Source organism: Mycobacterium sp. 2YAF39 (assembly GCF_052114565.1).
Classification (GTDB): Bacteria; Actinomycetota; Actinomycetes; order Mycobacteriales; family Mycobacteriaceae; genus Mycobacterium.
In genome coordinates, this window is the sequence record NZ_JBFREZ010000009.1 from 1 (window position 1) to 56,210 (window position 56,210).

55 protein-coding genes and 2 pseudogenes (1 of these 57 running past the window's edge) are annotated in these 56,210 nt (G+C 65.1%); 33 read left to right on the forward strand and 24 right to left on the reverse strand.

The features are described 5' to 3' along the window. Positions 1-163: 163 nt before the first annotated feature. Together AB4Z42_RS22970 and AB4Z42_RS22975 are read right to left on the reverse strand one after the other, a co-directional pair. Positions 164-391, reverse strand: coding sequence for a hypothetical protein (locus tag AB4Z42_RS22970; protein ID WP_442011539.1), 228 nt, complete (start codon positions 389-391; stop codon positions 164-166). A 205-nt stretch (positions 392-596) separates the two neighbouring features. Then, positions 597-1,271: a DNA-binding response regulator gene (locus tag AB4Z42_RS22975; protein WP_442011540.1), complete on the reverse strand. Its 675-nt coding sequence runs from the start codon at positions 1,269-1,271 to the stop codon at positions 597-599. A 615-nt stretch (positions 1,272-1,886) separates the two neighbouring features. Here AB4Z42_RS22975 and AB4Z42_RS22980 point away from each other — a divergent pair. The 5 genes from AB4Z42_RS22980 (at position 1,887) to AB4Z42_RS23000 (ending at position 8,437) form a co-directional block, all read left to right on the forward strand. Continuing rightward, positions 1,887-2,294: a DUF6636 domain-containing protein gene (locus tag AB4Z42_RS22980; protein WP_442011541.1), complete on the forward strand. Its 408-nt coding sequence runs from the start codon at positions 1,887-1,889 to the stop codon at positions 2,292-2,294. A 107-nt stretch (positions 2,295-2,401) separates the two neighbouring features. After that, positions 2,402-3,880 carry an amino acid ABC transporter substrate-binding protein/permease gene (locus tag AB4Z42_RS22985; RefSeq protein ID WP_442011542.1) on the forward strand — a complete coding sequence of 493 codons (1,479 nt, stop codon included), beginning with the start codon at positions 2,402-2,404 and terminating at the stop codon, positions 3,878-3,880. Continuing rightward, positions 3,877-4,650: an amino acid ABC transporter ATP-binding protein gene (locus AB4Z42_RS22990; RefSeq protein WP_442011543.1), complete on the forward strand. Its 774-nt coding sequence runs from the start codon at positions 3,877-3,879 to the stop codon at positions 4,648-4,650. Before AB4Z42_RS22985 ends, AB4Z42_RS22990 begins: the two co-directional genes overlap by 4 nt. Positions 4,651-4,740: 90 nt before the next feature. Next, complete coding sequence (locus AB4Z42_RS22995) at positions 4,741-6,876, forward strand: SpoIIE family protein phosphatase (RefSeq protein ID WP_442011544.1); 2,136 nt, start codon at positions 4,741-4,743, stop codon at positions 6,874-6,876. Between the two features lie 67 nt (positions 6,877-6,943). Further along, positions 6,944-8,437 (forward strand): M28 family peptidase, encoded by a 1,494-nt coding sequence (locus AB4Z42_RS23000; RefSeq protein WP_442011545.1) that lies wholly within the window; start codon positions 6,944-6,946, stop codon positions 8,435-8,437. Positions 8,438-8,441: 4 nt separating this feature from the next. On the opposite strand, the gene AB4Z42_RS23005 is transcribed toward AB4Z42_RS23000, so the two are convergent. Beyond that, positions 8,442-9,662: a hypothetical protein gene (locus AB4Z42_RS23005; protein ID WP_442011546.1), complete on the reverse strand. Its 1,221-nt coding sequence runs from the start codon at positions 9,660-9,662 to the stop codon at positions 8,442-8,444. A 276-nt stretch (positions 9,663-9,938) separates the two neighbouring features. On the opposite strand from AB4Z42_RS23005, the gene AB4Z42_RS23010 reads away from it, so the two are divergent. Continuing rightward, on the forward strand, positions 9,939-10,580 hold the full coding sequence (locus AB4Z42_RS23010; RefSeq protein WP_442011547.1) for a VOC family protein: 642 nt from the start codon (positions 9,939-9,941) through the stop codon (positions 10,578-10,580). A gap of 15 nt (positions 10,581-10,595) precedes the next feature. On the opposite strand, the gene AB4Z42_RS23015 is transcribed toward AB4Z42_RS23010, so the two are convergent. After that, entirely contained in the window at positions 10,596-12,614 is a 2,019-nt protein-coding gene (locus AB4Z42_RS23015) for a hypothetical protein (protein ID WP_442011548.1), read from the reverse strand. A gap of 668 nt (positions 12,615-13,282) precedes the next feature. Here AB4Z42_RS23015 and AB4Z42_RS23020 point away from each other — a divergent pair. The 5 genes from AB4Z42_RS23020 to AB4Z42_RS23040 all read left to right on the forward strand — a co-directional run bounded on the left by AB4Z42_RS23020 (position 13,283) and on the right by AB4Z42_RS23040 (position 17,400). Continuing rightward, the gene (locus AB4Z42_RS23020) at positions 13,283-13,804 is read left to right on the forward strand and encodes a hypothetical protein (protein WP_442011549.1); all 522 of its coding nucleotides are present in this window, start codon (positions 13,283-13,285) and stop codon (positions 13,802-13,804) included. Between the two features lie 237 nt (positions 13,805-14,041). Beyond that, on the forward strand, positions 14,042-14,911 hold the full coding sequence (locus AB4Z42_RS23025) for a cutinase family protein (protein ID WP_442011550.1): 870 nt from the start codon (positions 14,042-14,044) through the stop codon (positions 14,909-14,911). A 235-nt stretch (positions 14,912-15,146) separates the two neighbouring features. Beyond that, on the forward strand, positions 15,147-15,455 hold the full coding sequence (locus AB4Z42_RS23030; protein ID WP_442011551.1) for a hypothetical protein: 309 nt from the start codon (positions 15,147-15,149) through the stop codon (positions 15,453-15,455). Between the two features lie 6 nt (positions 15,456-15,461). After that, on the forward strand, positions 15,462-16,454 hold the full coding sequence (locus AB4Z42_RS23035) for a hypothetical protein (protein WP_442011552.1): 993 nt from the start codon (positions 15,462-15,464) through the stop codon (positions 16,452-16,454). Further along, positions 16,447-17,400 (forward strand): hypothetical protein, encoded by a 954-nt coding sequence (locus AB4Z42_RS23040; protein ID WP_442011553.1) that lies wholly within the window; start codon positions 16,447-16,449, stop codon positions 17,398-17,400. Before AB4Z42_RS23035 ends, AB4Z42_RS23040 begins: the two co-directional genes overlap by 8 nt. On the opposite strand, the gene AB4Z42_RS23045 is transcribed toward AB4Z42_RS23040, so the two are convergent. Continuing rightward, entirely contained in the window at positions 17,378-18,514 is a 1,137-nt protein-coding gene (locus AB4Z42_RS23045; RefSeq protein WP_442011554.1) for a Rieske 2Fe-2S domain-containing protein, read from the reverse strand. The genes AB4Z42_RS23040 and AB4Z42_RS23045 overlap by 23 nt on opposite strands. Positions 18,515-18,593: 79 nt before the next feature. Between AB4Z42_RS23045 and AB4Z42_RS23050 the strand changes: the two genes are divergently transcribed. Continuing rightward, positions 18,594-19,187 (forward strand): TetR/AcrR family transcriptional regulator, encoded by a 594-nt coding sequence (locus AB4Z42_RS23050; protein WP_442011555.1) that lies wholly within the window; start codon positions 18,594-18,596, stop codon positions 19,185-19,187. A 170-nt stretch (positions 19,188-19,357) separates the two neighbouring features. On the opposite strand, the gene AB4Z42_RS23055 is transcribed toward AB4Z42_RS23050, so the two are convergent. Then, the gene (locus tag AB4Z42_RS23055; RefSeq protein ID WP_442011556.1) at positions 19,358-20,611 is read right to left on the reverse strand and encodes a serine hydrolase domain-containing protein; all 1,254 of its coding nucleotides are present in this window, start codon (positions 20,609-20,611) and stop codon (positions 19,358-19,360) included. A gap of 176 nt (positions 20,612-20,787) precedes the next feature. Between AB4Z42_RS23055 and AB4Z42_RS23060 the strand changes: the two genes are divergently transcribed. The 6 genes from AB4Z42_RS23060 (at position 20,788) to AB4Z42_RS23085 (ending at position 25,303) form a co-directional block, all read left to right on the forward strand. Beyond that, positions 20,788-22,053 (forward strand): ClC family H(+)/Cl(-) exchange transporter, encoded by a 1,266-nt coding sequence (locus tag AB4Z42_RS23060; protein WP_442011710.1) that lies wholly within the window; start codon positions 20,788-20,790, stop codon positions 22,051-22,053. Between the two features lie 32 nt (positions 22,054-22,085). After that, complete coding sequence (locus AB4Z42_RS23065) at positions 22,086-22,592, forward strand: nucleoside deaminase (RefSeq protein ID WP_442011557.1); 507 nt, start codon at positions 22,086-22,088, stop codon at positions 22,590-22,592. A gap of 208 nt (positions 22,593-22,800) precedes the next feature. After that, entirely contained in the window at positions 22,801-23,148 is a 348-nt protein-coding gene (locus AB4Z42_RS23070; RefSeq protein ID WP_442011558.1) for an STAS domain-containing protein, read from the forward strand. Beyond that, a complete protein-coding gene (locus tag AB4Z42_RS23075) occupies positions 23,145-23,645 on the forward strand; it encodes an ATP-binding protein (RefSeq protein ID WP_442011559.1) in 501 nt (166 codons plus the stop codon). The genes AB4Z42_RS23070 and AB4Z42_RS23075 overlap by 4 nt, the downstream gene beginning before the upstream one ends. A gap of 444 nt (positions 23,646-24,089) precedes the next feature. Then, entirely contained in the window at positions 24,090-25,154 is a 1,065-nt protein-coding gene (locus tag AB4Z42_RS23080; protein WP_442011560.1) for a hypothetical protein, read from the forward strand. 23 nt (positions 25,155-25,177) lie between these two features. After that, positions 25,178-25,303, forward strand: coding sequence for a GMC oxidoreductase (locus tag AB4Z42_RS23085; protein ID WP_442011561.1), 126 nt, complete (start codon positions 25,178-25,180; stop codon positions 25,301-25,303). Here the strand turns inward: AB4Z42_RS23085 and AB4Z42_RS23090 are convergent. The 3 genes from AB4Z42_RS23090 to AB4Z42_RS23100 are packed head-to-tail and all read right to left on the reverse strand — an operon-like array spanning position 25,300 to position 28,420. Beyond that, positions 25,300-25,986, reverse strand: a complete 687-nt coding sequence (locus AB4Z42_RS23090; RefSeq protein ID WP_442011562.1) for a response regulator — start codon at positions 25,984-25,986, stop codon at positions 25,300-25,302. The genes AB4Z42_RS23085 and AB4Z42_RS23090 overlap by 4 nt on opposite strands. Then, positions 25,983-27,533 carry a sensor histidine kinase gene (locus tag AB4Z42_RS23095; protein ID WP_442011563.1) on the reverse strand — a complete coding sequence of 517 codons (1,551 nt, stop codon included), beginning with the start codon at positions 27,531-27,533 and terminating at the stop codon, positions 25,983-25,985. Before AB4Z42_RS23095 ends, AB4Z42_RS23090 begins: the two co-directional genes overlap by 4 nt. Then, on the reverse strand, positions 27,530-28,420 hold the full coding sequence (locus AB4Z42_RS23100) for an alpha/beta fold hydrolase (protein ID WP_442011564.1): 891 nt from the start codon (positions 28,418-28,420) through the stop codon (positions 27,530-27,532). Before AB4Z42_RS23100 ends, AB4Z42_RS23095 begins: the two co-directional genes overlap by 4 nt. Positions 28,421-28,533: 113 nt before the next feature. On the opposite strand from AB4Z42_RS23100, the gene AB4Z42_RS23105 reads away from it, so the two are divergent. The 3 genes and pseudogenes from AB4Z42_RS23105 to AB4Z42_RS23115 all read left to right on the forward strand — a co-directional run. After that, positions 28,534-29,895 carry a cation:dicarboxylate symporter family transporter gene (locus AB4Z42_RS23105; RefSeq protein WP_442011565.1) on the forward strand — a complete coding sequence of 454 codons (1,362 nt, stop codon included), beginning with the start codon at positions 28,534-28,536 and terminating at the stop codon, positions 29,893-29,895. A 156-nt stretch (positions 29,896-30,051) separates the two neighbouring features. Further along, the gene (locus tag AB4Z42_RS23110; RefSeq protein ID WP_442011566.1) at positions 30,052-30,348 is read left to right on the forward strand and encodes a hypothetical protein; all 297 of its coding nucleotides are present in this window, start codon (positions 30,052-30,054) and stop codon (positions 30,346-30,348) included. A gap of 49 nt (positions 30,349-30,397) precedes the next feature. Further along, positions 30,398-30,487, forward strand: a pseudogene (locus AB4Z42_RS23115) (3-ketoacyl-ACP reductase); the annotation flags it as partial. A 4-nt stretch (positions 30,488-30,491) separates the two neighbouring features. Here AB4Z42_RS23115 and AB4Z42_RS23120 read toward each other — a convergent pair. The 5 genes from AB4Z42_RS23120 to AB4Z42_RS23140 form a co-directional block, all read right to left on the reverse strand. Then, on the reverse strand, positions 30,492-30,800 hold the full coding sequence (locus AB4Z42_RS23120; RefSeq protein ID WP_442011567.1) for a hypothetical protein: 309 nt from the start codon (positions 30,798-30,800) through the stop codon (positions 30,492-30,494). A 17-nt stretch (positions 30,801-30,817) separates the two neighbouring features. Next, positions 30,818-32,020: a lipid-transfer protein gene (locus AB4Z42_RS23125; protein ID WP_442011568.1), complete on the reverse strand. Its 1,203-nt coding sequence runs from the start codon at positions 32,018-32,020 to the stop codon at positions 30,818-30,820. A gap of 129 nt (positions 32,021-32,149) precedes the next feature. Continuing rightward, positions 32,150-32,491 carry a DUF732 domain-containing protein gene (locus AB4Z42_RS23130; protein WP_442011569.1) on the reverse strand — a complete coding sequence of 114 codons (342 nt, stop codon included), beginning with the start codon at positions 32,489-32,491 and terminating at the stop codon, positions 32,150-32,152. A gap of 164 nt (positions 32,492-32,655) precedes the next feature. Continuing rightward, positions 32,656-34,425 (reverse strand): serine/threonine-protein kinase, encoded by a 1,770-nt coding sequence (locus tag AB4Z42_RS23135; RefSeq protein WP_442011570.1) that lies wholly within the window; start codon positions 34,423-34,425, stop codon positions 32,656-32,658. 50 nt (positions 34,426-34,475) lie between these two features. Then, positions 34,476-35,615 (reverse strand): BTAD domain-containing putative transcriptional regulator, encoded by a 1,140-nt coding sequence (locus tag AB4Z42_RS23140; protein ID WP_442011571.1) that lies wholly within the window; start codon positions 35,613-35,615, stop codon positions 34,476-34,478. 220 nt (positions 35,616-35,835) lie between these two features. Between AB4Z42_RS23140 and AB4Z42_RS23145 the strand changes: the two genes are divergently transcribed. After that, positions 35,836-36,885 (forward strand): NAD(P)H-dependent amine dehydrogenase family protein, encoded by a 1,050-nt coding sequence (locus tag AB4Z42_RS23145; protein WP_442011572.1) that lies wholly within the window; start codon positions 35,836-35,838, stop codon positions 36,883-36,885. On the opposite strand, the gene AB4Z42_RS23150 is transcribed toward AB4Z42_RS23145, so the two are convergent. Genes AB4Z42_RS23150 through AB4Z42_RS23160 form a run of 3 tightly spaced genes read right to left on the reverse strand, consistent with a single transcriptional unit; the run spans position 36,882 to position 39,401 of the window. After that, positions 36,882-37,628: an SDR family NAD(P)-dependent oxidoreductase gene (locus tag AB4Z42_RS23150; protein WP_442011573.1), complete on the reverse strand. Its 747-nt coding sequence runs from the start codon at positions 37,626-37,628 to the stop codon at positions 36,882-36,884. The genes AB4Z42_RS23145 and AB4Z42_RS23150 overlap by 4 nt on opposite strands. Continuing rightward, positions 37,625-38,668 carry a zinc-binding dehydrogenase gene (locus tag AB4Z42_RS23155; RefSeq protein WP_442011574.1) on the reverse strand — a complete coding sequence of 348 codons (1,044 nt, stop codon included), beginning with the start codon at positions 38,666-38,668 and terminating at the stop codon, positions 37,625-37,627. Before AB4Z42_RS23155 ends, AB4Z42_RS23150 begins: the two co-directional genes overlap by 4 nt. A 7-nt stretch (positions 38,669-38,675) precedes the next feature. Continuing rightward, the gene (locus tag AB4Z42_RS23160) at positions 38,676-39,401 is read right to left on the reverse strand and encodes an HAD family acid phosphatase (protein ID WP_442011575.1); all 726 of its coding nucleotides are present in this window, start codon (positions 39,399-39,401) and stop codon (positions 38,676-38,678) included. Between the two features lie 52 nt (positions 39,402-39,453). Here AB4Z42_RS23160 and AB4Z42_RS23165 point away from each other — a divergent pair, with 52 nt between their 5' ends. Continuing rightward, the gene (locus AB4Z42_RS23165) at positions 39,454-40,308 is read left to right on the forward strand and encodes a patatin-like phospholipase family protein (protein ID WP_442011576.1); all 855 of its coding nucleotides are present in this window, start codon (positions 39,454-39,456) and stop codon (positions 40,306-40,308) included. Position 40,309: 1 nt separating this feature from the next. Here AB4Z42_RS23165 and AB4Z42_RS23170 read toward each other — a convergent pair whose 3' ends face one another. After that, positions 40,310-41,239, reverse strand: a complete 930-nt coding sequence (locus tag AB4Z42_RS23170; RefSeq protein WP_442011577.1) for a patatin-like phospholipase family protein — start codon at positions 41,237-41,239, stop codon at positions 40,310-40,312. A 16-nt stretch (positions 41,240-41,255) separates the two neighbouring features. Next, positions 41,256-41,705, reverse strand: a complete 450-nt coding sequence (lpqV, locus tag AB4Z42_RS23175) for a lipoprotein LpqV (protein WP_442011578.1) — start codon at positions 41,703-41,705, stop codon at positions 41,256-41,258. Positions 41,706-42,004: 299 nt separating this feature from the next. Between lpqV and AB4Z42_RS23180 the strand changes: the two genes are divergently transcribed. Together AB4Z42_RS23180 and AB4Z42_RS23185 are read left to right on the forward strand one after the other, a co-directional pair. Beyond that, complete coding sequence (locus AB4Z42_RS23180) at positions 42,005-42,529, forward strand: cysteine dioxygenase (RefSeq protein ID WP_442011579.1); 525 nt, start codon at positions 42,005-42,007, stop codon at positions 42,527-42,529. 11 nt (positions 42,530-42,540) lie between these two features. Continuing rightward, a complete protein-coding gene (locus tag AB4Z42_RS23185; protein WP_442011580.1) occupies positions 42,541-42,912 on the forward strand; it encodes a rhodanese-like domain-containing protein in 372 nt (123 codons plus the stop codon). Positions 42,913-42,949: 37 nt separating this feature from the next. Here AB4Z42_RS23185 and AB4Z42_RS23190 read toward each other — a convergent pair whose 3' ends face one another. The 3 genes from AB4Z42_RS23190 to AB4Z42_RS23200 are packed head-to-tail and all read right to left on the reverse strand — an operon-like array spanning position 42,950 to position 46,476. After that, entirely contained in the window at positions 42,950-44,647 is a 1,698-nt protein-coding gene (locus tag AB4Z42_RS23190) for an alpha/beta hydrolase (RefSeq protein WP_442011581.1), read from the reverse strand. Between the two features lie 9 nt (positions 44,648-44,656). After that, positions 44,657-45,433 carry an enoyl-CoA hydratase gene (locus AB4Z42_RS23195; RefSeq protein WP_442011582.1) on the reverse strand — a complete coding sequence of 259 codons (777 nt, stop codon included), beginning with the start codon at positions 45,431-45,433 and terminating at the stop codon, positions 44,657-44,659. Beyond that, on the reverse strand, positions 45,430-46,476 hold the full coding sequence (locus AB4Z42_RS23200; protein WP_442011583.1) for an enoyl-CoA hydratase/isomerase family protein: 1,047 nt from the start codon (positions 46,474-46,476) through the stop codon (positions 45,430-45,432). The genes AB4Z42_RS23195 and AB4Z42_RS23200 overlap by 4 nt, the downstream gene beginning before the upstream one ends. A gap of 156 nt (positions 46,477-46,632) precedes the next feature. On the opposite strand from AB4Z42_RS23200, the gene AB4Z42_RS23205 reads away from it, so the two are divergent. Continuing rightward, the gene (locus AB4Z42_RS23205; RefSeq protein ID WP_442011584.1) at positions 46,633-47,481 is read left to right on the forward strand and encodes a Bax inhibitor-1/YccA family protein; all 849 of its coding nucleotides are present in this window, start codon (positions 46,633-46,635) and stop codon (positions 47,479-47,481) included. A gap of 364 nt (positions 47,482-47,845) precedes the next feature. Here AB4Z42_RS23205 and AB4Z42_RS23210 read toward each other — a convergent pair whose 3' ends face one another. Both AB4Z42_RS23210 and AB4Z42_RS23215 read right to left on the reverse strand, forming a co-directional pair. Continuing rightward, positions 47,846-49,063 (reverse strand): acetyl-CoA C-acetyltransferase, encoded by a 1,218-nt coding sequence (locus AB4Z42_RS23210; protein WP_442011585.1) that lies wholly within the window; start codon positions 49,061-49,063, stop codon positions 47,846-47,848. A gap of 45 nt (positions 49,064-49,108) precedes the next feature. Beyond that, positions 49,109-50,077, reverse strand: a complete 969-nt coding sequence (locus AB4Z42_RS23215) for an SGNH/GDSL hydrolase family protein (protein ID WP_442011586.1) — start codon at positions 50,075-50,077, stop codon at positions 49,109-49,111. A 197-nt stretch (positions 50,078-50,274) separates the two neighbouring features. On the opposite strand from AB4Z42_RS23215, the gene AB4Z42_RS23220 reads away from it, so the two are divergent. The 7 genes and pseudogenes from AB4Z42_RS23220 to AB4Z42_RS23250 form a co-directional block, all read left to right on the forward strand. Beyond that, complete coding sequence (locus AB4Z42_RS23220; RefSeq protein WP_442011587.1) at positions 50,275-51,336, forward strand: alpha/beta hydrolase fold domain-containing protein; 1,062 nt, start codon at positions 50,275-50,277, stop codon at positions 51,334-51,336. A 44-nt stretch (positions 51,337-51,380) separates the two neighbouring features. Further along, positions 51,381-52,781, forward strand: coding sequence for a cystathionine beta-synthase (locus tag AB4Z42_RS23225; RefSeq protein WP_442011588.1), 1,401 nt, complete (start codon positions 51,381-51,383; stop codon positions 52,779-52,781). 175 nt (positions 52,782-52,956) lie between these two features. Next, positions 52,957-53,313, forward strand: a complete 357-nt coding sequence (locus tag AB4Z42_RS23230) for a CD225/dispanin family protein (RefSeq protein WP_442011589.1) — start codon at positions 52,957-52,959, stop codon at positions 53,311-53,313. Positions 53,314-53,461: 148 nt separating this feature from the next. After that, positions 53,462-53,662 (forward strand): annotated as a pseudogene (locus AB4Z42_RS23235) (hypothetical protein); the annotation flags it as partial. Positions 53,663-54,585: 923 nt separating this feature from the next. Then, positions 54,586-55,173, forward strand: coding sequence for an RDD family protein (locus AB4Z42_RS23240; protein ID WP_442011590.1), 588 nt, complete (start codon positions 54,586-54,588; stop codon positions 55,171-55,173). 44 nt (positions 55,174-55,217) lie between these two features. Then, complete coding sequence (locus AB4Z42_RS23245; protein WP_442011591.1) at positions 55,218-55,805, forward strand: RDD family protein; 588 nt, start codon at positions 55,218-55,220, stop codon at positions 55,803-55,805. A 6-nt stretch (positions 55,806-55,811) separates the two neighbouring features. Continuing rightward, positions 55,812-56,210 carry the beginning of a cystathionine gamma-synthase gene (locus tag AB4Z42_RS23250; RefSeq protein ID WP_442011592.1) on the forward strand. 756 nt of this gene lie beyond the right edge of the window, so the window shows 399 of its 1,155 coding nt (coding positions 1-399); it begins with the start codon at positions 55,812-55,814; the stop codon falls past the right edge of the window.

A 56,210-nucleotide genomic window follows, 5' to 3' on the forward strand; every position in this document is an offset into this window, starting at 1 on the left:
CCGCTCCCATCCCTCCGGTGCCGACCAACCCCACTACGCCGAGCGAAAAGGCGAGGGATCCAATCCGCAGCGCCTGCTTTTGTGAATTCACTTATTCTCCGAGTGCGGCACTGGACCCCTGACCAGCGCGAATGGTCAATTGCCTTTTAGTCGGTGCGAAACGTCAGTTGCTCAGGAACAGGTAGAACAGGCCGTCGTCACCGGGCCGGCAATCCCAATGTGTGTAGTCGGCGTCGTTGCGCGCGATCTCGACCGCCGGGCCGTCTGCCTGGCAGGCCTCGAGCGTGGCGTAGTTGCCCTCCACCTGAACCTCGTCGGCCTGGGCCACACCCAGCCCGAGCGTCAGCAACGCACCCGCGGCCAGCGCTGCGGCAGCAATCGTCCTCTTCATACTGTTTCCCCTTCTGTCGTCCCCCGACGCGGATTGGCCACCGCGCTTACCAGCCGGCGTAGCGCCGGCCGAACCGCGGACCGGCACTATTAACGCAAGCGTTAGTCAAAAAGCCCACAGGAAATCTTTTAGTTCATCTGTTTAGACGACATTCGCCAAGCTCAACACGCAGGCGGCCGCCCCCTGTCGACAGAGTTAGCGAACGTCAGAGATCGTTGACGTTGAGGATGTCGTCTTGGATCGCTCTGGCGACCAGAGCCGCCTTGGTGGGGGCCGGTCTGCCGACCGCCGCGTACTTGGCCCGCACTCTCTGCAGGTGAGTCGCGACGGTGGACGGCTCGATGTACAACATCTCGGCGACCGCGTTCTTGTTGTCAGTCTGAAACCAGGCGATGAGGACTTCCCGTTCTCGGAGGCTCAGCTGCGGCCGGGCCTGCCTACCGTCGCCGTGCAGCGCCTTCGCCATCCGGGGGCCGACGTGTGGGCGATCGGTATGCGCGGCATGGATCGCCGCCGCCAGCACGTGCTCGGGTTCTGACCTCGCGATACAGCTGACGGCGCCGGCCTCCAACGCGGTTGATACGACGTCGTCATCCGCCAAGCAGGTGTAGACGATCACTCGGTGGCCGGCTTCGCAGATCTCGCGAAGTGCATCGAGGTCCGGTCCGCTGTCCTCGCACGGCAGGTCGAACAGCACCACCGGGCCCCGACCTGTGGTCGGCTGTGTCGCCACGAATTCCGCCGCGCTGGCGAAATGCCCAATGACCTTTATGCGTGGGTTGGAGTCGCTCAACCCCACCTCGATGCCGGCATATATGACGCGATGGCTGCCAATGATTACGACCGATGCCGACCATTCCCCTTCGTACGGCCGTGACATGCCGCAGATCCCCCTACATCCTGCGGTGCAATTGGCCCTGCACCAATTTGCCTGGGGTAGCGCCGCTTCGTCTGCGCGGCGCCGCGTCCTTGCGGATGTTTGCCCCGAAGCGCCGTCGTTGAAACGTGAAGGAGGAGTTCGGCCGTCAAGCCGAGTCATGATTGACATCGTCGTGGTCCTTTCTCTTGAGGCGCCCGCTGGAGGCGCTGCTGAGAAAACAGTCAGGTCCGGCGCTACCCGAATTCTTGAAACATTCTTATGGTGTCGCCGCCGGCACACGCTGCTGCCTCCCTCGGTCTGGCGGGAATGGCCACCGCAGCGCCGCTCAACGACCCCACGTGCTGTGCAGCCACCACGACGACAAGACTTCGAAGCCGTTCCGGCCAAGACGCCGGAGACGGAAGACCACGCCGTAGCGGCCACAAGTGTGACCATGAGTGAATCTCTTTCTGCAACAACAAGGTTTGTCGTTTTACACTGAAGGCAGTTGTTCGACATCGTCGATCAAATCTCCGAAAGCGGGCGCCTTGTCGCACGGCGTCAATCGGCTTCGGCGTATCGGCTCTCGCCGAGCCTGATTCGCCGTATTCTCAGCGAATGCGAGCACGAGTGCGGGTGTCGATCGCGACCGGGTTCATCGCAGCGGCAAGCTGTCTCAGCGGGATACCGCAGGCCGCCGCGGACGACTTGGCATGCTTCTCGGACACGTCGTGTTTTTTCTTGTCCCCGTCGGCAAATATCAGCTGCGAGTTGCATGCCGATGACGGGCAGCCCGCGTCCGCCTATTGCCAAAGCAACGCGTCAGTGCAATCGGTGAGCATGGACGACAGCGGAAACTTCACTCCGTGCACGGGCAATCAATGTATGGGCGATCCGGCAGAGGACACGCCGACGCTTGCCTACGGGCAAACCGCCCGCCTCGGCCCGTTCGCTTGCCTGTCGAGCACCGACGATATGACCTGCACCGTCGACTCCGGCGCGGGCTTTGCCATCTCCCGGGCGGGCATCTTTCCCGTCGGCTGACCCTCGGCGTCGACTCGACCGGGTCGCCGATGTTCTGTTGCGATACCCAGCGAGACGGGCACAGGAGCACTAGCGTGAATTCCCCGTGACAGCCGAGGGAGGCAACGATGCGAGCCGAGTGGTCCTGGCGTCTCAGAGATGGAAGTGTGGGGCGATCTCCGCATAGGTTGGCGGTGCTGGTCGCGGCCATCCTGGTAGGCCTTCTCGGTACCGGGTTGCTGACCCCGCCGCCCGCGTCGGCCGAAGGCGAGACCTACGTCATCGCCACCGACACGACCTTCGCCCCGTTCGAATTCCAGGACGCTCAGGGCAATTTCGTCGGTATCGACATGGACCTCATCAGAGACATCGCGAAGGACCAGGGCTTCAACGTCGACATCAAGCCGTTGGGGTTCGACGCGGCACTGCAAGCGGTGCAAGCCAATCAGGTCGACGGGGTCATCGCGGGTATGTCGATCACCGACAAACGCAAGGCCGTGTTCGACTTTTCCGACCCGTACTTCGAGTCGGGCGTGCAGATGGCGGTGTTGGCCGACAACAACGACATCAAGAGCTACGAAGACCTCAAGGGCAAGCGGGTTGCCGTCAAGAACGGCACCGAAGGCGCGACGTTCGCCGATTCGATCAAGGACAAGTACGGCTTCACGACCGTCTCCTTCGCCGACTCCTCATCGATGTACGACGAGGTGAAGACGGGGAACTCGGTCGCGGTATTCGACGACTACCCGGTGCTCGCCTATGGCATCACCCAGGGCAATGGCCTGAAGACCGTGACGCCGAAGGAGAAGGGGTCCAGCTACGGGTTCGCCGTCAACAAGGGCCGCAACGCCGAGCTGCTGAGCAAGTTCAACGAGGGCCTCAAGAACCTGAAGGCGTCGGGGCGGTACCAGGAGATGATCGACAGCTACCTGGGCGAGGGCGCGAGCGGTGACGACAACTCGTTCTTCGGCCTGGTGAAGAGCACCTTCCCGATCCTGATGGAAGGCCTGAAGATGACCGTCATCCTGACGGTCATCTCCATCGCGATCGCGTTGGTGCTCGGGGTGTTCTTCGGTCTGATGCGGGTGTCGCGCTCGATTTGGCTGCGCGCCATCGGCACGACGTTCGTCGACGTCTTCCGCGGCACTCCACTTCTGGTGCAGGCCTTCTTCATCTACTTCGGCATACCCGCCGCGCTCGGCTTCCAGATGTCGGCATTCACGGCGGGCATCATCACGCTCTCCCTGAACGCGGGCGCGTACATGACCGAGATTGTCCGCGGCGGCATCCAATCGGTCGACAAGGGGCAGATGGAGGCATCCCGTAGCCTGGGTGTCGGATATCTGCCGACGATGCGCAGAGTTATTCTGCCGCAGGCCATCCGGACGATGATCCCGTCGTATATCAATCAGTTCGTCATCACGTTGAAGGACACGTCGATCCTGTCGGTCATCGGCATCGCCGAGCTGACCCAGACGGGGCGAATCATCATCGCCCGCAACTTCCAGTCCTTCTACATGTGGTTGATCATCGGCATCATCTACTTCATCGTCATCATGGCGCTGACCAAACTCTCGGATCGCCTCGAGAAAAGGATCAACAAATGAGCCAGCTCGTTCCGGAGGCCGCGGCCGCCGAACCCGAAGGAACCGTCAAGATCCGAATCGACGGGCTCAAGAAGTCGTTTGGTGATCTGGTGGTGCTCAACGGCATCGACACCACGATCAGCCAGGGTGAAGTGGTCTGTGTCATCGGCCCGTCGGGGTCGGGCAAGTCGACCTTCCTGCGTTGCCTGAACAAGCTGGAGGACATCACCGGCGGCAAGGTTGTGGTCGACGAGTACGACCTGACCGATAAGAAGGTCAACCTCGACAAGGTTCGCCAGCGCATCGGAATGGTGTTCCAGCACTTCAATCTCTTCCCGCACATGTCGGTGATCGACAATGTGACCATGGCGCCGCTGTTGACCAAGAAGATGGACAAGGCCGCAGCGGAGAAGAAGGCGCTCGAGTTGCTCGACCAGGTGGGGCTGAAGGAGAAGGCTCAGGTGAAGCCGTCGACTCTGTCGGGCGGCCAGAAGCAGCGCGTTGCGATCGCCCGCGCGTTGGCGATGAATCCGTCGATCATGCTGTTCGATGAGGCGACCAGCGCCCTGGACCCCGAAATGGTCGGCGATGTCCTGGAGGTGCTGCGCGAACTCGCCGCGGGCGGCATGACAATGGTGGTGGTCACCCACGAGATGGGTTTTGCGCGCGAAGTCGCCTCCCGGGTGCTCTTCATGGACGGTGGGAAGATCGTGGAGGACGCCCCGCCAGACGAACTCTTCGACAAGCCCAAACATCCGCGGTTGCAAGAGTTTCTCTCGAAAGTGCTGTAGCCGTAACTGCGCCGGAACTCCCCGTATTGACGGCGGTGTCGATACCCTAACCAGGGTGTCCCGGTCCGCAGTCACGCCTGGCGCGCGCGTGTGAGCCGCTTGGAGAGTTGGCGGTCGACGAGCGTGCTGTTCGTCGTCGTGGCGCTGGCCTATTCGGTAGGCGCGTTCCTGTCATGGCAATCCTTCGGCGCCGGGGTCGGTCCGGCGTTCTTTCCGCCCGCCGGGGTGACCCTGGCCGCGATGCTTCTGACGCCGCGTTCACGGTGGGCAGTCATCGTCGCGGCGATATTCACGGCGGAGTTGGCGATCGATCTCTTCTACGGTGTCGGCGTCGGTCCTGCATCCGGATTCGCGTTGGCCAACTCGGTGGAGCCCGCAGTCGGGGCCTCGCTGGTCTGGGCCTGGTGCAAAGGCGTGCCCGACCTTCGGGCGCGCGGAGATCTGGCGAAGTTCGTCGTCGCGGCTTGCCTGGCGGGGCCGTTGGTCGGCGGGGTGATCGGCGGGGCGGTGAGTGCCGCGTCCAACGGCACCTACTGGCCCACAGCGGCTTTGCACTGGTGGGCAGGCGACGGGATCGGCGTTCTGGTGGTGGCGGCGCCGATTCTACTGTGGCCCAGACAGTCTCACTTATTGCGGGCGCGACTTGCGGAGACTGCCGCGGTGGTCGCGATTACCGCGGCGCTGTCGCTGACGGCGTTCTGGTGGCAAGCGCCACCGACATTGCTGCTGCTACCGGTGATGGCGTGGGCGGCGTTTCGGCTCGACGTGATCGGTGCCGCGATCGCCGGCGCGGCGCTCGCGTTCACCCTCAACTACGCGACGGGCTCGGGGCGCGGCCTGTTCACGGAACTACACCTGGCGGCGCCGGGCCGACTTGCGGTGACGCAGGGCTTCATCGCGGTCATCGTTCTTGTCGCCATGTTGATCGCGCAGGAAGCGGCCGGACGCGTCGCGGCGGTCAGACGTGGGGATGCCGATCGCCGTGAGCGCGACCGGCTTCAGACCCTGGCTCAGTTGGCCCAGCGGCTGTCGGCGGCGCTGACGCCCGGTCAGATCGGCGACGCCGTTGTCACGCAGCTGTTCGACGACGCCGGGGCGCAAGCGGTGGCACTTGGCCTGGTGAGCACCGACGGCGCACGGCTGGAGTGGGTGAAGACGGCGGGTTATCCACAGCCTGCGCACGACAGACTCGCAACAGGCATCTCACTCGACGACCACACGGCCGCCACCGAGGCAGTGCTCACCGGCCAACCCGTGGTCATCGGCGACTCCGCGGAATACCAGCGGCGGTACCCCGATTACGGCGACATGATGGCCGTCACCGGGGCGGAGGCTCTGGTGAACTGGGCGCTGACCTCCGGCGGCAAGCCGATCGGCGTGCTCGGCCTGATGTGGACGCGACCGCAACGGCTCGACGACGCGCAGTTGGCATATGTCTCCGCGGTCGCCACCATGGTCGGGCACGCCCTGGTGCGCGCTCAGGTGTATGCCGACGAGCATGCCCGCGCGGCAGTGCTGCAGGCGGCGGTCCTGCCCACCGAACCGGCCGACATCGCCGAATTGGACTTGGCGGTCAGCTACGAAATGGCGGATGCCGTGCACGGGCTCGGTGGCGACTGGTACGACGTCATGTCCCTGTCGAACCAGCGGACCTATCTTGCGGTGGGAGACGTGGTGGGACATGGATTGCCCGCGGTCGAAGACATGGCACAACTGCGTACCGCCGCGCGCGCCATGGCCCTGCAGGGGCTGCCGCCCGCGCGACTGCTCACCGAGCTCAACACCTTCACCGCCCACACCAGCCACGGAAGGTTCGCCACCATGGCGGTGGCGGTCTTCGATCCGCTGACCGGCGCCCTGTCGTTCGGTCTGGCCGGGCATCCACCGCCCTTACTGCGTCGCTCGCGCGACGGGAACGTCGTGCGGCTGGTCGGCGCCGACGGTCCAGTGCTCGGGCCCATCCGCGACGCGGTCTACACCGAGGGGCAGGTGACGCTTGAGCCCGGCGACATTCTGGTCATGTACACCGACGGCTTGGTCGAGCGTTCCGGCCGTGACGTCGAGACGGGCATCTCGCAGGCGGAGCGGATGTTGGCCGGCTGGCGGCCGGAGACCGCGATGACGCAGGGCTGCCGGCAACTCACCGAGACGCTTGCATCGCCGCCTCGCCAAGACGACGTCTGTGTCATTGCTGTGCGCCTGCGGGGCACCAGTCAATCGTCTTGAAACGCAAAGTCGCTCACGTTCGGCGCAAAGCGAATGCGGCGGGTCCCGTGTCGCCTAGTGTTCGATCGTGATCAATCGTGGACGACAGGCGATCGTGGTGGGCGTGGCAATCGTGGCATTGGTGGCCGCGGGAGGCTGCGGACGGGATCAGGGGGAAGGATCGAACAAGGCCGCCGAGTACGCCAAGGATCTCCAGTCGAAGGTCATGCTGGATGCCACCATGACGCATCTTCAGAAACTCCAGGACATCGCCGATGCCAACGGCGGCACGCGCGTCGCCGGTTCCCCCGGTTATGACGCCAGTGTCGAATATGTGGCTAAAACGCTGCGCGACAAGGGGTTCGATGTTCAGACTCCGGAGTTCACGATGGGAATGTTCTCCGTCGGCAAGGAGTCGCTGAGCGTCAACGGCCGACCGGTCGAGGCCCACGTCATCGGGTACAGCGGCGCCAGCCCGGCAGAGGGGGCCACTGGCCGATTCGTCGTGGCCTCGGGGGACGGGCACCTGGGATGCACCGCAAGGGACTACAACGGTCTCGACGTCACCGGCGCCGTGGTGATGGTGGACAGGGGCGACTGTCTTCTCGCCGACAAGGCCACCGCAGCAGCCGAACGTGGGGCGATCGCGCTCATCATCGCCAACGACGTTGACGAGAAAGAGTTCAGCGCGGAAATGAGCGAGAGCGATGAGATCGAGATTCCGGTGCTGAGCGTGACCAAGGCCGACGGCGCCAGGCTCCGGTCAGAAACCGGAACGGCCACCGCCATCGCCGAAGCCAAGGTCGAGCAAGTGAAGACGCGCAACGTGATCGCCCAAACGAAAGCCGGGGCCACGGACAACGTCGTCATGGTCGGCGCACACCTCGACAGCGTCAAAGAGGGCCCGGGCATCAACGACAACGGGACGGGCGTGGCGACGGTTTTGGAGACGGCGCTACAGATGGGCCCGTCGCCAGACGTGGCGAACGCGGTGCGGTTCGGATTCTGGGCGGGGGAGGAAGAAGGTCTTCTCGGGTCGAACGACTACGTAAGATCACTGGACGTCGAGGCGCTGAAAGACATTGCGCTGTACCTGAATTTCGACATGATGGCCTCACCCAACACGTGCTACTTCACCTCCGATGCCAACCAGTCCCTACCGCCGGACCCCGAGCTCGAAGAGAACCTGCTGATTCCCGAGGGCTCACCCGGGATAGAGCGCACGCTGGTCGACACCATCGAGAGTGCAGGCAAGACGCCGCAGGACCTGCCATTCGACGGCCGCAGTGACTACGACGGCTTCACCCGCGTCGGCATTCCGGCCGGAAACTTCGACACCGGCGCCGACGACATCAAGACACGGGCGCAGGAGAAACTCTGGGGCGGTACCGCCGGGCAGCCGTGCGATCCCAACTACCACAGCGCCAATGACACCATCCAGAACGTCAACCGGGATGCGCTGGCGCTCAACGGCGGAGTCATCGGATACGTGGTGGGTCACTACGCCCAGGATGAGGGTGGGCGCAACGGCGTCCCGGTGCGCGACGACCGGACCCGCCATCCACTGCCCGACGAGGAGTAGCCAACTACTCCTGGCCCGGATAGGCCAGCGCATCGGTAACACTGCCGCCGTTCACCGACGGACCGAGCAACACCGTTGAGGTGTTCTCGGCGGGGTCGTAGTCGATCAGCGCTTGACCGGGCCCGCAGGAGGCCGCCGCCCTCACGATGAGATCGTCACCGCTGACACCGATGACGAAGACGCTCCCGCCGGGATCGGTGCCGGGCACCGTCACCTGTGACGTCGTGCCGTCGGTATTGAGTTTCTCGAGCACATAGGTGGAGCACTGCCAAGCGGTCTGCACGAATGTCCCCGCAGGCACTTGCCAGGCATTGAAATCGCCCTTCCCGGGATTCGGCGCCGTGAGCGCGGTCGGCGCCCTGCCGTCGAGAGGCATCAGCCACAGCTGCGGCAGATCGCCCCCGTTGGAACGGCAGCCCACGAGCAGGGTCTCGCCGGATTCGTCCCACCACCGTTCGGGGCCGCACCAATTTGCGCCCGGCACAGAGAGCGTCCGGCCGACCGTCCCGTCGTTGCCCATCACAACCACGCTGCCTGCGTCCAGTCCGAGAACCAGCTGGCTCCCGTCGGGGGTGGACAGGAAGTTGCCGGTGAAGGGGCTGCCCAGCTTGTCCGTCGGATAGAGCAGTTCACGTTCGCCGCCCAGACCGACCCGCTCCAGCGTCGGAGGCTGCGCGCCGTTGTCGTGGGCAAGCAGCAATGCCTCGCCGGACGGCAGGGTGAAGCGGGGGTCGAAGCGATCGTCGGCCGCGAAGGGTGCGGTGGTCTGTTCTCCGGTGTGCAAGTCGACGACGATCGTCGTCGCGGAGTCGGCGTCGTTGATCAGAGCCCGTTGACCGTCGCCGGACCAGTCGGCCAACTTGGGTCCGTAGCCGTCGCCGTGCGATGGGAATGTGGTGATCGGGTAGCGCTCGCCCGACGGATCCACCAGGTACAGGGTGGTGTCGGTCGGTTTGTCTGTAGCCGGTGGCTCGCCGGGTACGTAGGGGTCCAGCGTCCAGGTGGCCAATGTCCACCCCGGGCCGACGTCGTCCCAGGGGACGTTCTCGATCGAGGCCTCGTCACCGTCGCCGCGGGCCGATTTCGGAGCGGACTTCGTCGCCGACCCGGCCGCCGCGCTCGAGGCCGCACCGCTGGTTTCCGCCGGTGGCGCGGTCGCCGACGAGCAGCCGCCTACCAGCGCTGCTGCCACTGCGAATACCGCTGTGGTTCTCCATGTGAGCATGGCGTCACCTCTTGATCAAGATCACACCACGCCGTGCCGCCGAAAAACCGGTAACGCCGAATGCGGACTCCTGTGATGTCGATTCGTTCCGGTGGTTTTCCGGTTCGACATCAGAGTCGGACAGCGCCCTTGAGGAATCCTTGTCAGATTCTTGGCGACGATCGGCGGCGCCGGCCTCTGCGCCGCGAATCATGTTGGACCGCATTCATGATCGGATACGGGTCGACTTTTGCGGCCGGGAGTGTTCACATGTCGAAGACATGAAAAGGGGGCCTGATGGCCAACATCGACCTGAAGCTCGAGATCGTCGTCATTCCCGTCTCCGATGTGAACCGCGCAAAGGCGTTCTATGCGCAGCTCGGCTGGCGACTCGATGCCGATTTCGACAGCGGCAACGACTTTCGCGTCATTCAGTTCACGCCTCCCGGCTCCGGCTGTTCGATCATCTTCGGCGAGAACGTCACCGCCGCCCCGCCGGGCTCTGCCCAGGGCCTCTACCTGATTGTGTCCGATGTTCAGACCGCGCGTGCCGAGCTGCTCGACAAGGGTGTTGATATAAGCGAGGTGTTCCACGACTCCGCCGGGGAGCACGCCGGCCCGGACGAGCCTTATCTGTTCGGGCGGCTGCGGGTCGGTGGCCCACCGGCCGAGCCTGCGAGCTACCACTCCTTCGCGTCGTTTCACGATCCCGACGGCAACGGCTGGCTGCTGCAGGAGGTGACGACGCGTGCGCCCGGGCGGATTGACACCGAGACCACCTTCGCATCCGTCACCGACCTTGCGAGTGCCCTTCGTCGGGCCGGGGCCGCGCATGGAAAGCATGAGGAGCGGACCGGCGGTCAGTACGACGAGAACTGGTCGCAGTGGTACGCCGAGTACATCGTGCGCGAGCAGTCCGGTGAAGAACTGCCGCAATGAGTCTCGCGCCTCTACTCACTCACCGGAATCGTCGTTGTCCCCTTGACTCGATGCGCCGTTGTCGCCCTGGCCGTTGGGCCCATGACCGGTCGCTGCCCTGGTCAGGTTCCTGGTGACGTCGGTGACGTTCTTGACGAGATCGCTCACCGAACCGCGAATCTGCTGACTGGTCTCGCGAACGGGATCTCGTACCGGGCTCTGGCCCGACGGCCGGTTGTCGGCACTGGATCCGTGATCACCGGCCAACGGGGTCATGGTCCCTCGCCAGACGTTCAACCGTGGGCGCTGCGCGCCGGTGGTGGTGTCCGCCGCGGGTGTGGACGGTGCGTTGTTCGCCGCCGCGCCACTCGCCGGCGGAGTCGGCGAAACCGTTGCCGCGTCAGCGTTGACAGTCATCCGCTGCGCATTTTGATCGGGTGCAGGGTGTGCGGCGAGCGGCGTCACCGAACTCAGATTGCTGGTGGCGTTGTCACTCTGGACGACGTCGATCGCGTCCAGCAGATCGCCCGGTGTCACCGAATCCAGATTGATCGGTCCGATCACTTGTTCGACGAGGCCCGTCAGAAGGCCGAAGGGATTGTTTTTTTGCGAGGCCGGCGGGTTGTTGAGACCCGGAATCCCGCCGGAAAAGAAAGCGTCCTGGAATCCGCCGCTCAAGGCTCTGACGAAGTCTGCAGGCACCGCATTCCAATTGACGTTCTTTGGGAAGCTGAAGAACGGCATGGCTTCTCCGCCGTTACTGCCGAAGTTGTTGGAGAAGTCGCGCTGGTAGTCATCACGGAAGTCGTTCGGATCGTCGCCGTATTGAACGACGTTCGTATAACCGAGGTTTCCGAGCATGCTGATCGCCGGCTCAACCGCATCCGCGAACGGATTCGTGATCGTTTGGCCGGTAGCAATGCTCATGAGGTCGGTCGGATAGCGGAATGGTTCGAGCATGGGCTGCGCGCCGTTCTCGAGCGTGAGGTACTGATTGAGTGCCTCGTATCGATCCTCCGGATCCGGGCCGTTGGGTATATCGACATTGATTCCCGGGAACGTGTCAGCCAGCGCGCTGGTGAGGATGGGGTTCAAGGCGAGGATGGATGCTTCCCTGGACAGGTTCACACTTGGCAGGTCGCCCGGAAGGTTGACAGTCAGGCCGTCCCCGATGAGTGCGGACCCGAAGTTGCCCACCAGATTGGCCACCAGTGGATTGAGAGTCTGCAATCCGATCCCGCTGACATCGGAGCCCCGCAGGATGTACGTCGGGTAGGCGAACGCCGCTGCGTTGTTCATCAGCGTGACCGGGTTGGGCCAGGCGGCGAAGTCGGACAGCGGGTCGTTCTGCACGGTGGCGTCGACCTTGACCGGCACGAGCACGGCGTTGCCGTCGGTCTGCACGTCGAAATCGTTGGTGGCGGTATCGATTCCGAAGGGCGCGAAGAACGGTGCGAACCGGGCAGCCACGCCGCCGTCGTTCCGGCCCGGGTTCCGCAGCAGGAGCATCGGCACGATCGTCACGCTTGATCCCGGCTGGGCGTTCGGACCCGTTCCGCCTGGCTGATTGGGAAGATCCGCCTCAACCTGCGGGTAGGCCATGCCTGCCGCCAGCGCACCGATGCCGAACCCGACGACCAACGGGATACGCAGACTGACCAGATCGAGGTCGAGGCTCCCGGTGATTTTTTCCGGCGGGCAATCTGCCCGATGGCAGTTGGGGTCGTACAGCGGATTGTCAACCGGGACAGGAATGTCGAGGTCTGAGCCGCCCAGGTACGACGTGCCGTTGATCTCGTCGGCGATGCGCGATGGCAGTGCCGGCACCCAGAACGGGTTCAGGCCGGCGATGCCCAGCAGACCGAACGGTGGCCCGGTCGTGATGACGTTCACCCCGGGAATGTTGGGGATCGTTGGCAGCGCAGCCGATGACGGGGGCGCCAGGCCGAGCGTCATCGCCGTGGCGGTCGCGGCGGCGCCCCCCGCAATCGATGCTTTCCTGACGAACTCGCGACCCCGCTTCGACCTGTGCTTGACCGCCCTGTGCTTAGCCATCGCCCGTGTCCCTCGTCAGATCTCTCACAGCAAAGTGATCGGAACGTAACAGCCAAAGACGGGTCTGGCAAACATTTTCTGCGTTTTCGGCAACTTTCACGAGGGCGTCAATTAGTTCATTTACAAAAGTTGCTCCCAGAAATTGGAATGGTCTCCCATTACTGGGATTATGCGTCGAATACTGGCAATATATCGATCAAAGAACAGCCATTTACTTGCACTATGCCGTAGCTGTCCCGGTGCCGAGATTTCCGCGTTGGCACTAGATAAGCGAAGTTGAGCCGCGATGCTCGCTAATACAGCCGAGGTCGCTTCTCGCCGTCTGAGCACAATGCGCAGAATGCTCGACATCGCGCGTTGCGTGGCTTGTGCGCACAAGCGCGACACGGCCCGCAGCGCCGCAACGCTCACTGTCTTCGTCCCCGACGGAACGGCTTCGATCAGGGACAGTCTCGTCGTCTGGCTGCCGGGGCTGTCCGTCGTCGTGTGGTACCTGAGTGTCGCTCTCGCGCTGCTTCGTGTGAGTCGACGCCAAGCCGTATCAAACGAGGGCCGATCGAGTTCTACCTGATATCAGATCGCCGACACCGATGCAGGCGCGCTGGGTATGGGCGGACTGAGTGCCCAAAAACATGTCCTTGAGGTCGCGCGCTCTTATCGTTAGCCCTATGTCATCAGATAGTGCCGAGTTGGCCATCGTATTGGCGATCGTGGCGGTCGTAGGCGGCTTGATCGCGGCTGAGATCGGACGTAGGGGAACGCGATACGCCGCGCACCTCCAGGCGCAGCAGGCTTTCAGGGAGGTCCAGGTCTCGATCCTGACCGAGTTCATCGAGACCGTCCTGAATACGGCACGCGCCGTGCAGTCCTACGCCTTCGGAGCCACCGCCGATCAGCGCAGCAGGCGCGATCACGGTGCCGAGTGGGCGGACATCCAGCCGCTGCTCGGTCCCGCGCTGACGGCCGTCCAGCGAGCTCGCGCACTCTCGAAATCACTGATCTGGCAGGACATCACCGATGCCTATGAAAAGTGCGACGACTTCTTCTTCAAGATCATCCGGGGGTCGGAAGGGGATGAGGAGTATCAGTCATGGGCTGATGTCCTCTACGACGAGACCGATCCAGTCACGGTGGTGATCGCCATCGCCGGAGAGCGGCGGCGTGAGGTTCTGGACGCCTATCGCGCGTGATGTCGAGCGCCGAGCTCGCGGCATGCGGACCGGAGCCGCGCCCGCCGTATCTAAATCCGCGCCGGTGGCGGCTCGAGTCCGGCCGGCTACGAAAGTGCCGGCCAAGGCGTATCCGTGCCGTATCCAAGGCGGCTGCGGCACTTAAACTCTCCTTATCGGGCGATCAATAATTGGCTGTTCTCTGTGCATTCATTCGCTCGACGCGCGCCTTGCGGTACACCGTGTCAGCATTGGGTCATGGGGGCATTGCGAACCGTCGGCGTCATTGGCGCTGCAGCAGCCACGACTGCGCTGCTGCAGTGTGTTTCCGCACCGGTCGCGCACGCCGCCCCGTGCCCCGACGCCGAGGTGATATTCGCCCGCGGCACCACCGAGCTGCCCGGCGTCGGCCCGACGGGAGATGCATTCGTCAGCTCACTGCAATCTCAGGTCGGTGGGAAGTCGGTTGGGGTGTACCCAGTGAATTACCCTGCAACCACTGACTTTCGAACCGCCGTCGACGGTATCAACGATGCCCGCACACACATCCTGGCCACGGCCGCGGCTTGTCCTCAGACCAAGATGGTGCTCGGCGGATTCTCTCAAGGCGCAGCGGTGATGGGATTTGTCACCGCGAATGTTGTGCCAGAGGGGGTTTCGGATTTAGCGGTGCCTGCGCCGATGCCTCTGGAGCTGGCCGACCACGTCGCCGCGGTTGCGCTGTTCGGGAAGCCGTCGGCGCGCTTCATGCGTGCGATCAGTGACCCGCAGATCGTGATCGGCCCGGGCTACGTCGACAAGACCATCGACCTATGCGTAGACGACGATCTGGTTTGCGACCCCGATGGCAGGAGCTTTGGCGTGCACAGCCGCTACCCCGACGTTGGGATGGCGGAGCAGGGAGCGACTTTGGTTGCCCAGAGGCTCCAGGCGATGTGGGCGGCCGATGCGGCCATCGACACGCCGGCTACCCCAAGTCCGGTTGAGTCCCCGGCAGCTGCGCTGCTGTCCGTACCCATCGCGGGTGACACCCCGCCTGTGCATGTCGGGGATCCGACGCCCCAGGCGCAGGGACCGCTGCCCGGTCCCGCTCCGATGTCACCGGCGTCACCCAGTCAGGTGCCTTAAGGCACTTCTCCCTTCCATATGCACCGGTGGGTCCGCCTACGGGTGCCGGCATGAAATCCATTGCGCTGAATTGGAGTATTCAAAAACTCAGCTTCGTGGACAACGGCTGCCGCATACTCCTGGGCAACGATCGGCGACAATCCTCTGCGCATTCCGATTGGCAACCCGTGCGCCGAGACGCGCCGTAGGCTGCGGTCGTACGCAATCGTCGTCGATGCCTCAGAGAGGAATATTCATGGCGGACTTCGAGGGCCGGTTGGCGTGTGTCATAGCCGCCGACGGTTCCATCGCGCGGGGCTACATGATCGACAGTTGCGAACTGATAGGTGACGCCGTGTACGAGATCGCGTGGAACGTCCCCCTGCAGAAGGAGGCGAAGACCAACTTCTCCTGTGTGATCGGCAGTGTCGCTGGAGAAGACGTCGAACCCGGATTCTGCACCGTGGGCCTCTCCAGCGACATCATGAAGATGCGGGTCAAGACGTACGACGTCACGGGCAAGCCCGCGCAGCGTCCGTTCCACCTGGCTGTCTTCCGCGATTGACAACGGTTGAACGCGGAATTGGACGCCGATCGAGCCGCCGAGCTGACACGGCATCGCCGCGACCTGGCAGTGATCGCGGTGGTGTTCCTGCTGCTGTTCGCGTTCTCCTACAGTGAGGACTTCGTCTTCGCCGTGCTCGACGCAACCGGCCGCGACCACGTCATCGGCTGGCTGATCGGGCTGGTCGGTTTCGACGCGGCCGTGCTGACCGTCGTGGGTCTGCTGAAGCGCGCCATCCTCCGCGCTGACGGTGAGCCGCCGCGGCTGTGGCGATGGTGGTGGGGCGCGTTCGCCGCCGTGATTGTCTTCGACGTGGTCTTAGCGCTTCTGCCAGAAGGGCATCCGCTGTGGATCGACATGGCCGCCTCGGTCACCTTCGCCACACTCATGGGAATCGTGATGATGGCGTCGCTCAACGCCGATCCGCTGACCTTGTTCAGCGGGAGACGGCGCGCGGCGGCACCCACTGATTGGGCGCGGGCCCGAGCCATGGTTCCGCTCGTGATCGGCGCGTTCGCCTGCTACATCGCCGCCACGGCATTCGATGATTTCTTCGATCTCGACACGGTGCGCGAACTCGATGTCGAGACGGCGGCCGAGGTGGCCGCGATGCCGATCGGTGAGCGGCTCGGGGCCATGGCCACGCTTTGCGAGGGTGCCGTCAGTCCCGCGTTCTTCCAGCAGGTCGTCGCCGTCATCCCGCTGCTGTTGCTCACCATCGGCGTGGAGTTCAACTTCTTTCGCCGTGCCCTCGACGAACCCGCCCAGCGCGCGGCCGCGGCAGCGACCGTCGCCGTAATGGCGATCGGGTTGACGATGGCGGTATCGACGCTGCCGTGGGCGGACACCGGATGCGGTGGAGTGCTTGGCTATTGGCACGAGTATCTGACGTTCGTGGTCGCGGTGCAGGGCGTCGTGACAGGCCTCGCGACGCTTTTGTGGCTGCTCGTGACGAGTTCTCCCGACCAGCGCATCGCCGTGGGGGCCGACCATGTCTGAGGTCTCAGTGCGCGGGCGTGGTGATCGCGCGGTGTTCGCGGTCGTATTCCTGATGGTGTTCGTCTTCTCCTACAGCGAGCAGGTTGTCGCGGGCGTGTTTCCTTCGGGCGACGAACAAGTCGCGTGGCGGATCGCTGTCGTGGTCGTCGATGCCGCGGTGCTGGCGATGGTCGGCCTGATGAAACGCAGAGTCGCGGCCGCCGATGGCGATGGGTCGCGGTTGTGGCGGTGGTGGTGGTCGGGCGTCGTCATTCTCATCGCGGTAGACGTGATCCGGCTGTTCCCGACGGACTCCATTCGTCTCGACCTGCTGACGGCTTCCGCGTACGCCATCGCGGTCGGCATGACGATGGCGGCGTCGCTCAACGCCGACCCGCTCGCGTTGTTCAGCACCGCACGTCGCGTCGCACTGCCCAGGGACTGGGTGCGGGTCCGCGCGATCGTCCCGCTGGTGTGCGGTACGTGGCTCTGCTTCATGGCCGCGAGCGCGTTCGTCGGCTACTTCGACGTCGACAGTGTGCGATCGCTCGATCCGGCGACCGCCGCGGAGATCGCCGACCTATCGGTGTCCGAACAGATGGGGGTGCTGTCCCAACTCTGCGAAGGGGCGATCAGCCCGGTGTTCTTCCAGCAGGTCGTAGGTGTGATGCCGGTGTTGTTGCTGACCTTGGGCATCGAATTCAATTATTTCCGAAGGATTTTGAGCGACGCCGGCCAGCGGGCGGCGACGGCGGCGACCGTCACGGTGATGGCGGCCGGCCTGGTCGGAGCGCTCTCGACGCTGCCATGGGATGGCCAGGGGTGCGACGACGTGCTGTCCAGCTGGCATGAGTATGTGGCGTTCCTCTTGGCCGTGCAGGGTATCTTCACCGGTCTGGCGACGCTGGTGTGGGTACTGGTCGCCAGCACGCCCGACGAGCCGGTCAGCGGGGAGACACCGCGCTGAGATTGTCGGCGACCTCGCGTTGCCAGATGCCGTTGGCATGCGTGGTGTCCACCTCGATCTCGAAGCGGTCGGTCATATCGGCGGTGACATCGGCGACGTCGACGTAGAACTGCTCATACCACCGGCGATGCTGGTAGACCGCACCGTCCTCCTCGGTCAGCAGAGGGTTCTCGATCCGCGTCTTGTGTTTCCAGATCTCGACATCCTGGAGGAATCCCTCGCCGAACGACCGGCTCATCGCGCCGGCCAGCTTGGCCGCTTTGTCCGCGGGCAGGCCCGGCACCGCTTGTACGGCGACACCCCACTGGAGCACGAACGAGTCGTGGCTCACGGGGTAGTGGCAGTTGATCAGCGCCACCTCGATGGTGAAGTCCGGTGCGACGTCGTTGTGTAGCCAGTTGATCATGTAGGCGGGCCCGAAGTACGTCGCCTCTGAGCGGAGTTTCGTTCCTTCCCAGAGCTTCTCGTAGTTCTTGGTGAAGTCAGGACGGGCCTTGGACTCCATGAACTGCGTCGCGGTATGACCCTCGATCACATTCTTGAAGTAGGTGGGGTAGGCGTGGTGAATGTAGAAGAAGTGCGCCATGTCGACGTTGTTGTCGACGATCTCGCGGCAGTGCGATCCCTCGATGTGGATCGAGTTCCACGACCACGGCGACCACAGCCCCTCGTCGTACCCGTCGATGGTGGGCGGGAACAGCTCGGCCGGCGGTGCCGAGCCCTGGGGGTCGTGCCAGACGAGCAGCTGACCGTTGACCTCGCCGGTCGGCCAGCGCCGGGTGCGCGCCAGCCGGGGCGTGCGTTTCGCATAGGGCACCAGCGAGCAACGGCCGGTGGAGCCCTGCCAACGCCAGTCGTGGAACGGGCACGCCACTGAATCGCCCTTGACGCTCCCCTGGGACAGGTCGCCACCCATGTGCCTGCAGTAGCCGTCGAGCACCTGCAGGGCGCCCTGCGAGTCGGCGAAAACCACGAGTCGCGTGCCGAATGCGTTGATGCCGTGGGGTTTTCCGTCACGGAAGTCTTCGGCAAGGCCGATGCAGTGCCACCCGCGGGCGAACCGCTGCATGGGCGTACCCATGTCGATCTCGCGAACCTCGTGCGTCGAACTCATCGGGTCACCTCTCCGGGGCTGTGGATCACCAATTTAAGCATATTCGCTTAAATGCGGTCCAGTTCCTATCATCGGTCACGTGAACCGTGGTGAACGGGCCAGGGCCGACATTCTGGACGCGGCCGAACGGCTGATCGCCGAGCGCGGCATCCAGGTGCCGCTGCGCGACATCGCTATTGCGGCAGGCCAGCGGAACAACTCCGCGGTCAACTACCACTTCCGAAATCGCCAGGACCTCATCGACGCGGTCGTCCGGCGTCGGCTCGAGCCGATGGAAGGGGAGCGCGCACAGATGCTCGAGGCGTTGGCTGACGACGCGCACGACGACGTCAGGGCATGGTTGCGCATCATGGTGCTTCCCTTGACCACCGTCGGCAGCCCCTACTACGCCAGGTTCCTGCAGGCGGCGTCGCTCCATCTACGCACCGACGAGTCGCAAGGATCGGTGTGGCCGAAGGTTCTCGCTCGGCTGGCCCATGCCATTCCGACGGGCGACCGCGGCGCCCGCAGGCGGCGGGTCAAGGCAGTCGCGACGACGATGTTCGCGCTCTTGGCCGAGCGTGAGCGTTCGGCTCAGGCGGGTGACGACGTCGGCACCGCCGAGGAGATCATCGCGATGCTGGCCGCTGCGCTCACCACGCCGATGCCGGTAGACGGAACGTTGAGCCGCTAGCGGGAAGTCGGGAACTTCAGCGAGTTTGGCATACCGCGGGCGCTTCACCGCCTAGCCTGTTCAGAGCAAGTGCGGGGGCCCCGTCGGGTAGGGCCTCCGCACTTGCTGCAAGTAGATTGGCTCGTGATTCTTGGAGTTTTCTTGGAGCCCCCGCGGGCCCGGCCCACCGCTCAGCGAGGCTTGGTGGTGGTTGGCGCGGGCGGCGGTGTCACATCCGCTGTCACATCCGGTGCCTGCACCGCATCACCCATGGCGTAGACGTTCTGCGGGGTGATCACCTCGGTGATCGCCTTGGCCACCAACGTGCTGGGTTCCTGGCCTTGATACTCGATGTCGGTGTTGAGGAAAACCACCAGCGCCGTCTGCTTTTCCGGAAGGTAGACCGCGACGGTCTGGTAACCGGGGAGGCTGCCGTTGTGCCCGATCCAGCCGCCGATGTTGAAGATTCCCAAGCCGTATCCGTCGTCGGCGGGCATGCCCGGAGCGGAAACGGTCTGCAGCCGTTGAGCCTGCATCTGCGGTGTCAGCAGCTTTCCCGTCGCCAGCGCGGGCACCCAGGTGTGCATGTCCTCCAGGGTGGAGATCATCGCGCCGGCAGCCCATCCCCAGGACGGGTTCCACTCTGTCGCGGCCGTTTCCGAGTTGTCGGCGTCCTGCACGGTGTAACCGGTCGCATGCGGGTTCGGGAAGGCGTTCGTCGTCGGAAAGCTGGTGTGGCTCATACCCAACGGCGTGGTGATGTGGTCACGGATGTAATCGGGCAGCGATTGACCGCTGACCTTCTCAACGACCAAGCCAAGCAGAATGGTGTTGGTGTTGCAGTACAAGAACCCCTCGCCGGGCGGGAACTTCATCGGTTCGTCGAACGCGTAGTCGAGAAGTTGCTGCGGGGTGAAGTTCTCGAACGGGTCCGCGAAGAAGGCCTGCTGGAAGCCGTTGGAATCGCTGTAGTTGGCCAGTCCGCTCTGCATCCGGGCCAGCTGCCTCAGCGTGATGGTGCCGCCCTCGGGAACCCCGTCGATGTATTTGGCAATCGGATCGTCGAGCCCGAGCTTGCCCTGATCGGCCAGCTGCAGCACGCCGGTCACCGTGAATGTCTTTGTCTGGCTGCCGATTCGGTGGTAGAAGTCCGTCTGCATCGGCGCGCCGCTGGCCTGGTCGGCCACGCCGTACGTCTGCACGTAATTCCCGTCGGGGCCCCAGATCCCGACGATCGCGCCGGGGACGCCCGCCTGGTCCATCGCGTGATCGATGGCGTCGTCGAGGCGCTGCGTGATCTTGGCGTCCATTTCCTTGGCGGCCGGCGCACCCGATGCAGACGTCGTCGACGTGCCCTGCGACGTCGAATCCTGTGCGCATCCGGAAACGAAGAACAGTGCGGCCGCCATCAGAAGCCCGCATCGTCGCAACGCCATTGCCGCCATCGGTTTGGTCCCGTCGTCGAAGTGAGCCTCAGCCGAGCATCACCATATGTGGCACAGAAGGTCCGCGGCGCGGCAACGATGCGCGTCCTGATCTGCGAGACTGAGTCGCCGTGAACGAGCCGTCACCGGAGCCAGACCCGGATCCGGACCCACCAGCCGAATCCGTGCGCGGATGGATGCTGCTCTGTGTCACAGCTGTCGTGGCGGGCGTGGCGATCGGCTTCATCGGCGGCGCCTTCCGCTGGTGCTTGGAGACCGCGGACCGGTTGCGCATCGATCTCGTCGACTGGACGCACGGGTTGCCCGGACCGGGGTGGCTGGTGCCGATGGCCGCGGCGGCGCTCGGCGCGACGCTCGCCGCACTGATCGTGCGGTGGATACCGCTCGCCGCAGGCAGTGGGATCCAGCATGTGGAGGCCGTCTACAAGGGTGATGCCCAACCACCGCTGCTTCCGCTTCTGCCTGCGAAGTTCGTCGGTGGCGTGCTGTCGATGGGGTCCGGGCTCGTGCTGGGTCGCGAAGGTCCAACGGTGCACATGGGTGCGGCGATCGGAGCCGAAACGGCGCAGCGGATCGGGCTGAGCGACTCCGACGTCAGGATGATGCAGACCGCCGTCGGTGGGGCCGGCCTCGCGGTTGCTTTCAACGCGCCGATCGGCGGCACCATGTTCGCGCTCGAAGAGGTGACGAAATCGTTCCGGCTGCAGACGGTGCTCGCCACGCTGATCGCGGCGGCCACTGCCGTCGGCTGTATGCGGTTCATCCTCGGAAACGAGCCGGACTTTCACGTCGAGGTGATCGGGGCGCCTGCGCTCGCGTGGCTACCGCTGTTCGTCGTTTTCGGTCTGCTCACCGGATGCCTTGGCGCGGTGTACAACCGCCTGCTGTTGTGGTTCCTCGATCGTGTCGGCGGAATCCGGCGCATCCCGGCGGTCGCCAAGGCGGCAGTGATCGGCGCCATCATCGGGCTGGCGATGTTCATCTACCCGCTCGCAGTGGGTGGCGGTGACACCCTGACGCAGGCGATTCTCAGCGGGCACGACATCCTGCTCCCCGTCGTCGCCGGAGTGCTCCTGGTGCGGTTCGTCGCAGGCCCGCTGTCGTACTCGGCCGCCGTGCCCGGCGGACTGTTCGCGCCGCTGCTGGCGGTCGGTGCGCTGTGGGGGCTGCTGTTCATCGGGTCCCTCGGCGCCGTATGGCCCGGCGACCTGACACCACTGGCGGTCCCGATGGCGCTGGTCGGCATGGCGTCGTTCTTCGGAGCGACCGTGCGCGCGCCCGTCACCGCCATCGTTCTCGTCATCGAGATGACGGCCACCACCGCGGCGGCCATCCCGATGATTGCCGCCACCGCCGCCGCGGTGCTCGTCGCCAAGCTCACCGGGTCACCGCCTATCTACGACTCTCTGCGAGAGCGGATGTCGCCCGACTTGCGGCACTGAGACCGAGACTCAGAGGGCTATATTCGGTGATCGTGGCCGACTTCGTTCAGCGCACGATAGACATCGCCCGAAACAACGTCGCCGCAGGCGGGCGACCCTTCGCCACCGTCATCGTCCGGGACGGCGAGATACTCGCCGAGAGCCCGAATCTGGTGGCACAGAGCCACGACCCGACCGCCCACGCTGAGATCCTCGCCATTCGTGAGGCGTGTGTCCGGCTGGGTACCGAGCATCTGATCGGCGCCACCATCTACGTGCTGGCGCATCCGTGCCCGATGTGCCTCGGCGCGTTGTACTACTGCTCGCCGGACGAGGTTGTCTTTCTGACCACCCGCGACGCGTACGAGCCGCACTACGTCGACGACCGCAGGTACTTCGAGCTGGACACCTTCTATCAGGAGTTCGCGAAGTCTTGGGAGGAGCGTCGCCTGCCAATGCTCTACGAGCCGCGCGAGGACGCCGTCGATGTGTATCGGCTCTGGCAGGACCGCAACGGCGGCGATCGCCGAGTGTCGGACGCACCGCGATCGCAGTCCTGAGCAGCAAACCCTGACGCAGATATATGCCAACAAGCAGGCAAGTGCAGGATCTGCCCGCCATGTCCTATATCCTGTGCTCTGACCAGGAGATGCGGTGTGCGCCGGTGCGTCGGTGTGATTAACTCGCTACCCTGTTGCGCGGGTTAAGACTGCAGCCTTGCGAGAACAGCCCTGACCGCGTTGCCGGTCGCTTAACAAGAGGTGAGGCTTGGACGAGCAGCTTTGCACTGAGAAGTGGGTCGAACGTGTCGCGATCGTCGCCGCGTCCGGAGAACTCGACATGCTCACGGCCCCGCAACTGAGGGACGCCGTTCAGTCCGCGTTGAGCCAGAACCCCTCCGGTTTGATCGTCGATCTCACTGAGGTCGACTTCCTGGGGTCCGCCGGCATGCAGGTGCTGATGGAGGCGCACAACCAGACGGACGGCTCGGAGGTCCGGTTCGCGGTGGTCGCCGAAGGATCAGCAACCAGTCGGCCACTGAAGATCACGGGCATCGCCGATCTGATCGACCTGTTCTCGTCGTTGGACGACGCTGTGGAGAATCTCACTGCATGACACAGGGCCCGGCGGGGTATTCGTTGGGCAACATGACCAATCAGAGTTTCGCTCTCAGTGCCGCTGACGCGGATTTCGTCTGCGTCGACGCCGCGGACGCGCGCTCCGTGTCCCGTTTGAGGCAGGACCTCGCGCGGTGGCTGCGAACTCAAGTCAAGCTCGATCGCGAAAAGCTCGACGACGTCCTGCTGGCCGTGAACGAAGCGTTGACCAACTCCGCCGAGTTCGCCTACCGGGGACGGCCGCAGCAGGGGACGATGACGTTGCAAGTCCACTACGACGCGCGCGAGGGCGTGCTGCTGGTCCAGGTCTCCGACCAGGGCACCTGGCGCCACGTGGACCCCGCCGATCAACCGAACACCCGCGGTCGTGGCATTCCCTTGATGCGCGCAATGGCCGATGACATCACGATCTCTCGCACGCCGAACGGCACGCACGTGCAGATGCGGTTCGGTGATTGCGCCCGGATTCACGCGCAGGCCTACGCGTCTGTGTGACCCGCTGCCTGCAGTCAGGCCAGCGAAACTCCGAATTCCCAAATTGAGCGCCTCGCCGTCGGAGTCACGTCGGCTGAAATCATCGCCGCTGCCATCGCATGCGAGTTTGCTGCCGTGTCTTCCTGTGATTTACCGCTCAATTTCGATCAGAAACCTAAGAAGCCGTTAGCGGGGCGAAGTGTCAATGTTATCTCGTCGGCAATGAAATATCGCTGTTAGTACAGTTCAGAGCCCTAAATTTTCTCAGAATCCGTACATAACGACTGCATAACGAAATGTTTTCTAAGCGGTGTCTGAGAGGTTGCCGTGCGTTGTCATAGAGCAGAAGTTGCGTCGGAAAGGACCACTGATTTTCGTCGCTACACTCGGTACAGATCGCGCTCCAGAGAGCGCATGTAGACGTAGAAACTAGTGCCGGCGAACGCCCAACCGGCGGAGGTACCGATGAAAATGGCTAACTTTTTGATGCCCAAGAACACCCCTGTGGCAGAAGTGAATGACGAGGCGCACCTGGGTGCGGACGTCAACCGCGTGGCCGCCGTCGATGTGCAGCGTGGCCCGATCGGCGACATCGCCGCGGCCGACGACGGCACGATCGTCGTCACGAACCACGGCGACGACACCGTTTCGCTGCTGAACTCCGGCACCCTCGCGGTGGTCGGCGCCGTTGCCGTTCCCGGCGAGCCGTTCGCGGTCGTCGTCGCGGACGGCCGTGCGTACGTCAGCACCTCGTCGGCGAGTTCCGACGGCATCTCGGTGATCGACACCGTCACGCAGACGGTCGTCGCCAACTATCCGCTGGCCTTCAGCGTGACGGCACTCGCCGCCAGCCCCGACGCGAAGCGCGTGTACGTGGGCCGGACCGGTGACGGCAATGCAGATGTCGTCGTCATCGACACGACCGCGGAGCGAGTCGGCACCATCGACATCGCCACCGGCGCGGGCATCGGCATCGACGCCATCAAGGTCGACCCGACCGGTAAACGGCTGTACGTGGCGACCACCGATGACCGGGGCAGCGCACTCGTCGTGGTCGACACCGAGACGACGCGGGTTCAGCGCACGGTGCCGGTCGGTTCGCCGATCCGCGACATCGCATTCGCCGACGGCATCGCCTACGTCCTCGTATCGGACCGGGCCCGCGGTGGCGCCGTTGAGGTGATCGATCTGTCGACGGGCCGGATCACCGGCACCGCCGAACTCGGACTCGGTGCTCCGACTCAGATGACGGTCAGCGCGGACAACACGCGCGCATACATCGTCGACTACGACAACGTCACGGTGCTGTGCACCCTCACGCTCAAGATCGTGAACCGGATGACCGTCGATGCTCGGCCATCCTGTGTTGCAGTCGATCCCGACGCGGGCCGGCTGTACGTGGCCGATTACGCGGGCGGGGTGACGGAGTTCTCCATCGCGTCTTCGATGCCACTGCTGTACTCGCAGTTCATGGCGTCCGATCCCATCTACGTGCCCGCAGCTGCGGAACTGGAGCCGGTCACCGCCTGACGCTGGCTGTCCGCGAGCTGCGGGTGCACGGCATCGACGGGTTGCGGATCGTGGACGCGTCGGTGATGCCGTCGCTGCCGTCCAACAATCCGCTGGCCACCGTGTACGCCGTCGCCGAGCGGGGCGCCGAGCTGATCCGCCGCGGCTAGTGCCACTGGTAGCGGGTCTTGGGTCGGCCCGCCTTGCCGTAGTCGGTGTGACGGGTGACCGTGCCCTCGTCGGCGAGCCGTTCCAGATATCGCCATGCTGTCACCCGTGACACGCCGACCTGCTTGGCCACTTCGTCGGCCGTGATTCCATCGGTGGAATCCCTTACCGCACGCGCGATTTCGTCGTTGGTGCCTGGCGCTGCACCCTTGGGTGCGGCCCCCCGGTCGGTGATTCGCAGTTCGGCCAGCGCGCGGTCGACCTCGGCCTGGCTCGCGGCCTCGGTGCCTGCGGGCAGCGCCTCGCGATAACGGCGGTATCGCTCGAGCCGGTCGCGAAACGCCGCGAATGTGAACGGTTTCAACAAATACGCCAGCGCTCCTTGACCCACTGCCGCGCGCACCATCTCCAGGTCGCGCTCCGACGTGATCGCGATGATGTCCGGGATCGGCCGTAGCCCGGACAGTCCCGAGGCCAGCGCGATACCGCTGGCGTCGGGCAACCCGATGTCCAGCAGCACCAGGTCGATCGGCGTGTCACTGGCGGCGGCCTCCGATGCGGCGCGCATGGCGTCGCGGGCGGTGTGCGCGACGGCGGCCACCGAAAAGCCCTCGAGCCGTTCGAGGTACGTCTGATGGGCCTCGGCGATCAACGGTTCGTCCTCGACGATCAGCACACTGATCATGAGCCTCCCGCAACCATCACGGTCACCACCGACCCGTAGGTGATGTCAGTGCTCAGGGAGCCGTTGTGGCGCTTGACGACCTGACTGACCAACGCCAGGCCGAGACCGTGATGATCGGATTCACCCTTCGTCGAGTAGCCGCGCTGCATGGCCTTATCGAAGGTGTCGGGGTCCATCCCCGGCCCACTGTCGGCGACACGCAGCGTGAGCGTGTGGTCCACCATCTGCACGGTGACTTCCACCCACGGATCGTCGCGGTCGCAGGCGTCCATGGCGTTGTCGATGAGGTTGCCGACAACGGTGACCATCTCCTGGCCTGTCAGCGGCACCTCGTCGGCATTCGACGGCAGCCGGGTGTCTTCGGTGATCGTGAGCTCGATGCCGCGTTCGTCGGCCTGGGCGGTCTTACCCAGGAGCAGGGCGACCAGGGCGGGCTCGCCGACGGCGCTCGACAGTCTGTCCACGAGCTGCTGGGAGAGCGCGAGCTCCTCGGTCGCGAACCGCACCGCGTCGTCGGGCCTGCCCATCTCGACCATCGTGACGATGGTGTGCAGCTTGTTGGCCGCCTCGTGCGCTTGGGACCGCAGACTGTCGGTCAGCACCTTCAGTGAGCCGAGTTCGCCCAGTGCGCCCTGCAATTCGGTGCGGTCGCGGATCGTCACGACCTCGGACGTATGAGGGTCGGCGACCCGGGACCGGTTCACCACGAGGACACGGTCGGCGGTGACATGCACCTCGTCGCGGGCGCCGGGATCGTAGATGCGCAGAAATTCCGGTAGTCCGGCGCCCTCGACCGGACCCGGCGGGAGTGCGAGCAGCCGGCGTGCCTCGTCGTTGACGAGAGCAACGCCGTTGCGGTCCAACACGATCAGTCCCTCCGATACCGAGTGCAGGATCGCGTCATGGTGTTCGTACATCACCCGCAGCTCGTCGGGTCGCAGCCCGTGCGTCTGGCGTAATAGCCGCCGACGGATCAGCCAGACACCCGCGAGTGAAATAGCCAGTGCGGCAGCGCTTACCGCGGCGATGTCGGGCCATTGGGCGCGCCACCGGTCGGCCAGGCTGGTCTGCAGGATGCCCGCCGAGACCAACCCGACGACGGCGCCCGATGCGTTGCGCACCGGGGCGACGGCACGAATCGACGGGCCCAGCGTGCCGGTGCTGACCTCGCTGAACGTCTCGCCGTGCAGGGCGGGTTCGATGCTGCCGATGTACTTTCCGCCGATCTGGGTCGGATCGGTGTGGGTGAACCTCGTCCGATCCGTCGACATGATGGTGATGAAGGCGATGTCGGTATGCGTGCGAACGGCTTCGGTGACCGGTTGCAGAATCTCGGTGGCCCTTCCGGATTCGATCGCCTGCGCTGTCGACGGCGAGTCGGCCAGCGACGTGGCGATGCCGAGGACCTGCTCGCGAGCCGCTTCGTCACCGTCGCGCCGGGCGTCGAGAAATGCCAGCGCGCTGGCGGCCAGTACCACCACCGCGACCACGATGATCTGAAGTGCGATCGCCTGCCCGGCGAGCGATCGGGGCACGAGGCGGGTCAAGCGCCCAGTTCCTCTGCAGCGACGGCGAATATGTCGTGTGCCGCACCGACCGCCACGAAGTGCCCGGCTCCATGAACGGGATGCCACACCGCACCGGGCATCGCATCGGCGACGGCCTTGTTGATGGGATCCGGTACGAGCCTGTCGTCCAGTCCCTGCCACATGTGGACCGGTCGCTCGATGGTATCGAGGTCGAAAGCCCATCGCCGATAAAGGAGTTCCGCATCGCGTACGAGTCCTCCGGAACCGTGGGCGAAGCATTCGGCGCAGGTCTCTCCGAAAGCTGTTGCGACGTCCGGTCGAAGCAGGATCTGCTGGTCGTAGTCGTTGACACTGTTGCGCACCTGCTTGACGAACGACGCCGGGAAGCGTCTGGCCGTGAAGCCGAGGCTGGCGTACATGAGTCGGAACGCGGGCTTGAAACTCAGCGCGAGCCTTCCCCCGAGCGCGTCGATCTTCGAAAGATATTGCGCCGCCGAGTTGTCGCCGAACGCTCCGTAACTTCCCGGCGCGATGCTGCTGACGTGGCGTAGCCGGGCGGGATCGATGTAGGCGGCCGCGGCGAGTGCCCACGGGCCGCCCTCCGACCAGCCGGTCACCCCGAATTCGCGGTATCCCAGCGTGTCGGCGACCGCGACCAGGTCGTCTGCCCACCCGGAGTAGGTGCGCGTCTTCTGGGTGCTGGACTGTCCCATGCCGGGGCGGTCGACGCCTATCAGCCGGATCCCGCTCGCCGATGCCGCCTCCGACAGCAGGCGAACCTCGAGCCGGCTACTCGGGCCGCCGTGGTTGTGGATGACCAGCGGGCCGACGGGATCACCGGTTTCCAGGTATGCCAGGCGACGGCCGTCCGAGGTCGCGACGTGCGCAAACCCGTGGTCGGCCATGTCGCGAACCTACTTCCGAAAATCGATACCGAACTTAATGAACAAAAGCGTGACCTGGCTCACGTTGCGGTCGACCCTACATACAGATCACAAACGTCGACCCGGAGGTAACCATGACGGTCCCTGACCGCAAAACAACGGACGCGCCGCGCAAGCGCGACCGGACCCACTGGCTTTACATCGCAGTAATCGCCGCCGTGTTCGCAGGCGTCGCGGTCGGCATCCTGGCCCCCGGGGTCGGCAAGAGCGTCGGCGTACTGGGCACGATGTTCGTCGACCTGATCAAGATGATGATCGCGCCGGTCATCTTCTGCACGATCGTGTTGGGCATCGGATCCGTTCGCAAGGCGGCGACGGTCGGCAAGGTCGGCGGCCTGGCATTCGTGTACTTCCTCGTCATGTCCACTTTCGCGCTGGCGATCGGGCTGGTGGTCGGCAACCTCCTGCACCCGGGCAGCGGGATGCACATCACCGAGAGCGCGTCGGGCAAGGGTGCCGAACTCGCCGAGACGGCCCACGAATCCGGTGGCCTGCTGGACTTCGTCCAGGGCATCATCCCGGACACGTTGTTCTCGTCGTTGACGACAGGCAGCGTGCTGCAGGCACTATTCGTCGCCCTGCTGGTCGGCTTCGCGCTTCAGGCGATGGGCAGCGCGGGAGAGCCGGTCCTTCGCGGCGTCGAGCACCTGCAGAAGCTGGTGTTCAAGGTCCTCGTGATGATCCTCTGGCTGGCCCCGATCGGCGCGTTCGGCGCGATCGCCAACGTCGTCGGCCAGACCGGGTGGACCGCGGTGACCCAGTTGCTCACTCTCATGCTCGGCTTCTACATCACATGCCTGCTGTTCGTGTTCGGCATCCTGGGCACGTTGTTGCGCGTGGTGTCGGGTGTCTCGATCTTCAAGCTGGTCCGGTATCTGGCGCGCGAGTACCTGTTGATCTTCTCGACCTCGTCGTCGGAGTCCGCGCTGCCGCGATTGATCGCCAAGATGGAGCACCTGGGCGTGGAACGAAGCACCGTCGGGGTCGTCGTGCCGACCGGCTACTCGTTCAATTTGGACGGCACGGCGATCTACTTGACCATGGCGTCGCTGTTCATCGCCGACGCACTGGGCAGCCCGCTGTCGGTCGGTGAGCAGATCGGTCTGCTGGTGTTCATGATGGTCGCATCGAAGGGCGCCGCCGGCGTCACCGGTGCCGGGCTGGCCACGCTGGCAGGCGGTCTGCAGAGCCACCGTCCCGACCTGCTCGACGGTGTCGGGCTGATCGTGGGCATCGACCGGTTCATGTCCGAGGCCCGCGCGGTGACGAACTTCTCCGGCAACGCCGTCGCCACCATCCTCGTCGGCTCGTGGACGAAGACCATCGACAAAGACCGCGTGGACGCCGTGCTGCGTGGCGAGGATCCGTTCGACGAGTTGACGATGGTCGACGACGATCGCGCCACAGGGGAGGAGCGGGTCCCGGTACCCGCCTAGCCAACCGAATGAAAGACCCGGCCGTTCCCCCCGCGGCCGGGTCTTTTCGGCGTCTGAGAACTTTTCTCGAATTGCTTTGAACCTCTTTCGGGGGTGTCCCGTCGTACCGCGTGAAGGCCACCGGGGCCTGCACGAAACACGAAGGGAGGCGCGGTCATGCGCGCAACACTTTTGATCCTGACGGGAATCGCCGCTGCAGCATGCGGAATCCTCCAGCTGCCGGCTGCCATTGCGTCCGCCCAGGAGTCCGCACAACTGACCATCTCGACGTTGGAAGCACAGGGCTTCGATGTGAAGGTCAACCGATTCGGCAGCGCACCGCTGGACCAGTGCGTCATCACCGACATCGGAAACGCCAGGAACCGAACCGAATTGCGCCGCCGGGGCAACGATCTGATCGAGGTCGTCACGGCACGCAACATCACCGTCACCGCCGATTGCTCGCGGCGCTGACATCCCTCACAAGAAGCCCGGCCGGCATGACCGGCCGGGCTTCTTCCAGTCCGATATCGCCGAAGCCGTCGCATTTCTTGCGGGCCCGGCCCGGTGGGTCAACGGCCAGGTGATCTACGTCAACGGCGGCGTCGCGTAGTCGGTCAGCGTGAGCAGTCCAGCGACACCGAGATCGGCTGGCTGGTCACCTGCGGGAACAGCACACCGCTCTCGTTGCCTCCGAGCAACGGCACCAGCTGCGAGAACTGCTGCGGGTTGCGGACACTCGTGACCACGCAATCCGACAGCGGAGCGGTGCCGATCTTGTCGATGGTGACGTTGTAGCCCTCTTTCTGCAGCTCCTGGATCGTCTCCTGCGCTGACTTGCCGTCGTCGGCCGACGCAAGGCCGGCCGACATCGCGAGCGCGCATGCGCCGAGTGCTCCGGCGCCGATGATCCAGGTTGTCCGCATCGGTCGATTGTCCCTCATCAGCGTTCGGCGCGCTGGTAAGCGGTCACAACTGCCGCGCCCCCCAGTCCGATGTTGTGCTGCAGAGCGGCGGTGACGCCGTCGACCTGCCGTTTGTCGGCGGTGCCCCGCAGTTGCCACGTCAGCTCGGCGCACTGCGCCAGGCCGGTGGCTCCCAGGGGATGGCCCTTGGAGATGAGCCCGCCCGACGGGTTGACCACCCAGCGACCGCCGTACGTCGTGTCGTTGTTGTCGATCAGCTTGGGGGCCTCACCCACGCCGCACAGTCCCAGCGCCTCGTACAGCAGCAGTTCGTTGGCCGAGAAGCAGTCGTGCAGCTCGATCACCTGGAAATCTGACGGACCCAGACCCGACTGGTCGTAAACCTGTTGGGAGGCTTGAACGTTCATGTCGTAGCCGATGATGTTCTTGGCGCTGCCATCGAAGGTGCTCTCGAAGTCGGTGGTCATCGCCTGCCCGACGATCTCGACGGCCTGACCGGCCAACCCGTGCTTGTCGACGAACTCCTCGCTCGCCAGGATCGCCGCGCCCGACCCGTCGGACGTCGGCGAGCACTGCAGCTTGGTCACCGGATCGGAGATCATCTTCGCCGCCAGGATGTCGTCGAGCGTGTACTCCTCCTGGAACTGCGCGTACGGGTTGTTCACCGAGTGCTTGTGGTTCTTGTAGCCGATTTTCGCGAAATGCTCTGCGGTGGTCCCGTGTTCACGCATGTGCTCGCGGCCTGCTGCGGCGAACATCCACGGGGCGACCGGGAAGGCGAACTCGTCGATCTCCACCAGCGCCTTGATGTGACGGCCCAGAGGTGACTCGCGGTCCTCCGCGCCGCCTTGCAGGGCGCCGGGCTGCATCTTCTCGAAGCCGAGGGCGATGGTGCAGTCGGCCAGGCCGCCGCGAATCGTCTGTGCGGCAAGGAATAACGCCGTGGATCCCGTCGAACAGTTGTTGTTCACGTTGACGATCGGGATGCCCGTCATACCCAGTTCGTAGAGGGCGCGATTGCCCGATGTCGAGTCGCCCGAGCAGTATCCGACGTATCCCTGCTGTACTTCGGAGAAGTCGACGCCGGCGTCCTCGAGCGCTTTGGTGCCCGACTCGCGGGCCATATCCGGATAGTCCCAGCCTTCGCGGCGTCCCGGCTTCTCGAATTTCGTCATTCCGACGCCGACGACGAACACCTTGTTTGATCCGGCGGTTGGCATGCCACGTCCCTTCGCTGTGTCTGCGATGACAGAAACACATAGCGGAGAAACTGTCTAGCCCGCCTAGCGGCTCGGGTTGTGGTGCGGGGGCCCCGCCGCCGCAGCGGGGCCCCCGCGATCGGGGGAGGTCTAGCTGAACAGCGGTCCGTACTCGGGGCAGTAGTTGTGGACCGCGGAGACGACGAAGGTCGCGACCTGGTCGGTGGTCAGGTCGGTGGCGTCCTTGATCTGCAAGCCGAGGTCGACGGGGTCGGCGCCGCCGTCGATGGCACCGCAGACGTCGTGGGCGACGGAGATCGCGGACTGCGGGCTGTCGTACGAGATGTCCTGTGCGGTGATGTCGGTGAGGAAGTTGTCGTCAGACGAGCTCATCGCGGCGGCGTTGCCTGCAGCGGCGAATGCGGCCAGTCCGAGCGCACCCGCGACGAGCGCGGTGCCTGCGAACTTGGTGACTCCGTTGCGAGCGAACATGTGGACTCCTGTGATGTCGGTTCGTTCCGGTTGTTTTCCGGTTCGACATCAGAGTCGGACAGCGCCCTTGATGGATCCTTGTCAGATTCTTGGCGACGATCGACAAGCGATTTCGGCGTGCTCGGTCACGCTGAGCGAGACCCAGCACGCCGAAATCACACGGGTCAGGCGAACTTCAGCCACCAGTTGTGCAGACCCGGGAGGTCGGTGCCCTGCGCGTCGCCGAGCAACAGGTTCGTGTTGAACGTCCACGTCACGTCCTGGTTGCCGTTGAAGACACCGCAGGCGATCCGGCCCTCGACCTTGTCGGGGGTTTCGGTGAAGTGCCACGTCGTCGGCGATTCGGCATTGCTGTTCGGGCATGTCACCAGTTCCGAGTTCGCCGCGACGGAGTCGTCGAAGGCCCTGTCGAGGGCCGCCTGGTCGGCGAACAGCGAATACCGGGCGTTGTCGGGGCCGCCCTCGGGTGACGCCGCACCGCAGTCGACGGTCGCCAGGGCGCCGGTAGCCGGTGGACTCGCCGCCTCGCACACGCCCGCGTCATAGCCGCGCGGCAGGATCGACAGCAGCTTCGCGTCGAAGGAGTCCGGATTCCCGGTTGTCGGCGGTGGTGTCCGCGGTGTCCGGCTGGTGGTCCGTTGGCTGGACGAGGGCGACGTGGCGGTGGTCGACGTACCCGTGCCGTTCGACGACGAGTCGTCGTCCTTGGTGATCAACCAGATGCCCACCGCGCCGAGGACCAGCACGAACACCGCACCGACGGCCGCCAGCGGAATCCATGGAATCTTCGATCCGCCGGACGGCGGCTGCTGAGGTGGACCGGGGGGCGGAGGCGCCGTCGACCACATCGGCCCGCTCGGCGGCCCACTCGGGGGAGCCGTGTGGAACGCCGCGGCGTGGGGGCCGGACGGCGGCGGAGTATGTGCGCTCGGGAACGACGCCGGCGTCGGCGGCGGTCCCGGTGGCGGCGTATGTGAGAGGTGTGGCGGCATCGGCGCAATCGGATACCGCGGCGTACTGGGCAGAGACGTCGGCGGCACGGGCTTGGTCGCCGCCTCGCTGCGCTGCAGAATCGTCGCGGCCTGATCCTGCTCCTGATGGGTCAGCGCGGCGGTGGCGGCCACGGCCAGGTCACCGGCGCTGGCGTAGCGATCACCGGGCTTCTTCGCCATACCGCGGGCGATCACGTCGTCGAACCTGCCAGGAATCCCCGGCCGTTCCACGCTCGGCTTGGGGATGGGCTGCATCAGGTGGGCCGTGATGATCACGCTCACGCTGTCGCCGGGATACGGCTGCCCCCCGGTGAGGCATTCGTGCAGGACACACGCCAACGCGTAGATGTCGGCCCGGTAGGTCACCTCGTCGCTGGTGAACCGTTCCGGTGCCATATAGGCGTACGTGCCGACGGCGGTACCGAGCTCGGTGAGCTTCTCGTCGGTGGCGGCGTTGGCGATGCCGAAGTCGACCAGGTACGCGAAGTCGTCGCGGGTGATGATGACGTTCTCGGGTTTGACGTCGCGGTGCATGACGCCGCTTTCGTGCGCAGCATCGAGCGCTGACGCGATCTGCCGCACGATCGCCACCGCCCGCGCGGGCGTCAGCGGCCCATACGCCTTGAGCATCTTGCGAAGGTCTTTGCCGTCGATCATGCGCATGTCGACGTACAGCAGCCCGTCGATCTCGCCGTAGTCGTGGATCGGCACGACGTGCGGTTCCTGCAGCCGGCCGGCGGAATGCGCTTCGCGCTGCAGCCGCTTGCGGAACACCGGGTCGTTTGACGCCGACTCCGGCAACAGCTTCAGCGCGACGACGCGGTCCTTGACCGTGTCCTCGGCCTCGTAGACCTCGCCCATGCCGCCCTTGCCCAGCAGGCGCCGGAGTTTGTAGGGGCCGATCTGCGAACCAACGCGTGACTCCTTTTCGGGGTCGCTCATCGGTCTTCTCCTCAGGGTGTGTTGCCGGGCAAACACACCCTAATGCCGCGCTAGGCCGGACGCGGCTCGATCTCGAACGTGAACTCGTGATCGCAGATGCGGATGGCATCGCCGTCGCCGAGGGTCGCGGTGCCCCGAATTCGCTCTCCTCGCACGTCAATGCCGTTGGCCGAGCGCAAATCGGTGATCACGAAGCTGGTGCCGGTATCGATGATCACGGCATGGTGACGACTGACATTGTTGTCGTCGAGCACGATGTCGTTGTCGGACAAGCGTCCGATTCTGGTGGCCGTCGCCGAAAGTGGATAGGCGCGCCCCGACGCCGACCGCAGCGTCGCCAGCGCGGCCGCCGCATTGACCGATGTCCGCATGTCGATGTCGTTGACCTGGTGCACGGCCGTGGTCCTGGCGGCCTTCTTCACGTCCAGCGACTCCTGCCGAAGGATCTTCTCGTGCAGCGCGCGCACGGTCGGTCCCGGGTCGATGCCGAGGTCCTCGGCGAGTGTGGACTTCAGCCGCTGGTAGGCGTCCAGCGCCTCCGACTGGCGTTCGGCTTCGTAGTAGGCGGTGATCAACTGTGCCCACACCGGTTCGCGATACGGATACTCGACTGTCAGGCTTTCAAGCTCGCCGATAACGGCATAGGCACGGCCACAAGCGATTTCGGCTCCAGCCCGGGTGGTGTGCGCGACCACCTTGTCCTCGGTGAGGGCGGTGGCGAACACGTTGACGAATTGAAACATGCGCAGGTCGTCGAGGACGGGTCCGCGCCACTCGGCCAGTGCGTCGGTCAGGTGCCTGCTGGCCTCCTCGAAGCGGCCTGCCGCCGCGGCGTGCACGCCTGCGGCCTTCTCCGCCACGAATCGGCCGATATCGCAGTTGGTGTCGGCGGCGTTGAGCCGATACCCCGGCGGTGCATTGACCAAGACCGACTTGTGGTCAGCGCCCGCTTTGGCGACCAGCTTGCGCAGGTTCGAGATGTAGGAGTGCAGGCTGGCCCTGGCTTCGGCGGGCGGGCCTTCCTCCCACGCCCCGGCGATCAAGGCGTCGATGGACACCGGCCGATTGCGGTTCATCACCAGCATCGCCAGCACGGCCCGCAGCTTCGGGGTGCCCAGCATCACGGGCGTGCCGTCCACCGTCATCTGCAGCGGTCCGAGCACGTCGAACTCAATCTTGATCGAAGCCATCACGCACGTTCTATCGCGAACCGGCGCGGTGTGGCCAGACATGGTCTGAAATCGGGGGCAATTTCCTCTACCGCGGCGGCGCGGCGAGCGGCAACGTCGTATCGCCAAGCGCATCCGCAGCGGCTCGCGCCTTCCTCGAGCAGATCGCCGCGAACGAAGATCAACTGGTGTAGACCTAAATAGAACGTGTTCTAGTTCTGCTCTCCTGGAAGGGGCTGAGATGGGTCTGCGGGTCGTGCAGTGGGCAACCGGGGGAGTCGGAGTGGCCGCCATCAAGGGCGTGCTGGAGCATCCCGACCTCGAACTCGTGGGCGCCTGGGTGCACTCGGCGGACAAGTCCGGCAAGGACGTCGGGGAGATCATCGGGATCGATCCACTCGGCGTCACGGCGACCGACAGCATCGACGAGATCTTGGCGCTCGACGCCGACGCGGTCATCTACTCGCCCTTGCTCCCCAACCCCGAAGAGGTCGCGGCGCTGCTTCGGTCCGGAAAGAACGTCGTGACCCCGGTCGGCTGGGTCTATCCCAGTGAGCGGCAGTCGGCGGGACTGCGCGAGGCCGCGATCGAGGGCAATGCGACACTGCACGGCACCGGCATGGCGCCGGGCGGCATCAGCGAGAAGTTTCCGCTGCTATTCTCGGCATTCTCGACAGGCGTGACATTCGTTCGGGCCGAGGAGTATTCGGACCTGCGCACGTATGAAGCCCCCGATGTCGTTCGACATGTGATGGGCTTTGGCGAGGTACCCGACAAGGCGTTGAGCGGACCGATGCAGAAGCTGCTCGACGGCGGCTTCATCCAGGCCGTCAAGATGATCGTCGACAAGGCCGGTTTCAACGCGGACCCGAAGGTTCGGTCGTCGCAGGAGATAGCCGTCGCCACGGCTCCCATTGAGTCGCCGATCGGCGTGATCGAGCCGGGTCAGGTCGCGGGCCGAAAGTTCCACTGGGAGGCGCTCGTCGGCGACGAGGTCGTCGTGCGTGTCACCGTGAACTGGTTGATGGGTGAGGAAAAGCTCGATCCGGCATGGACATTCGGCCCCGAAGGGCAACGCTACGAGATGGAAGTGCGCGGTAATCCCGACATCTCGATATCGGTTAAGGGCTTCCAATCCGTGGTCGGCGGCGAGGGGCCGGAATACGGCATCGTCGGCACCGCGGCGCACTGCGTGAACTCGGTCCCCGCGGTGTGTGCCGCTGAGCCGGGCATCGCCACCTACCTCGACCTGCCGCTGATCAGCGGTAAGGCCGCACCCCGGTTGAGTTAGTCGCGAGGCAGGATACCGCCGTCGAGCGTGACGACCTTATTGGTCAGATACCCGTTGCGCAGCATGGCGATTGCCATGTCGGCAACCTCATCGGGCCTGCCGATGCGGCCGACGGGGATCGGGATCGGGGGAGTGCCGGTCTCCAGATCCGCGGGAAACATCTTCGTCTCACCTACCAGCGCGGGGGCCAGGCTGTTGACCGTCACGCCGTCGGCCGCGACGCGAGGTGCGAGGTGGTGCATGAGGCCGTGCAGGCCCGCCTTGCTTGCGGCGTAGTGGGCGCCGACCACGCCGCCGGTGAGCGCGGCGACCGATGAGATGAACAGGATGCGGCCGTACTTGCGTTCGACCATGGCGGGTAGCACCTGTTGTGCCAGTAGCCAGGGGGCAGTCAGGTTGACCGCGAGCGTCACATTCCAGGACGCCAGATCGATGTTGCGCCAGCCCTTTATGTCGGCGGTCCCGGCGTTGGCGACGAGCACGTCGACCTCGCCGAGCTCAGCGGTGGCGTGCGCGGCCAGCGCCGCGGGCGCCTCGGGGTCGGACAGGTCGGCGGCCACGACGGCCACGCGGCGACCCAGCCCGCGGGCATAGGCGGCCACTTCCTCGGCGTCATCGGCGTTGCGGCCGTACGACAGGCATACGTCCGCACCTTCGTCTGCCAATCGTCGTGCGATGGCCTTGCCGATGCCACCGGACGCGCCGGTGAGCAGTGCGACGCGGCCCGACAGCGGACTCGTCACGGCTGCACCAGGATGCGGATCGGGTTGCCTTCTTGCCGCTCGAGTTTCTCGATACCCAGCCTGACATCCCCGAGGGGGACGACCTCGCTGATCGAACGCGAGATATCCAGTCGCCCAGTCGATACCAGCGTGGCGAGCGTTCCGATGTCGACGTTCTGGTAACCAAGGTGTCCCAGGACGTGCTTCTGCGTGAGTGCGAACATGCTAGTTGCTCCAACGCTCGCAGACTCGGCGCTCATTCCAACCGCGACAAGTCTGCCGCCGACGGTAAGGCTGTCCAGGGCCTGTTCGAATGTCGATTTCAGGCCGACCGCGTCGAAGGCGACGTCGAGCTTGCGGCCGCCCGTCACGCCGGCGATCTTCTCCGCGAGCCGGTCGTCGCGCGCGTCGAACGCGTGGTCGGCGCCGAGTGCGAGCGCACGATCGAGCACTTCGGGTTTGACGTCGACGGCGATCACGGGCACGGCGCCCACCAGCCGTGCGAGCTGGACGATGTGGGTGCCGACGCCGCCGACGCCCCAGACGCCGACCGATTCCCCGATGCCGACCTTGCCCGTGCGCACCACGGCGCCGAACGGCGTCGACACCGCGTCGGCCAGGATCGCCGCCTGCTCCAGCGGGACGTTGTCGGGGACACGGGTGAGGCCGAACGCCTGCGCGACGGTGTATTCGGCCCACCCGCCGTCGTAGGCGAACGCCATCAGCTGAATCGCCAGGCAGTTCGTCACGTCACCGCGTCGGCAGTTCGCACAAGTCATACATGGCCGGCCCGCCGCGACGACCACTCGGTCACCCTCTTTCCAGCCGGTGACATCCGGACCGAGCTTGGCGATCGTTCCCGACGTTTCGTGGCCCTGCGTCACCACGGGCAGGAAGGCCGGGAAGGTGCCGTTGATCAGGCTGAGGTCGGAGTGGCAGATACCGCAGAACGCGACCTTGACCAACACCTCGCCGGGACCGAGCTCTGGTATCGGAACATCTTCCACCGCAATGGTCTTCGAGTCTGTGTACAGGCGCTGGGCCCTCATGGTGTCGACCATGTCACTCCTAGGGGATGCGGTAGAAGGGGTTCGGTAGTAGGTAAGTCTGTTGTGAGAAGCCGCCTGCCAGATCGGACGGCTGGTCCCCGATGTTGGCGATGATCGTGTAGCCCCGCGCCTCGATCTGCGCCCGCTGCGGAGCCTTGAAGTCGGCGGCGGAAACATAATGCGCGCCAGTCGGTTCCATGAACAACTGTTGGTACCCGGTGTAGCCGGTGTCGTTCAGATTGCGTTCGGTGGCGGTGCGTTGGGACTCATCGCGCCCGGTGACGAAGAAGATCGTCGCGCCCCGCTCCTTTGCGGCGGTGAAGATCTCCATCGTCGGCGGGATCACCGTCGACTGCCCGCGTAGGTCCCAGGCCAACCACCCGCACGGCCCCTGGGGGAGGTCGTCGCACGGTCCGTCCCCGACGCGGCCAAAGTCGTTGGCCTTGATGGCTTCCCAGTTCGACAGTGTCGTTTCGTCGATGTCGAACACCACGGCGGGGCGGGCCACACGCGGGGCCTGGTCGTTGATCCATGCGATCGCGGGCGCCGCGGCCTGTTGCAGGTCTGTCAGGTAGGCCCCGCTGTCGTAGTACGCGACCGCGTCGCGCTTGGAGTCGCCGATGTTCGCCGGTTGCACCGGTGACGGGACTATCGGGGCCGGCGGTGCCGGAGGCTGGGCCCCTGCGGTCGGAGAACCCACGAAAAACAGTGCTGTCAAAGCTGCGACGACGGCACCGCGGACCATGGCCAGACCTTAGCGGCCGCACCTTTTCGATCGCCTGGCAGACTCACCTCCCGTGACGAAACGCGCGCTGGTGCTCGCAGGTGGCGGGCTTGCGGGAATTGCGTGGGAAACGGGCATCCTGCGCGGCATCGAAGACGAATCACCCGCCACGGCCGATGCCCTGCTGCGTACCGATGTCGTGGTGGGTACCTCCGCGGGCTCGGCCGTGGCTGCGCAACTCGTCAGCGGGCTCGGACTCGAGGAATTGTTCGAACGGCAGACCGCGCCGACCACGACCGAGCTGACACCCGGCATCGGCATCGACGAGATCACGGATTTGTTCGTCGCCGCGATGATGAATGCCGACGCGACCACGGCCCAGAAGCTGCAGAAGATCGGTGCGGTCGCGCTGTCGGCGGAAACCGTGACCGAGGCCGTCCGGCGCGATGTGATCGCCCACCGCCTGCCGTCACACGATTGGCCGGAGCGGGACGTGCGCATCTCTGCCATCGACACCGCGACGGGCGAACTGACCTCATTCGACAGGACGTCGGGTGTCAGCCTTGTCGACGCGGTGGCCGCCAGTTGTGCCGTCCCAGGGGCGTGGCCACCGGTGACGATCGGTGACCGTCGCTACATGGACGGTGGCGTGGGCAGCACCGTGAACATGGTCCTGGCGGCCGACTGTGACGTCGCGGTTGTGCTTGTGCCGCAGGGTGAGTCGTCACCATCGCCGTTCGGCGACGGAGCGCCCGCCGAGATCCGTGCGTTCCCCGGTGCGGCATACGAGGTGTTCGCCGACGAAGAGTCGTTGGCTGCCTTCGGCCCCAACCCGCTGGATCCGGCCTGCCGCGAGCCGTCGGCTGTGGCGGGCCGTCGGCAGGGCAGGCGGGTGGCGGGCGAGATCGCCGACTTCCTCGTCCGCTGAGTCAGGTTTTCGCAGAGACCGTTTCGGTCTTGTCCATGCTGTCCAGCACGGTGGCGGTGAGTTCGCGGCCGACATCGATGACCTCTGCGGCACGGTGGAATTCGAGGCTGCGGCACGCGGTCCGAGGTACCTCGATCAGCACATCGGGCGGATAAGCCGCCAGGATGTGGCGGGCCAGAGCCGCCTGCGCGATATCGATCGTGCGGTTCATCACCTCGAAGCTCCCGAGCCTGGGCACCGACACCTCCCTGGAGTCGTCGACGGCCTTGGCCTCGGTCTCGTCGGCCTGGGCCGCTTCGAACAGCGTGGTGGTGCTGCGCCACATGCGCCCAAGCCATTCCGTGGTCGCGCTGGGTTCGTCGGGCTCCTCGCCCCCGGCCTCACTGCCCGACAGGCTCACCGCGATCGTCAGATCGGCGTTGACGGCGGAGATCGGCGCCATGGGCAGCGGATCGAGGATGCCGCCGTCGGCCAGCAGCCGGCCGTCGAGCACGTGCGGCACGATGACCCCGGGGATCGCAATCGACGCCCGGATCGCGGCGTCGACGGGCCCGCGCTGCAACCACACCGACTTCCCAGACAGCAGGTCGGTGCTTACCGCCGTATACGGGATCGGCAACTCTTCGATCGTGACCTCGCCGAGGATGTCGCGGACCGCGTCGAGGATCTTCTCGGCCCGCAACACCCCGGCGGCGGTGATCTTCGGATCGAGTAGGCGCAATATCGCGCGCTGCGTCAGCGACTTCGCCCACTCGGCGAAATCGTCGAGCTTGCCCGCCGCCTGAAGTCCACCGACGAGCGCCCCCATCGACGACCCCGCGATGCCGACGATCTCGAAGCCGCGCTCCTGTAGCTCATCGATCACCCCGATATGGGCGTATCCACGAGCTCCTCCACTGCCGAGTGCGAGGGCCACTCGCTTACCGGCCATACCGAGCATTCTGCGCCTAGCCGCACAATTCGTCGGCAGCGGCCTGCGCGGCGACGATGACTGCCGCCTGACGTTTCGGGGGCAGCTGCGACCAAGGCGTGCCGAAGGTGCCCGGACTCGGCGCGTCGGTGCTCTGCACATTCCTGAGATAGGGCTCCAGCTGCGACTTTGAGTCCCCGCCCTGCTGCTTCATCCACGCCCGCGCGGACTCACACGCTTTGAAGTATTCGTCCTCGGTGGAGTCCGCAGGAGCTCCGATGGCGGTCGTTACGCCGCCGGGGGACACCTCTACGGAGCCAGGCGCCGCAGTAGGCGTTTCTGAGGTCTCCACAGTCTCCGATGTCCCAGTCGCTTGTGACGTCGACGTCGCCGGCCCTTGTTCGGATCCCGACGAGCATCCGGCGATGAACAGTCCGAAGATTCCCAATGTCACCGTGGCCGCGACGCGACGCGAATGCCTGCGCATGCCGTTAATCTATGCAATGGATCAATATTGACGCGGCTGGCAAACTTCACAGAATAAGTTCGATTACGGATATCCGCCCCTTTCGAATCAGCGTGAGTCTTTGCAGATCTCGTTGCTGATCGCGCCCTGAACAGGCACTTTTCCATCGCCGCTCAGCCGTAAGGAAACGGACCCGCCTACCCCTGCGATATTCGTGCCACACTCGCTTTTGTGACGACCGGCTATCACCGCGTGTGCCATGGGGACTGTTGCGCGTAAGCGCCCGCCCCCTGCCCGTCTGTCATTCCCCTGGAGTCCCCATGGTTGCCGCTCTGTCGTTGCCTACCCGGCTGCGCCCACCCGATCTACTGCACGCCACCGACCGGTACGCCGACGAGGTGCTTTCCGGCCACTATGACGGCCTCCTGCCCGCGGGAGGCCTGCCTGCGAACGACCGCTGGTACACCCGCCTGCACGGCGACGAAGAGCTCGATGTCTGGCTGATCAGTTGGGTACCGGACCGCTCGACCGAATTGCACGACCACGGCGGCTCACTCGGCGCGCTGACCGTCGTCTCGGGCGCGCTGCGGGAAACCCGCTGGGACGGGACGGCGTTCAGGCGCAGGCGGCTCAACGCGGGGGACCAGGCCGCATTTCCGCTCGGCTGGGTGCACGACGTGGTGTGGGCGCCCGATCGGACGAGTTCGGGGCCGATCGTCGTCGCGCCGACCCTGAGCGTGCATGCATACTCGCCGCCGTTGACCGCGATGTCGTACTACGAGGTCACCCAGCGGAACACGCTGCGTCGCAAGCGCACCGAACTCACCGATGGGCCCGAGGGGTAACTTCTATCTCGATGGCCAGCCGCATCGACCGCATCCTCGACGACGCCCGCACCCGTCTGAGCAGAATGAGCGCTCAGGAAGTGCCTGCGGCGTTAGCCCGTGGTGCGATCCTGGTCGACATCCGGCCACAGGCGCAACGCGACCGCGAGGGCGACGTCCCGGCCGCCCTGGTGATCGAACGCAATGTGCTCGAGTGGCGCTGCGACCCGACCAGCGACGCCCGGCTTCCGCAGGCCGTCAGCGACGACGTCGAATGGGTGGTGCTGTGCTCGGAGGGCTACACCTCCAGCCTGGCCGCGGCAGCCCTGCTCGACCTGGGGCTCCACCGTGCCACCGATGTCGTCGGCGGGTACCACGCGCTGAAGGCCGAAGGCTTCTGCTGATCCCCCGGTCGCTTCGCTCCTGCCCGCCGGACCTGGTCTAAGCGTTTTCGTCGTTGCTGAGCAACGGGCGCAGCTTTTCCGTCTTTTCCGGCGTCCAGCCCGGTGGTTCGAGGATTCCCGCCCACGCGTTCGCCACATCCCTGACGTACACGTGCCCGTGTCCGTCGGGCACGTCCACCGCCACCGCCATATCCGCGGACACCTGCAGGAAGGTGACGATCGGAATCCACTGCATGCGTCCCGAGACGTCGTAGCCGCGTGGCTCTTTCAGCCAATCCGGTTCGGCGAACAGCAGATCCGGATTCCACCACGCGATCGGATCGGACGCGTGCTGCAGGTACACCACCCGCGGATGACCCCACGGATCCCTGGGCCGGTCGAGGTTGTCTGCCCTTGCCGCGAAGCGGACGTTCTCGCCCTTGTCGTAAATGGGCAGCCACTCCGGCGAGCCCTCGTCGCGGCCGTGGGTCAACTGGGTCCAGATGGTGTTGTTGAACGTCGGCCCGGAGAACAGCGCGCCGTCGGTACGCGCGATCAGATTGTTGAGCGCCAGGAACGGTGCCTCACCGCCGAACGATCCCAGGCTCTCGCCGAATACCACCAGCCGCGGCCGCTGAGCCTCCGGCATCGCGCGGATCAGTGCGTCCACGGCTTCGAAGAGCGCCTGTCCGGCTTGTCGCGCGTTCTCCTTGTCGACGAGGAACGACAGCCAGCTGGGCAGGAACGAGTACTGCATGGAGACGATCGCGGTATCGCCGTTGTACATGTACTCCAGCGCCGACGCCTCGGCCTCGTTGATCCAGCCGGTGCCCGTCGTGGTGGCGACGGCGACCACCGCCCGATCGAGGCCGCCCTTGCGCTGCAATTCCTGGGCCGCCAGCGCGGCGGTCGCCTTGATGCCGTCGGCGGAATGCAGTCCGGCATAGGCCCGGATCGGTTCGATGGCCGGTCGGCCGTTGAACTTCGTGAGCTTGTCGACCGTGGGTCCTGCCGAGACGAATACCCGACCCTGATGCCCCAGCGATTCCCACGACATCGCGGAGCCGGGGCCGCCAGAGCGCATGGGTGACGTCGGCGCCGGGAATGCGGGATCGGTCTCGTCGTTGGCGGCCGAGAACGTCTTGTTCAACGCGCTCATACCGAAACGGACAACCACGCCGTTAAGCAGCGCGATGGTAAGGGCCAGCAGCAGCGCGATCACGACAACACCTGAAATACGAGGCGGCGCAACGCGTTCGAGCTGGCGCACCAGGAAGCGCACAAGCTTGCCGACGAGCTGGCCGATCTCGACGAAAATGAACAGGAAGACAATCGAAAGGCCCGCGGTCAGCGGGTGGTCCCAGAAGCCCATCCGCGGGACGCCATTGAGGTCACGCACCTCGTCCTGCCAGACGTGGAAATAGATGATCATCAGGATCTGGCCGACGATTCCGACGACGATGAGCACGATCCACGCCATGCGCGGTGGGCGCGGGCTGGTTTCCCTTGACAGCATGAAGCGCACCAGCCACACCCCGAAAACGCCGAGGCCGTATCCGATCGCGCCCGCCGAACCGCTGACGATGGCTTGGAACAGCGGCCCGCGCGGCAGCAGCGACGGGGTCAAAGAAAGCCAGATGAACACCAGGCCAAGCGCCGTGCCGAAGAACGTGTAGTGGCGGACCCACCAATCCTGCTTGGGCGGCGAATCCTCCTGCGGCGGTAATTCGTCGACGGCCTCAGCGGTGTCTGTCACCCACGCAGATTAGCGGTGGCGGAACTCCGGTGGGCGCTTCTCGGTGAACGCGTTCATGCCCTCGGTCTGGTCTTCCGTGGCGAACGCGGAGTGGAAGAGTCTGCGCTCGTAGAGGAGTCCCTCGCCGAGGGTCGATTCGAAGGCGCGGTTGACGGCCTCCTTGGCCATTCGCGATGCCGACAGCGACATCCCGGCGATCGTCTTGGCGATCGCATTCGCCTCGTCCACAAGGGAGGCGGCGGGCACGAGCCGAGAGACCAGACCGGCGCGTTCGGCTTCCTCGGCGTCCATGTTGCGCCCGGTGAGGATCAGGTCCATCGCCTTGGCCTTGCCGATGGCGCGCGTCAGTCGTTGCGAGCCGCCCATCCCAGGCAGGACACCGAGTTTGATCTCGGGCTGGCCGAATTTCGCGGTGTCGGCGGCGATGAGCAGATCGCACATCATCGCCAATTCGCAACCGCCGCCGAGCGCGTAGCCGGCGACCGCGGCGATCGTCGGGGTGCGCGTCGCGGCGAATTTGCCCCAGGCGGCGAAGAAGTCGGATGAGAAGACGTCGCCGAACGACAGCTCGGCCATCTCCTTGATGTCCGCGCCCGCGGCGAATGCCTTCTCGCCGCTGCCGGTGATGATGATGGCGCCGATGCCCGGGTCGTTGTCGAATTCCGCTGCGGCCGCGACGACTTCGTTCATCACCTGGCTGTTGAGCGCATTGAGCGCCTTCGGCCGGTTCAACGTGATGGTGCCGACGCGATCGTCGCGCGTGACCAGAATGGTCTCGTAGCTCATTTCTCGAACTCCAATTCGCGATCGGCCGGCGCGAAGTACGCCTCGACGTCGGCGGTGGTGACGGCCTCCAGCGACGCGGGCGACCATTTCGGATTGCGGTCCTTGTCGATGACCTGAGCGCGGATGCCCTCGACGAGGTCATGGCTGCGCAGCGACCCGCACGACGTCCGATACTCCTGGCGCAGCACGTCTTCCAGTGTGTCGAGCTTGGCGGCGCGCCGCACGGCCTCGAGCGTGACGGACGCCGAGACGGGGGAGCGGGTTGCGATCAGATCCGCGGCGTCGTTGGCGGCGGTCCCCCCGTTTCCGTGTCCTCGCAGCGCCGCGACGATGTCGGCAAGCGTGTCGCCGGAATAGCAGTGGTCGATCCACTCCCGCTGGGCCAGCAGCTGGCTCGGGGGAGGTTCGGTCGCGTACGCGGCGAGTGCGGCGTCGATGCCGTCGGCGATGACGGCATTCTTGAAGTCCCCCAGCGCTTCGTGAGGCATGTAGTGGTCGGCGAAGCCCATCGCGATCGCGTCCGCGCCGCCGAATGGGGCGCCGGTCAGCGCGGCGTGCAGACCAAGCAGGCCGGGCGTCCGCGACAGGTACATCGTGCCGCCGACGTCGGGGATGAAGCCGATTCCGACTTCGGGCATCGCCATTTTCGTCGTGTCGGTGACGAGGCGAACGCTGCCGTGGACGCCGACGCCGACACCGCCGCCCATCACGATCCCGTCCATCAGCGCGACGTAGGGCTTGCCGAAGCGGGCGATCTGCGCGTTGAGCAGATACTCGTCGTACCAGAACTGCCGCGCCTCCGAACCGTCTGCCTGGGCGCTGTGATAGATCGCGACGATGTCCCCGCCTGCGCACAGTCCGCGTTCCCCGGCGCCGTCGACGACGACGGCGTGGATGCCGTCGTCATGTGCCCATTCGGCCAGCACGGGAGACATCGCATTGACCATCGGATGGTTCAGCGAATTGATGGCCTTTGGCCGATTGAGGGTGATCAGGCCGACGCCGTCGCGTGCGTTTACTAGGACATCCTCGTTTTCGTCCACGGAATGCAATGTAGATCGTCAACCTGCATTGAGAATCGCCGGGTAGGGTTTCCTGTGAAGACCCTGGGAGGTTCTTTCGGGAACCGTCCGGGATCGCCAGTCGTTGAGCGAGTGTTCGTACAACGAGTCGAACCAAGCATCAGAGAGGAACCGACGGTGCGGGAGTCCAGCAACCCGGTATTTCGTTCCCTGCCCAAGGGCCAGGGCGGCTACGCGCAATTCGGTACCGGAGCCGCAGGCTACGGTGCGCAGGCAACACAGGCCGAGCCATACGTCACGCAGTACCCTGACCAGCAGCAGGCCGGTGTCTCCCGGCCCCTGACCATCGACGACGTCGTCACCAAGACCGGCATCACACTGGCTGTGGTGACCGTGGTCGGTGTCCTGTCGTACTTCTTGGTCGCGCAGAACGTCGCGTTGATGATGCCGTTCGTGCTCGTGGGCGCGCTCGGTGGCCTCGCGATGGTCTTGATCGCGACCTTCGGACGCAAGCAGGACAATCCGGCCATCGTGCTGAGCTACGCCGCGCTGGAGGGGCTCTTCCTCGGTGCCGCGTCGTTCTTGTTCGCGAACCTCGTCTCCAACGGTGGTCCCGGAATGATCGCGCAGGCGATCTTCGGAACCGTCGGTGTGTTCGTCGGCATGCTCGTCGTCTACAAGACGGGAGCCATCCGGGTGACGCCCAAGTTCACCCGCATGATGGTCGCCGCCCTGTTCGGCGTGGTGGCCATTGCCCTGCTCAACTTCGTGCTCGCGATGTTCGGTGTCGGCGGCGGCGAGGGCTTCGGTCTTCGAAGCGGTGGTCCGATGGCGATCATCTTCTCGCTGGTTTGCATCGGTCTGGCGGCATTCATGTTCCTGATCGACTTCGACCAGGCTGACCAGTTGATTCGTGCCGGTGCGCCTTCGAAGGCGGCCTGGGGCGTCGCTCTCGGACTGACCGTCACGCTGGTCTGGCTGTACCTCGAAATTCTGCGGCTGCTGTCCTACTTCAACAGCGACTAGCAGTCATCGCGAAAGGCCCGGCACGAAATGTGCCGGGCTTTTTTCGTTGACTCTGCGCACAAGCACAGTTCATCCACAGAACTGCGCCGTGGGGCACGCGTTGCACGGCATGCGTCTGAGTGGCCGTCGAGTACGACGGCGATCACCATCGTGAGCGTCCGGTGTTCGGAAAGGACATCGTGCGGTCGGAGTTCACCGCCTACCGCCGGTGAACCCACATTCGCGTCGCCGCGGGCGCGCATCCGGCCGACATCATCAACCGCGTCCGGCGTGCGTGGTCATCGAGGGTGCGCTCAGATCGCGAAATAGCCTGAAAACGGGTCGACTTGCGATCTGACTGCACACTGGAGTTCGGCGGAAGGCGCTAGGAGAGGCGCTCCACCACCATTGCCATGCCTTGGCCGCCGCCGACGCACATCGACTCGATGCCGAACGTCTTGTCGTATGTCGCAAGGTTATTCAGCAGGGTGGCCGTGATCCGTGCGCCCGTCATACCGAACGGATGCCCCAGCGCGATCGCGCCGCCGGATACGTTGAGCTTGTCTTCGTCGATACCGAGCTCACGCGCCGAGCCGAGCACCTGCACCGCGAACGCCTCGTTGATCTCGACCAGGTCGATGTCAGAGATCTTCTTGCCCGCCTTGGCCAGCGCCTTCCTGATCGCCTCGATCGGGCCGAGGCCCATGATCTCCGGCGACAAACCGCTGACACCCGTAGAGATGATGCGCGCCAACGGTGTCAGGCCCAGCTCCTTGGCCTTGGTGTCGCTCATGATGACGACCGCGGCCGCGCCGTCGTTCAGCGGACATGCGTTGCCCGCCGTGACGGTGCCATTGGGTCGGAAGACGGGCTTCAGTTGCGAGACAGCCTCATACGTCGTCCCGGCGCGCGGGCCGTCGTCGGTCGTGACGATCGTGCCGTCGGGAAGCGTCACCGGGGTGATCTCCCGCTCGAAGAAGCCACTCTTGATGGCATCCTCGGCGCGGTTCTGGCTGCGCACGCCCCAGTGGTCCTGATCCTCGCGGCTGATGCCCTTCAGCAGCGCGACGTTTTCGGCGGTCTGACCCATCGCGATGTAGACGTCGGGGATCAGCCCGTCCTCGCGCGGATCATGCCATTCGTCGGCGCCCTCGGCCTGCTTGGCGCTGCGCGCCTGGGCGTCGTCGAAGATCGCGTTCTTGCTGTTCTCGGCGCCGTCGGAGCGACCGACTCCGTAGCGCGAAACCGTTTCGACGCCCGCGGAGATGAACGCGTCGCCCTCGCCGGCCTTGATCGCGTGGAACGCCATGCGCGTGGTCTGCAGCGACGACGAGCAGTACCGGTGGACCGTGGTGCCGGGCAGCGAGTCGTAACCGAGTTCGACGGCAACCACCCTGGCGATGTTGTAGCCGGCCTCACCGGCGGGTTGCCCGCAGCCCAACATGAGGTCGTCGATGTCGTTCGGGTCCAGCGAGGGGACCTTGTCCAATACCGCCCGAACCATCTGCGCCGCGAGGTCATCGGGGCGGATCGTGGCGAGCGATCCTTTGACAGCGCGGCCGATCGGCGAGCGTGCAGTGGCGACAATGACGGCTTCAGGCATGACGATCTCCTCGGAGCGAATGTGATCTAGAAAGCTTCTAGAAACCTAGCTGGCTGGTACAACGATGGGCGCGGGGACCCCAGTCGAGCGCCGCCACAGTCGGCTGACGTTGCCGAGCCGGGTCATCAGCGAGCTGCCCTCAGCGTTTCGGGACTCCAGCGCATCCTCGGGCTGGGCCCCATCGATGTACTCGCCCAAGGCATTACACAGCGTGGGCAGCAGCTGCTTGGCCGCCAGCGCATAGCCGGCCCCTGACGGGTGGAACATGTCGTCGCTGAAGAAATCCTCGGGGGCCTTGCGGAACTCGGGCGTCATCAGGTCGGAGAACGGCACGGGAACCCCGCCCGCGGCCCGTACGGCCGACGCCTGCGAGCGTGCCAGGCGCAGTCCGCGACTGCGCGCCACCCAGCGCAACGGTTGGGGGATCGCAGTGATCACGCCGAAATCCGGGCAGGTGCCCACCACGACGACGGCTCCGCTGGCCCGCAACCGACGGACCGCCCTGCCCAGCCTCCGCGCCGACGGACCGATGCCGTTGGGTCGCGTGATGTCGTTCGCGCCGATCATGATCACCGCCGCGTTGGGCGGCGTGCCTGCGACGAACATGGCATCGATCTGCCCGGAGAGTCCCTTCGACGTCGCCCCCATGATCGCCTTTGTGCTCAGCCTGATTCGTTCTCCCGACACCTCTGCGAGCCCGCGCGCGATGAGCACGCCCGGCACCTCTTCGGCCTCCTGACAGCCGTAACCGGTGGCCGTCGAATCGCCGAAAACCATCAGATGCAGGTCGAAGGGCACGCCGCGGTGCCACCTCTCCACGGGTCCGCCACCGGGCTGATACACGCCGTCGGCACGCGGTGGGATGGCCCACGCTTTCGGTATGACGCGGCGAGCCTTGTCCGCCTGGCCGCTCAGCAGATTGCGCGCTCCGACATAAGCGGAGCCCGTCGACGCCAGGGTGGCCGCCGCCGCAAGGGCGATGGTCGTCGTCCGACGCGGTGCACGTATGCCCACGCCGATCAGTTTAGGTGGGATTTTCTGGGATATCCGCGTGGCGTCAGACGTCAGGGGATCACATTGCGGTATCAAGTCCGGTATCGAAATCGAATCATCGATTGTTGAAATGAGTAGAGCCTGTCAAGCTAAGGTATCGGTGACGCTTAAGCAAACGGCGACCCCCGGGCTCTACAATGGCGTAGGAAGTGGTGGCGATGACGGCACCCAGTAAAGTGGCCAAGGCGTCTCGCGTTGGCACAATGCCTGCTAAGGCGCATAAATCCCGTAAGTTCCCGGTCAGTGACGGCGCCCCTGTCGAGGTCCTGGAGGACGGTCCGAGCCTGGCGGGCCGGATCACTTCTCTGGCGTCTCGGCTAACTATTCGGCCGACCCTAGCTATCGGAAGCTATGCGCCGCGCCTGCCGTGGCCATGGGGTTTGGTCGACATTGCGGCCCGTGTCATGCGTCCCGCTCCTGGCACGATACGCGCGACCATTTCTTTGCCAAACTGCACCGCCCAGCTGGTTAGGGCCGCCGGAGTGCTGCCCGCGGACGGCAAGCGCGGCGTGATTCTCTACCTGCACGGCGGGGCATTTCTGACCTGTGGCGTGAACTCGCACGGCCGGCTGGTCACCGGACTTTCGGGGTACGCCGACTGCCCGGTGCTGGTGGTCAACTATCGGATGATCCCCAACCACTCCGTCGGCGAGGCGCTCGACGACTGCTATGACGCCTACAAGTGGTTGCGGTTGAAGGGCTACGAGGCGAACCAGATCGTGCTGGCGGGCGATTCCGCCGGCGGGTACCTGGCGCTCTCGTTGGCCGAAAAGCTGCAGCGTGAAGGCCTCGAAGGCGAGGTCCCCGCGGCGATGGTGACGATGTCGCCGCTGTTCGAGGTCGACAACGAGACCCGCGCGAACCATCCGAACATTCACAGCGATGCCATGTTCCCGCCACGCGCGTTCTATGCGCTGGTCGATCTGGTCCGCGAAGCCGCGGGTCGGCATCTGGTCGACGGCAAGCCCGAAGAAATCTATGAGCCGATCGATCACATCGAGCCCGGTCTGCCGCGCACGCTGATTCATGTGTCGGGTTCCGAAGTGCTCGTGAGCGACGCCCGCAAGGCGGCCCGTCGACTGGCGGCCGCCGGTGTGCCGGTCGAGGTCCGCGTCTGGCCCGGCCAGATGCACGTCTTCCAGCTCGCGGCGCCCGCAGTTCCCGAGGCGACCCGGTCGCTGCGCCAGATCGGCGACTACATCCGGGAAGCCACCTGGTAAACCCTCGTCTGGTACGCCGGTGCGCAGCCTGACACGATGGACCCATGCGCATCGCCCGGCACGTCAGTGAGCTCATCGGCAATACCCCTCTGGTACAGCTGAACTCCGTTGTCCCCGAAGGCGCGGGCATCGTCGCCGCCAAAATCGAGTACCTCAACCCCGGCGGCAGCGCCAAGGACCGCATCGCGATCAAGATGATCGACGCCGCAGAAGCCAGCGGTGAGCTCAAACCCGGCGGCACCATCGTCGAACCGACGTCGGGTAATACCGGGGTGGGACTGGCGCTGGTCGCGCAGCAGCGCGGCTACAAGTGCATCTTCGTGTGCCCCGACAAGGTCAGCGAGGACAAGCAGAACGTGTTGCGCGCGTACGGCGCCGACGTGGTGGTGTGCCCGACAGCGGTGGCGCCCGACAATCCCGACAGCTATTACAGCGTCTCGAATCGACTGGTCGGGGAGATCGAAGGCGCGTGGAAACCCGACCAGTACTCCAACCCGATGGGACCCGCGAGTCACTACGAGACGACGGGCCCCGAAGTGTGGGCGGACACCGACGGCAAGGTCACCCATTTCGTCGCCGGAGTCGGCACCGGCGGCACGATCACCGGCGCCGGCCGCTACCTCAAGGAAATGTCGAACGGAAAGGTGCAGGTCATCGGCGCCGATCCCGAAGGGTCGGTCTACTCCGGCGGCACCGGGCGGCCGTATCTGGTGGAAGGTGTGGGCGAGGACTTCTGGCCGTCCGCCTACGATCCGTCCGTTCCCGACGAGATCATCGCGGTGTCCGACGCTGATTCGTTCGAGATGACGCGCAGGCTTGCCCGTGAAGAAGCGCTGCTGGTCGGTGGATCGTGTGGCATGGCTGTCGTCGCGGCGATCCGGGTCGCGGAGAAAGCCGGGCCGGGTTCACTGGTCGTCGTGCTGTTGCCCGACGGCGGAAGAGGCTATCTGTCAAAGGTTTTCAACGATGGATGGATGTCCTCCTACGGCTTTCTGCGGAGCCGGCTTGACGGTTCGGTCGAGGAAACGACCGTCGGGGAGGTGCTGCGGGGGAAGTCCGGCGCATTGCCCGACCTGGTGCATACCCACCCGTCGGAGACGGTGCGCGACGCGATCGGAATCCTGCGGGAGTACGGCGTCTCGCAGATGCCCGTCGTAGGTGCCGAACCGCCGGTGATGGCGGGCGAAGTGGCAGGCAGCGTCGCGGAGCGCGAACTGCTTTCCGCCGTCTTCGAGGGCCGGGCCAAACTGGCTGACGCGGTTTCGCAGCACATGAGCCCGCCGCTGCCGTTGATCGGCGCAGGAGAACTGGTCAGCACCGCCGCCAAGACGCTGCGCGAATACGATGCCGTGATGGTCGTCGAGGAGGGCAAGCCGGTGGGTGTCCTAACCCGTCACGACTTGCTCGGGTTCCTGTCCGACGGCAGCAGCCGTCGCGTCCGGTAACGGACTTAGCAAGACTGGCAAACAATCGCGGTCATCGACCCGCATACGCCCGTTACCAGGCGATTTCGCCATTTCGCCACATGATCAACTTCCCGCCAGAAACCGCTGCGGGACGGCGCTTCTCAGGTAGGGTAAGCACGCTCGTTGCCAGCTAAGACATCACTGGAAGGCGCCCATGACCCAACCACCGCCACCGCCACCGGGAAACTATCCACCACCGCCACCTCCAGGCGGCGGCGCTCCACCACCTCCCCCACAGGGCGGAGCTCCCGCGGGTCAACCCGACAACAACCTGATCTGGGGCATCCTGGTGACGGTGTTGTGCTGTCTGCCGCTGGGCATCGTGTCGATTGTGAAATCCACTCAGGTCTCCGGCCTGTGGGCCCAGGGGCGCGCCGCCGAGGCGCAGCAGGCGGCCGACGACGCGAAGAAGTACGCGGTATGGGGCGCGATCGCGGGCGTCATCGTCTTCGTAATCATCATCATCTTCAATCTCGTCGTCGGCTTCAGCGCGACGTCCAGTTACTCCTAGCGTTCACAGACGAATGCGGCTGACGCGGAACCGAGTGGCGCTTGCGCCCTCGGTTCCGTCGCCATTTCAACAGCGGCAGTGGAGATTTGGCTGATCGCCAGCTGACCTGTCGTGAAGAAACCACAGTCTTTGAAAGGAATGTCGAACCATGAGCGATCAACCGCCTCCGCCACCGCCTCCCGGTGGTGGATACCCGCCCCCGCAGCCCCCGCCCGGCGGCAATTACCCGCCGCCCCCGCCGCCTCCCGGTGGTGGTGGCTATCCGCCTCCGCCACCGCCTCCCGGTGGTGGTTACGCACCACCCCCTCCACCGCCGGGGCAGGGCGGATACGGGCCGCCCCAGCAGGGTGGCTATCCGCCCCAGCAGGGTGGCTATCCGCCCCAGCAGGGTGGCTATCCGCCACAGGGCGGCTACCCGCCCGGCGCCGGCCCGGGATTCCCTGGCGGACAGCCGTTTAACGTCGGCGAGGCCTTCTCGTGGGCGTGGAACAAGTTCACCAAGAACGCCGCCGCACTCATCGTTCCGGCGCTCGTGTACGGGGTCGTCATGGCGATCCTCATCGGCGGCACCTACGGACTGGCGTTCGCGCTGGCGCCCTCGCAGACCATTGAGTCCTACGGCTCCAGCTACGGCGCCAGCTACAGCTACGAATCGAGCTTCGGATTTGCGAGCTACCTGGTGATCATCGTCGGCTACCTGATCCTGATGGTGGTGGCCGCGGCGATCCAATCCGCCTATCTCGGTGGCCTATTGGAGATCGCCAACGGGCAGCCGGTGACGGCCGGATCATTCTTCAAGCCGCGCAACACCGTCAACGTGATCATCGCGACGGTGATCATCGGCGTCGCATCCGCCATCGGCTCGTTCTGCTTCGTCCTCGGGCTCGTGATCGGCGTGTTCACACTGTTCGCCACGGTGATCATCGTCGACCGCAACGCGTCGCCGATCGATGCGATCAAGGAGAGCATCGACATCGCCAAGAACAACATCGGCAACGTGATCATCGCCTGGCTGCTGGCCAGTGTGATCGCGGTCGTCGGCGCTCTGGCCTGCGGCATCGGCCTGATCGTCTCGATCCCGGTGGCCGCACTGTTCCTGGTGTACGCCTACCGCAAGCTCACGAACGGCGTTCTTGCGCCGTTGACGCCGTAGTCGTTGACGGCCCGGTCTGCGCGAGTCGGCGCAGACCGGGTCTCAGCGAATCTCTGCGCCGTCGCCGATCACAACCGTAGGCTGCGAGCCATCGCGATGGATTGACAGTAAGGGCAAACGTGACCAGCCAGCCGCCACCACCGCCTTCGGGAGATGGCTACCCGCCGTCGTCACCGTCTGCGTCGGGTTTTGAGTACTCGACGCCTCCTCAGGGCGGCTTCGATCAGGCGCCTCCGATCCCGGACAAGAGCATCTACACACCGTGGTTCACGCGTGTGCTCGCGTACGTGATCGACAGCATCCCTGTCTACCTCCTGCTGGCCATCGCCGGCGTCGTGCTGCCCACCTTCCAGAAGGTGGAAACGGTTTGCGTGTCTGACATCTGCGCCACAGGTAACAACGGCCCGTCGACAACTGCGTGGATCATCGTCTCGGTCTGCATCCTGATCGCGCTGGTGTTCATGTTGTGGAATTTCGTGGTGCGGCAAGGCAATACGGGCTCGAGCATCGGCAAGCAGATGATGAAGTTCAAGGTTGTCGACGAGCAGACGCAGCAGCCGATCGGCGTCGGCAAGTCATTCATCCGCCAGATCGCGCACGGTATCGACGCGGCCATCTGCTACATCGGATTCCTTTTCCCGCTATGGGATGCCAAGCGTCAGACGATCGCCGACAAGCTGATGAAGACCGTCTGCGTACCTCTGTGAGTCGCCGCGTCTCCTGACGAACACCACCCGGGGGGGAGGTGTACGTGACTGCACCACCGCCGTATCCGCAGGACTTCCCGAAGTACGCGCCGCCGGCGTGGTTGTTGCCGAAGCAGGCATACACACCGTGGACCAAACGTGTGGCCGCGTCCCTCATCGATTGGACCCCCATCTGGGTGATCGTCCTGATTCCGTTCGTCGGCCTGCTCGTCGCGGGCGATATGGACTGCATCGACACCATCTACGGCAGCGGTCAGGGCTACTGTTCCGCGGCGGTCTCCGACTTCTGGACGTCGATCCAGCTCATCGCGCTGCTACCCGGGGCGGTCTACTTCTTCTGGAACTTCTGCTATCGGCAGGGCGGAACCGGTCAGAGCGTCGGCAAATCGGCGATGCAGTTCAAGGTCGTCAGCGAGAAGACGTGGCAGCCCGTCGGCTTCTGGCTGTCGTTGGTCCGTCAGATCGCCCACTATGTGGATCAACTCATCTGTTACGTCGGATATCTGTGGCCGCTGTGGGACGGCAAGCGTCAGACGCTCGCCGACAAGATGCTGGGCACCGTCTGCGTCCCGGTGGACGCACCGCCGCCTCCACCGCGGTCGACCCCCACATCAGGGTCGTCGCTACGCTGATCAGTGATGACTGAACAGCACAGGCCGCGGGGGCTTGCCACCAAGGCCATCCACGCAGGTTTTCGGCCCGACCCGGCGACCGGTGCCGTCAACGCCCCGATCTACGCCAGCTCGACCTTCGCCCAGGACGGTGTCGGTGGGCTTCGCGGTGGCTACGAGTACGCGCGCACCGGCAATCCGACAAGAGCCGCGTTGGAGGCGTCGCTGGCCGCCGTCGAGGAGGCCGAATACGGGCGGGCGTTCGCCTCGGGTATGGCCGCCACCGACTGCGCGTTGCGCGCCATCCTGCGGCCTGGTGATCACGTCGTGATGCCCGACGACGCCTACGGTGGCACCTTTCGATTGATCGACAAGGTGTTCACGCAGTGGGGGATCGACTACACCGCCGTCTCACTGGCCGACCTC

Bases quoted from the DNA above. Each gene is read 5' to 3' on its own strand.
- AB4Z42_RS22970 (WP_442011539.1), bottom strand. From the start codon at position 391: ATGAAGAGGACGATTGCTGCCGCAGCGCTGGCCGCGGGTGCGTTGCTG.
- AB4Z42_RS22975 (WP_442011540.1), bottom strand. From the start codon at position 1,271: ATGTCACGGCCGTACGAAGGGGAATGGTCGGCATCGGTCGTAATCATT.
- AB4Z42_RS22985 (WP_442011542.1), top strand. From the start codon at position 2,402: ATGCGAGCCGAGTGGTCCTGGCGTCTCAGAGATGGAAGTGTGGGGCGA.
- AB4Z42_RS22990 (WP_442011543.1), top strand. From the start codon at position 3,877: ATGAGCCAGCTCGTTCCGGAGGCCGCGGCCGCCGAACCCGAAGGAACC.
- AB4Z42_RS23005 (WP_442011546.1), bottom strand. From the start codon at position 9,662: ATGCTCACATGGAGAACCACAGCGGTATTCGCAGTGGCAGCAGCGCTG.
- AB4Z42_RS23010 (WP_442011547.1), top strand. From the start codon at position 9,939: ATGGCCAACATCGACCTGAAGCTCGAGATCGTCGTCATTCCCGTCTCC.
- AB4Z42_RS23015 (WP_442011548.1), bottom strand. From the start codon at position 12,614: ATGGCTAAGCACAGGGCGGTCAAGCACAGGTCGAAGCGGGGTCGCGAG.
- AB4Z42_RS23020 (WP_442011549.1), top strand. From the start codon at position 13,283: ATGTCATCAGATAGTGCCGAGTTGGCCATCGTATTGGCGATCGTGGCG.
- AB4Z42_RS23025 (WP_442011550.1), top strand. From the start codon at position 14,042: ATGGGGGCATTGCGAACCGTCGGCGTCATTGGCGCTGCAGCAGCCACG.
- AB4Z42_RS23030 (WP_442011551.1), top strand. From the start codon at position 15,147: ATGGCGGACTTCGAGGGCCGGTTGGCGTGTGTCATAGCCGCCGACGGT.
- AB4Z42_RS23040 (WP_442011553.1), top strand. From the start codon at position 16,447: ATGTCTGAGGTCTCAGTGCGCGGGCGTGGTGATCGCGCGGTGTTCGCG.
- AB4Z42_RS23045 (WP_442011554.1), bottom strand. From the start codon at position 18,514: ATGAGTTCGACGCACGAGGTTCGCGAGATCGACATGGGTACGCCCATG.
- AB4Z42_RS23055 (WP_442011556.1), bottom strand. From the start codon at position 20,611: ATGGCGGCAATGGCGTTGCGACGATGCGGGCTTCTGATGGCGGCCGCA.
- AB4Z42_RS23060 (WP_442011710.1), top strand. From the start codon at position 20,788: ATGCTGCTCTGTGTCACAGCTGTCGTGGCGGGCGTGGCGATCGGCTTC.
- AB4Z42_RS23075 (WP_442011559.1), top strand. From the start codon at position 23,145: ATGACACAGGGCCCGGCGGGGTATTCGTTGGGCAACATGACCAATCAG.
- AB4Z42_RS23080 (WP_442011560.1), top strand. From the start codon at position 24,090: ATGAAAATGGCTAACTTTTTGATGCCCAAGAACACCCCTGTGGCAGAA.
- AB4Z42_RS23090 (WP_442011562.1), bottom strand. From the start codon at position 25,986: ATGATCAGTGTGCTGATCGTCGAGGACGAACCGTTGATCGCCGAGGCC.
- AB4Z42_RS23100 (WP_442011564.1), bottom strand. From the start codon at position 28,420: ATGGCCGACCACGGGTTTGCGCACGTCGCGACCTCGGACGGCCGTCGC.
- AB4Z42_RS23105 (WP_442011565.1), top strand. From the start codon at position 28,534: ATGACGGTCCCTGACCGCAAAACAACGGACGCGCCGCGCAAGCGCGAC.
- AB4Z42_RS23110 (WP_442011566.1), top strand. From the start codon at position 30,052: ATGCGCGCAACACTTTTGATCCTGACGGGAATCGCCGCTGCAGCATGC.
- AB4Z42_RS23120 (WP_442011567.1), bottom strand. From the start codon at position 30,800: ATGCGGACAACCTGGATCATCGGCGCCGGAGCACTCGGCGCATGCGCG.
- AB4Z42_RS23125 (WP_442011568.1), bottom strand. From the start codon at position 32,020: ATGCCAACCGCCGGATCAAACAAGGTGTTCGTCGTCGGCGTCGGAATG.
- AB4Z42_RS23130 (WP_442011569.1), bottom strand. From the start codon at position 32,491: ATGTTCGCTCGCAACGGAGTCACCAAGTTCGCAGGCACCGCGCTCGTC.
- AB4Z42_RS23135 (WP_442011570.1), bottom strand. From the start codon at position 34,425: ATGAGCGACCCCGAAAAGGAGTCACGCGTTGGTTCGCAGATCGGCCCC.
- AB4Z42_RS23140 (WP_442011571.1), bottom strand. From the start codon at position 35,615: ATGGCTTCGATCAAGATTGAGTTCGACGTGCTCGGACCGCTGCAGATG.
- AB4Z42_RS23145 (WP_442011572.1), top strand. From the start codon at position 35,836: ATGGGTCTGCGGGTCGTGCAGTGGGCAACCGGGGGAGTCGGAGTGGCC.
- AB4Z42_RS23155 (WP_442011574.1), bottom strand. From the start codon at position 38,668: ATGGTCGACACCATGAGGGCCCAGCGCCTGTACACAGACTCGAAGACC.
- AB4Z42_RS23160 (WP_442011575.1), bottom strand. From the start codon at position 39,401: ATGGTCCGCGGTGCCGTCGTCGCAGCTTTGACAGCACTGTTTTTCGTG.
- AB4Z42_RS23170 (WP_442011577.1), bottom strand. From the start codon at position 41,239: ATGGCCGGTAAGCGAGTGGCCCTCGCACTCGGCAGTGGAGGAGCTCGT.
- lpqV (WP_442011578.1), bottom strand. From the start codon at position 41,705: ATGCGCAGGCATTCGCGTCGCGTCGCGGCCACGGTGACATTGGGAATC.
- AB4Z42_RS23180 (WP_442011579.1), top strand. From the start codon at position 42,005: ATGGTTGCCGCTCTGTCGTTGCCTACCCGGCTGCGCCCACCCGATCTA.
- AB4Z42_RS23185 (WP_442011580.1), top strand. From the start codon at position 42,541: ATGGCCAGCCGCATCGACCGCATCCTCGACGACGCCCGCACCCGTCTG.
- AB4Z42_RS23195 (WP_442011582.1), bottom strand. From the start codon at position 45,433: ATGAGCTACGAGACCATTCTGGTCACGCGCGACGATCGCGTCGGCACC.
- AB4Z42_RS23210 (WP_442011585.1), bottom strand. From the start codon at position 49,063: ATGCCTGAAGCCGTCATTGTCGCCACTGCACGCTCGCCGATCGGCCGC.
- AB4Z42_RS23220 (WP_442011587.1), top strand. From the start codon at position 50,275: ATGACGGCACCCAGTAAAGTGGCCAAGGCGTCTCGCGTTGGCACAATG.
- AB4Z42_RS23225 (WP_442011588.1), top strand. From the start codon at position 51,381: ATGCGCATCGCCCGGCACGTCAGTGAGCTCATCGGCAATACCCCTCTG.
- AB4Z42_RS23230 (WP_442011589.1), top strand. From the start codon at position 52,957: ATGACCCAACCACCGCCACCGCCACCGGGAAACTATCCACCACCGCCA.